General features: G+C 73.5%; 52 protein-coding genes and 1 pseudogene. 22 read left to right on the top strand and 31 right to left on the bottom strand.

Features of this window, described 5'->3' with window-relative positions; genetic code table 11:
- The first annotated feature begins 516 nt into the window (after positions 1 to 516).
- Positions 517 to 1,029 carry a glutathione peroxidase gene (locus AB0G63_RS04065; RefSeq protein ID WP_360743891.1) on the top strand — a complete coding sequence of 171 codons (513 nt, stop codon included), beginning with the start codon at positions 517 to 519 and terminating at the stop codon, positions 1,027 to 1,029.
- Positions 1,030 to 1,139: 110 nt separating this feature from the next.
- Positions 1,140 to 1,994, top strand: a complete 855-nt coding sequence (locus AB0G63_RS04070) for a MerR family transcriptional regulator (RefSeq protein ID WP_360744466.1) — start codon at positions 1,140 to 1,142, stop codon at positions 1,992 to 1,994.
- Between the two features lie 106 nt (positions 1,995 to 2,100).
- Here AB0G63_RS04070 and AB0G63_RS04075 read toward each other — a convergent pair whose 3' ends face one another.
- Together AB0G63_RS04075 and AB0G63_RS04080 are read right to left on the bottom strand one after the other, a co-directional pair.
- Positions 2,101 to 3,957: an MFS transporter gene (locus tag AB0G63_RS04075; protein ID WP_360743894.1), complete on the bottom strand. Its 1,857-nt coding sequence runs from the start codon at positions 3,955 to 3,957 to the stop codon at positions 2,101 to 2,103.
- 203 nt (positions 3,958 to 4,160) lie between these two features.
- The gene (locus tag AB0G63_RS04080) at positions 4,161 to 6,689 is read right to left on the bottom strand and encodes a D-alanyl-D-alanine carboxypeptidase (RefSeq protein WP_360744469.1); all 2,529 of its coding nucleotides are present in this window, start codon (positions 6,687 to 6,689) and stop codon (positions 4,161 to 4,163) included.
- A 222-nt stretch (positions 6,690 to 6,911) separates the two neighbouring features.
- Between AB0G63_RS04080 and AB0G63_RS04085 the strand changes: the two genes are divergently transcribed.
- The 4 genes from AB0G63_RS04085 (at position 6,912) to AB0G63_RS04100 (ending at position 10,550) form a co-directional block, all read left to right on the top strand.
- A complete protein-coding gene (locus tag AB0G63_RS04085) occupies positions 6,912 to 7,673 on the top strand; it encodes a GPP34 family phosphoprotein (RefSeq protein WP_360743897.1) in 762 nt (253 codons plus the stop codon).
- 406 nt (positions 7,674 to 8,079) lie between these two features.
- On the top strand, positions 8,080 to 8,937 hold the full coding sequence (locus tag AB0G63_RS04090) for a helix-turn-helix transcriptional regulator (protein ID WP_360743900.1): 858 nt from the start codon (positions 8,080 to 8,082) through the stop codon (positions 8,935 to 8,937).
- Positions 8,938 to 9,216: 279 nt separating this feature from the next.
- Complete coding sequence (locus AB0G63_RS04095; RefSeq protein ID WP_360743903.1) at positions 9,217 to 9,408, top strand: DUF397 domain-containing protein; 192 nt, start codon at positions 9,217 to 9,219, stop codon at positions 9,406 to 9,408.
- A 284-nt stretch (positions 9,409 to 9,692) separates the two neighbouring features.
- Entirely contained in the window at positions 9,693 to 10,550 is an 858-nt protein-coding gene (locus AB0G63_RS04100) for a hypothetical protein (protein ID WP_360743906.1), read from the top strand.
- Between the two features lie 234 nt (positions 10,551 to 10,784).
- On the opposite strand, the pseudogene AB0G63_RS04105 reads toward AB0G63_RS04100, so the two are convergent.
- Positions 10,785 to 10,958, bottom strand: a pseudogene (locus tag AB0G63_RS04105) (DUF4276 family protein); the annotation flags it as partial.
- 18 nt (positions 10,959 to 10,976) lie between these two features.
- Positions 10,977 to 11,102, bottom strand: a complete 126-nt coding sequence (locus tag AB0G63_RS04110; RefSeq protein ID WP_360743909.1) for a hypothetical protein — start codon at positions 11,100 to 11,102, stop codon at positions 10,977 to 10,979.
- A gap of 329 nt (positions 11,103 to 11,431) precedes the next feature.
- On the opposite strand from AB0G63_RS04110, the gene AB0G63_RS04115 reads away from it, so the two are divergent.
- Together AB0G63_RS04115 and AB0G63_RS04120 are read left to right on the top strand one after the other, a co-directional pair.
- Positions 11,432 to 12,217, top strand: a complete 786-nt coding sequence (locus tag AB0G63_RS04115; protein WP_360743912.1) for an SDR family oxidoreductase — start codon at positions 11,432 to 11,434, stop codon at positions 12,215 to 12,217.
- Positions 12,218 to 12,455: 238 nt separating this feature from the next.
- Complete coding sequence (locus tag AB0G63_RS04120; RefSeq protein WP_360743915.1) at positions 12,456 to 14,039, top strand: sodium:solute symporter family protein; 1,584 nt, start codon at positions 12,456 to 12,458, stop codon at positions 14,037 to 14,039.
- Between the two features lie 92 nt (positions 14,040 to 14,131).
- Here AB0G63_RS04120 and AB0G63_RS04125 read toward each other — a convergent pair whose 3' ends face one another.
- Positions 14,132 to 15,247: an ADP-ribosylglycohydrolase family protein gene (locus AB0G63_RS04125; protein ID WP_360743918.1), complete on the bottom strand. Its 1,116-nt coding sequence runs from the start codon at positions 15,245 to 15,247 to the stop codon at positions 14,132 to 14,134.
- A gap of 248 nt (positions 15,248 to 15,495) precedes the next feature.
- On the opposite strand from AB0G63_RS04125, the gene AB0G63_RS04130 reads away from it, so the two are divergent.
- Positions 15,496 to 16,020 (top strand): DUF2165 domain-containing protein, encoded by a 525-nt coding sequence (locus AB0G63_RS04130; RefSeq protein WP_360743921.1) that lies wholly within the window; start codon positions 15,496 to 15,498, stop codon positions 16,018 to 16,020.
- On the opposite strand, the gene AB0G63_RS04135 is transcribed toward AB0G63_RS04130, so the two are convergent.
- The 4 genes from AB0G63_RS04135 to AB0G63_RS04150 form a co-directional block, all read right to left on the bottom strand.
- Positions 16,004 to 16,567, bottom strand: a complete 564-nt coding sequence (locus AB0G63_RS04135; protein WP_360743924.1) for a hypothetical protein — start codon at positions 16,565 to 16,567, stop codon at positions 16,004 to 16,006. The two genes, AB0G63_RS04130 and AB0G63_RS04135, sit on opposite strands and share 17 nt — an antisense overlap.
- Positions 16,568 to 16,646: 79 nt before the next feature.
- Positions 16,647 to 19,235 (bottom strand): bifunctional FO biosynthesis protein CofGH, encoded by a 2,589-nt coding sequence (locus AB0G63_RS04140; protein ID WP_360743927.1) that lies wholly within the window; start codon positions 19,233 to 19,235, stop codon positions 16,647 to 16,649.
- Positions 19,236 to 19,294: 59 nt separating this feature from the next.
- Positions 19,295 to 20,140, bottom strand: a complete 846-nt coding sequence (locus AB0G63_RS04145; protein WP_360743930.1) for an LLM class F420-dependent oxidoreductase — start codon at positions 20,138 to 20,140, stop codon at positions 19,295 to 19,297.
- A gap of 231 nt (positions 20,141 to 20,371) precedes the next feature.
- Positions 20,372 to 21,421, bottom strand: coding sequence for an RNA ligase family protein (locus tag AB0G63_RS04150; RefSeq protein ID WP_360743933.1), 1,050 nt, complete (start codon positions 21,419 to 21,421; stop codon positions 20,372 to 20,374).
- Between the two features lie 163 nt (positions 21,422 to 21,584).
- Between AB0G63_RS04150 and AB0G63_RS04155 the strand changes: the two genes are divergently transcribed.
- Positions 21,585 to 22,082 (top strand): hypothetical protein, encoded by a 498-nt coding sequence (locus tag AB0G63_RS04155; RefSeq protein ID WP_351888389.1) that lies wholly within the window; start codon positions 21,585 to 21,587, stop codon positions 22,080 to 22,082.
- Positions 22,083 to 22,125: 43 nt separating this feature from the next.
- Here AB0G63_RS04155 and AB0G63_RS04160 read toward each other — a convergent pair whose 3' ends face one another.
- From AB0G63_RS04160 to AB0G63_RS04170, 3 genes are read right to left on the bottom strand one after another with little or no spacing between them, the layout of a single operon-like run.
- Complete coding sequence (locus AB0G63_RS04160) at positions 22,126 to 22,407, bottom strand: hypothetical protein (protein WP_360743936.1); 282 nt, start codon at positions 22,405 to 22,407, stop codon at positions 22,126 to 22,128.
- On the bottom strand, positions 22,404 to 22,679 hold the full coding sequence (locus AB0G63_RS04165; RefSeq protein WP_351888395.1) for a hypothetical protein: 276 nt from the start codon (positions 22,677 to 22,679) through the stop codon (positions 22,404 to 22,406). The genes AB0G63_RS04160 and AB0G63_RS04165 overlap by 4 nt, the downstream gene beginning before the upstream one ends.
- Before the next feature lie 50 nt (positions 22,680 to 22,729).
- Complete coding sequence (locus AB0G63_RS04170; RefSeq protein ID WP_360743939.1) at positions 22,730 to 23,170, bottom strand: ATP-binding protein; 441 nt, start codon at positions 23,168 to 23,170, stop codon at positions 22,730 to 22,732.
- A gap of 200 nt (positions 23,171 to 23,370) precedes the next feature.
- On the opposite strand from AB0G63_RS04170, the gene AB0G63_RS04175 reads away from it, so the two are divergent.
- Together AB0G63_RS04175 and AB0G63_RS04180 are read left to right on the top strand one after the other, a co-directional pair.
- Complete coding sequence (locus AB0G63_RS04175) at positions 23,371 to 24,222, top strand: helix-turn-helix transcriptional regulator (protein WP_360743942.1); 852 nt, start codon at positions 23,371 to 23,373, stop codon at positions 24,220 to 24,222.
- Between the two features lie 12 nt (positions 24,223 to 24,234).
- Complete coding sequence (locus AB0G63_RS04180) at positions 24,235 to 24,438, top strand: DUF397 domain-containing protein (protein WP_351888404.1); 204 nt, start codon at positions 24,235 to 24,237, stop codon at positions 24,436 to 24,438.
- Here the strand turns inward: AB0G63_RS04180 and AB0G63_RS04185 are convergent.
- Entirely contained in the window at positions 24,425 to 25,240 is an 816-nt protein-coding gene (locus AB0G63_RS04185) for an endonuclease/exonuclease/phosphatase family protein (protein ID WP_360743945.1), read from the bottom strand. The genes AB0G63_RS04180 and AB0G63_RS04185 overlap by 14 nt on opposite strands.
- 112 nt (positions 25,241 to 25,352) lie before the next feature.
- Between AB0G63_RS04185 and AB0G63_RS04190 the strand changes: the two genes are divergently transcribed.
- The gene (locus AB0G63_RS04190) at positions 25,353 to 25,742 is read left to right on the top strand and encodes a nitroreductase/quinone reductase family protein (protein WP_360743948.1); all 390 of its coding nucleotides are present in this window, start codon (positions 25,353 to 25,355) and stop codon (positions 25,740 to 25,742) included.
- 238 nt (positions 25,743 to 25,980) lie between these two features.
- Here the strand turns inward: AB0G63_RS04190 and AB0G63_RS04195 are convergent, their stop codons facing one another.
- On the bottom strand, positions 25,981 to 26,547 hold the full coding sequence (locus AB0G63_RS04195; protein ID WP_360743951.1) for a Uma2 family endonuclease: 567 nt from the start codon (positions 26,545 to 26,547) through the stop codon (positions 25,981 to 25,983).
- A 371-nt stretch (positions 26,548 to 26,918) separates the two neighbouring features.
- Here AB0G63_RS04195 and AB0G63_RS04200 point away from each other — a divergent pair, with 371 nt between their 5' ends.
- The gene (locus AB0G63_RS04200; protein WP_360743954.1) at positions 26,919 to 27,152 is read left to right on the top strand and encodes a hypothetical protein; all 234 of its coding nucleotides are present in this window, start codon (positions 26,919 to 26,921) and stop codon (positions 27,150 to 27,152) included.
- A gap of 52 nt (positions 27,153 to 27,204) precedes the next feature.
- Here AB0G63_RS04200 and AB0G63_RS04205 read toward each other — a convergent pair whose 3' ends face one another.
- From AB0G63_RS04205 to AB0G63_RS04230, 6 genes are all read right to left on the bottom strand, one after another.
- Positions 27,205 to 28,656 carry an aldehyde dehydrogenase family protein gene (locus tag AB0G63_RS04205; protein ID WP_360743957.1) on the bottom strand — a complete coding sequence of 484 codons (1,452 nt, stop codon included), beginning with the start codon at positions 28,654 to 28,656 and terminating at the stop codon, positions 27,205 to 27,207.
- Positions 28,653 to 30,383, bottom strand: coding sequence for a D-aminoacylase (locus tag AB0G63_RS04210; protein ID WP_360743960.1), 1,731 nt, complete (start codon positions 30,381 to 30,383; stop codon positions 28,653 to 28,655). Before AB0G63_RS04210 ends, AB0G63_RS04205 begins: the two co-directional genes overlap by 4 nt.
- Before the next feature lie 25 nt (positions 30,384 to 30,408).
- Positions 30,409 to 31,527: an LLM class flavin-dependent oxidoreductase gene (locus AB0G63_RS04215; RefSeq protein ID WP_360743963.1), complete on the bottom strand. Its 1,119-nt coding sequence runs from the start codon at positions 31,525 to 31,527 to the stop codon at positions 30,409 to 30,411.
- A gap of 110 nt (positions 31,528 to 31,637) precedes the next feature.
- On the bottom strand, positions 31,638 to 32,408 hold the full coding sequence (locus AB0G63_RS04220; RefSeq protein ID WP_360743966.1) for an SDR family oxidoreductase: 771 nt from the start codon (positions 32,406 to 32,408) through the stop codon (positions 31,638 to 31,640).
- Between the two features lie 27 nt (positions 32,409 to 32,435).
- Complete coding sequence (locus AB0G63_RS04225; RefSeq protein ID WP_360744472.1) at positions 32,436 to 33,338, bottom strand: LLM class F420-dependent oxidoreductase; 903 nt, start codon at positions 33,336 to 33,338, stop codon at positions 32,436 to 32,438.
- A gap of 149 nt (positions 33,339 to 33,487) precedes the next feature.
- Positions 33,488 to 34,720, bottom strand: coding sequence for an amidohydrolase family protein (locus AB0G63_RS04230; RefSeq protein WP_360743969.1), 1,233 nt, complete (start codon positions 34,718 to 34,720; stop codon positions 33,488 to 33,490).
- 214 nt (positions 34,721 to 34,934) lie between these two features.
- Here AB0G63_RS04230 and AB0G63_RS04235 point away from each other — a divergent pair, with 214 nt between their 5' ends.
- Both AB0G63_RS04235 and AB0G63_RS04240 read left to right on the top strand, forming a co-directional pair.
- Positions 34,935 to 37,985, top strand: coding sequence for a BTAD domain-containing putative transcriptional regulator (locus AB0G63_RS04235; RefSeq protein ID WP_360743972.1), 3,051 nt, complete (start codon positions 34,935 to 34,937; stop codon positions 37,983 to 37,985).
- Positions 37,986 to 38,189: 204 nt separating this feature from the next.
- Complete coding sequence (locus tag AB0G63_RS04240) at positions 38,190 to 38,375, top strand: hypothetical protein (RefSeq protein WP_360743974.1); 186 nt, start codon at positions 38,190 to 38,192, stop codon at positions 38,373 to 38,375.
- A gap of 1,166 nt (positions 38,376 to 39,541) precedes the next feature.
- Here AB0G63_RS04240 and AB0G63_RS04245 read toward each other — a convergent pair.
- Positions 39,542 to 41,146: a FadD3 family acyl-CoA ligase gene (locus tag AB0G63_RS04245; protein WP_360744475.1), complete on the bottom strand. Its 1,605-nt coding sequence runs from the start codon at positions 41,144 to 41,146 to the stop codon at positions 39,542 to 39,544.
- 108 nt (positions 41,147 to 41,254) lie between these two features.
- Here AB0G63_RS04245 and AB0G63_RS04250 point away from each other — a divergent pair, with 108 nt between their 5' ends.
- Genes AB0G63_RS04250 through AB0G63_RS04260 form a run of 3 tightly spaced genes read left to right on the top strand, consistent with a single transcriptional unit; the run spans position 41,255 to position 43,654 of the window.
- Positions 41,255 to 42,412, top strand: coding sequence for a lipid-transfer protein (locus AB0G63_RS04250; RefSeq protein ID WP_360743977.1), 1,158 nt, complete (start codon positions 41,255 to 41,257; stop codon positions 42,410 to 42,412).
- Positions 42,413 to 42,422: 10 nt separating this feature from the next.
- Entirely contained in the window at positions 42,423 to 42,845 is a 423-nt protein-coding gene (locus AB0G63_RS04255) for an OB-fold domain-containing protein (protein ID WP_360744478.1), read from the top strand.
- 5 nt (positions 42,846 to 42,850) lie between these two features.
- A complete protein-coding gene (locus AB0G63_RS04260) occupies positions 42,851 to 43,654 on the top strand; it encodes an enoyl-CoA hydratase/isomerase family protein (protein ID WP_360744481.1) in 804 nt (267 codons plus the stop codon).
- Between the two features lie 795 nt (positions 43,655 to 44,449).
- Here AB0G63_RS04260 and AB0G63_RS04265 read toward each other — a convergent pair.
- Both AB0G63_RS04265 and AB0G63_RS04270 read right to left on the bottom strand, forming a co-directional pair.
- Complete coding sequence (locus tag AB0G63_RS04265; RefSeq protein WP_360743980.1) at positions 44,450 to 46,783, bottom strand: serine/threonine-protein kinase; 2,334 nt, start codon at positions 46,781 to 46,783, stop codon at positions 44,450 to 44,452.
- A 179-nt stretch (positions 46,784 to 46,962) separates the two neighbouring features.
- Positions 46,963 to 47,685 carry a VOC family protein gene (locus AB0G63_RS04270; RefSeq protein ID WP_360743983.1) on the bottom strand — a complete coding sequence of 241 codons (723 nt, stop codon included), beginning with the start codon at positions 47,683 to 47,685 and terminating at the stop codon, positions 46,963 to 46,965.
- A 134-nt stretch (positions 47,686 to 47,819) separates the two neighbouring features.
- Here AB0G63_RS04270 and AB0G63_RS04275 point away from each other — a divergent pair, with 134 nt between their 5' ends.
- Positions 47,820 to 48,455 carry a TetR family transcriptional regulator gene (locus tag AB0G63_RS04275; RefSeq protein ID WP_360744484.1) on the top strand — a complete coding sequence of 212 codons (636 nt, stop codon included), beginning with the start codon at positions 47,820 to 47,822 and terminating at the stop codon, positions 48,453 to 48,455.
- A gap of 129 nt (positions 48,456 to 48,584) precedes the next feature.
- On the opposite strand, the gene AB0G63_RS04280 is transcribed toward AB0G63_RS04275, so the two are convergent.
- On the bottom strand, positions 48,585 to 49,061 hold the full coding sequence (locus AB0G63_RS04280; RefSeq protein WP_360743986.1) for a nitroreductase family deazaflavin-dependent oxidoreductase: 477 nt from the start codon (positions 49,059 to 49,061) through the stop codon (positions 48,585 to 48,587).
- Positions 49,058 to 50,338 (bottom strand): acyl-CoA dehydrogenase family protein, encoded by a 1,281-nt coding sequence (locus AB0G63_RS04285; RefSeq protein WP_360743989.1) that lies wholly within the window; start codon positions 50,336 to 50,338, stop codon positions 49,058 to 49,060. The genes AB0G63_RS04280 and AB0G63_RS04285 overlap by 4 nt, the downstream gene beginning before the upstream one ends.
- A gap of 87 nt (positions 50,339 to 50,425) precedes the next feature.
- Between AB0G63_RS04285 and AB0G63_RS04290 the strand changes: the two genes are divergently transcribed.
- On the top strand, positions 50,426 to 51,598 hold the full coding sequence (locus AB0G63_RS04290; RefSeq protein ID WP_360743992.1) for an acetyl-CoA acetyltransferase: 1,173 nt from the start codon (positions 50,426 to 50,428) through the stop codon (positions 51,596 to 51,598).
- Positions 51,599 to 51,813: 215 nt separating this feature from the next.
- On the opposite strand, the gene AB0G63_RS04295 is transcribed toward AB0G63_RS04290, so the two are convergent.
- Together AB0G63_RS04295 and AB0G63_RS04300 are read right to left on the bottom strand one after the other, a co-directional pair.
- Positions 51,814 to 52,062 (bottom strand): hypothetical protein, encoded by a 249-nt coding sequence (locus AB0G63_RS04295; RefSeq protein WP_360743995.1) that lies wholly within the window; start codon positions 52,060 to 52,062, stop codon positions 51,814 to 51,816.
- The gene (locus AB0G63_RS04300) at positions 52,056 to 53,114 is read right to left on the bottom strand and encodes a hypothetical protein (RefSeq protein WP_360743998.1); all 1,059 of its coding nucleotides are present in this window, start codon (positions 53,112 to 53,114) and stop codon (positions 52,056 to 52,058) included. Before AB0G63_RS04300 ends, AB0G63_RS04295 begins: the two co-directional genes overlap by 7 nt.
- Positions 53,115 to 53,235: 121 nt before the next feature.
- Between AB0G63_RS04300 and AB0G63_RS04305 the strand changes: the two genes are divergently transcribed.
- Complete coding sequence (locus AB0G63_RS04305; RefSeq protein WP_360744001.1) at positions 53,236 to 53,901, top strand: pyridoxal 5'-phosphate synthase; 666 nt, start codon at positions 53,236 to 53,238, stop codon at positions 53,899 to 53,901.
- Positions 53,902 to 54,004: 103 nt separating this feature from the next.
- Here the strand turns inward: AB0G63_RS04305 and AB0G63_RS04310 are convergent, their stop codons facing one another.
- From AB0G63_RS04310 to AB0G63_RS04325, 4 genes are read right to left on the bottom strand one after another with little or no spacing between them, the layout of a single operon-like run.
- Entirely contained in the window at positions 54,005 to 54,244 is a 240-nt protein-coding gene (locus tag AB0G63_RS04310) for a PhdYeFM domain-containing protein (protein WP_360744004.1), read from the bottom strand.
- Positions 54,241 to 54,852 (bottom strand): GNAT family N-acetyltransferase, encoded by a 612-nt coding sequence (locus tag AB0G63_RS04315; protein WP_360744006.1) that lies wholly within the window; start codon positions 54,850 to 54,852, stop codon positions 54,241 to 54,243. Before AB0G63_RS04315 ends, AB0G63_RS04310 begins: the two co-directional genes overlap by 4 nt.
- Entirely contained in the window at positions 54,849 to 55,274 is a 426-nt protein-coding gene (locus AB0G63_RS04320; RefSeq protein WP_360744009.1) for a Zn-ribbon domain-containing OB-fold protein, read from the bottom strand. The genes AB0G63_RS04315 and AB0G63_RS04320 overlap by 4 nt, the downstream gene beginning before the upstream one ends.
- Positions 55,271 to 55,723 carry a DoxX family protein gene (locus tag AB0G63_RS04325; RefSeq protein ID WP_360744012.1) on the bottom strand — a complete coding sequence of 151 codons (453 nt, stop codon included), beginning with the start codon at positions 55,721 to 55,723 and terminating at the stop codon, positions 55,271 to 55,273. The genes AB0G63_RS04320 and AB0G63_RS04325 overlap by 4 nt, the downstream gene beginning before the upstream one ends.
- Positions 55,724 to 55,787 lie beyond the last annotated feature (64 nt).

Genomic DNA, 55,787 nt, shown 5'->3' on the forward strand with positions numbered 1-55,787 from the left:
CACGCCTCCCCCGCCACCGTCGGCCCGGCCGACCTCGTCGAGGACCCCGTGTGACCGCGAGCGTCGCAGGGCCTGTCCGGCGGATCTGCCGGCCGGGCCGGGCCGAGCCGGGCCGGGCCGAGGCGGGCCGAGCCGGGCCGGGCCGGGCCGGGCCGGGCCGAGCCGGGCCGGGCCGAGCCGGGCCGGGCCGAGCCGGGCCGAGCCGGGCCGAGCCGGGCCGAGCCGGGCCGAGCCGGGCCGAGCCGAGCCGGGCCGAGCCGGGCCGAGCCGGGCCGAGCCGGGCCGAGCCGGGCCGAGCCGGGCCGAGCCGGGCCGGGCCGAGCCGGGCCGAGCCGGGCCGGGCCGAGCCGGGCCGAGCCGGGCCGAGCCGAGCCGGGCCGAGCCGGGCCGGGCCGAGCCGGGCCGAGCCGGGCCGAGCCGGGCCGGGCCGAGCCGGGCCGAGGCGGGCCGGGCCGAGCCGGGCCGAGGCGGGCCGGGCCGAGGCGGGCCGAGGCGGACTGAGGTTAGGCTCCCCTCATGACGACTGCAGACAGCAACGGCGCCGCTCCCCTCGACGTGGAGATCGGCGCCCTCCAGGGCGGCAGCGCGGACCTGTCCCGGTACAAGGGCCAGGTGGTGCTCGTCGTGAACGTGGCCTCCAAGTGCGGGCTGACCCCGCAGTACGGCGGGCTGGAGCGCCTCCACGAGCGCTACGCCGGCCAGGGCTTCACCGTCCTCGGCGTGCCGTGCAACCAGTTCATGGGCCAGGAGCCCGGCAGCGCCGACGAGATCGCCGAGTTCTGCTCCGCCACCTACGGCGTGACCTTCCCGATGACGGAGAAGGTCGAGGTCAACGGCGAGGGCCGGCACGCGCTGTACGACCGCCTGGTCGGCTTCGCCGACGCCGAGGGGCACACCGGCGACATCCGCTGGAACTTCGAGAAGTTCCTGATCGGCCGGGACGGCGAGGTCGTCGCCCGCTTCTCGCCGCGCACCGAGCCGGACGCGGCGGAGGTCGTCACGGCGATCGAGGCCCAGCTGGCCGGTTGACCTTGTCCCTGGGGCAGGGCCGAGCGTCTCGGTCACCGGGCGGGACGGACCGCCCGGTGACGGAGGACGCTCAGGTGGATGCCCGGTCGGAGTCCGAGGCCGAAGCTCAGGTGGACGACGGCGGCCCGCTGCTCACCATCGGCGCGTTCGCGGCGCGGGCCCGGCTGTCGGCGAAGGCGCTGCGGCTGTACGACCGGCTCGGGCTGCTGACGCCCGCGCACGTCGACGAGGCCAGCGGCTACCGCTACTACCGCGCCGGCCAGGCGGAACGCGCCCGGCTGGTGGCGCTGCTGCGGCAGCTGGACATGCCGCTCGCCCGGATCGCCGAGGTGATCGCGGCCGACGGGGAGCGGGCGGGCGAGCTGCTCGCCTCCTACTGGGCCGGCGTCGAGACGCGGATCGCCGCGCAGCGCACGCTCGCCGAGTACCTCCGTGGACGACTGTCGGGGAGGAGCTCCGAGATGTACGGGAAGTTCGAGGTCGAGACGGTGGAACTGCCCCAGCAGGTGGTGATCACCGAGACGCGGCACACGCTGGCGGACGAGCTGCCGACGTGGATCGGCGCGTCGCTGGGGCGGCTGGAGGCGGCGGCGCGGGAGTGCGGTGGCGTGACGGGGGCGCCGTTCGTGCTGTTCCACGCGGAGGTGTCGACGGAGAGCGACGGCCCGGTCGAGTCCTGCGTGCCGGTCGCCGACGAGGCGGCGGCGCGGGCGTGGGCCGAGGCGCACGGGCGGGCCTGGCAGACACGGGTGCGCGTGGAGCCGGCCCGGCGGATGGCGTACACCCGCCTCGTGAAGGCCCAGGTGGCGTATCCGCAGATCCTCGCCGCGTTCGAGGCGGTGGAACAGTGGATCGCCGGGCGGGGGCTGGAGCAGGCCGGTCCCAGCCGCGAGGTGTACTTCGCGGACTGGGCCGCCGCGGGACCCCAGGACCCGGTGTGCGACGTGGCGTTCCCGGTGCGGTGAGGCCCGCGGCCCTGACTCCTCACCAGTCCGGGGCCTGATTTTTCACGAGTCCGGGGCCCTCACTCCTCACGAGTCCGGGCCCTGACTCCTCACGAGTCCGCGGCCCTCACTTGAGTTCGTCCGGGCAGGGCGTCCCCCGCGGCAGCTGGTAGGGGGCGCCCAGCCGGTAGGTGCCGGCCTTCGGGGCGACCAGGATCGTCCACTTGTCGCCCTTGTCGTCCTCCTCGGTCTGCATCAGGCAGCCGTTGACATTGTCGTACGTCTTCGGCGTGCCGTCGGCGCGGTGTTTGGAGGCGTCCGTCTCCTGCGGGGGCTTGACGCCCTTGCCTTCGGCGTCGACCAGGCCGAGCCACGGGGAGTAGGGGACGCGGATGAGGACCCGGCCGGGCTGCTCGACCTCGATGGTCAGCTCGCCCTGGTCGGCGCGGTCGACGGTGGCGGGCGGGTCGGCGAGCGGGGTGGGGTCGGTGACGCGGAACAGCTGCCAGTTGGCGTCGCCCCAGATCTGCTTCAGGTACGGCATGCCCCGCTGGACGAGTTCGCGCTCGCGTTCGCCGCCGTCGCCGTCGGGCTCGTCCTTGGGCAGGACGACGAAGTGGACGGCCCAGCGCTGGAGCCACTCGTGGTAGTTGGCCGAGTTGAGGGTGTCGTCGTAGAAGAGGGGGTTGCGCTCCATGTCGGCCTGGCGGTTCCAGCCGCGGGCCAGGTTGACGTAGGGGGCGAGCGCGGAGGCCTCGCGGTGGGAACGGGCGGGGACCACCTCGACGCGGCCCTTCTCGGCGCCGACCTTCTGCAGCTCGTTCACCAGCGGGGCCAGTTCGCGGGCCCAGGAGGCGGTGGGGGTGGTGTGGACGACGTCGTCGACCGACTTGAAGCCGATCCAGAAGACGAAGCCGCAGGCGGCCAGCACGGTCAGGTACCAGGTGCGCGAGCGGGGGGCGTGGAAGGGCAGGGCCGCCACCAGCACCACGCCCGCGAACAGCATCGCCAGCCGGGTGATGTTGGAGCCGATCTGCGAGCTGACCAGCCAGACTCCGACGACGGCGAGGCCGTACACCGCGGCCGTCAGGCGGACCGTCGTCCACTCCCTGGGGACCAGGGCGAAGACGAGGATCGAGTACGCCAGCGGCAGGATGACCGAGCCGAAGGTCATCGGCTGGGTTCCGGAGAAGGGGAACAGCCACGCCGACACGGCCACCACGGCGGCGGGGGCCAGGCCGAGCGCCCACGCGCCGGGGCGGCGTTTCTGCAGGAACAGCGCGACGGCCACCAGCCCCACGAACAGGCCCGCCACCGGCGACGACATCGTGGCCAGGGCGGCCAGCGGCGCCGCGCACAGGGCCTTCGCCCAACGCGCGTAGCGCCAGCGGTGGGGCCAGCAGTGCACGACGGCGACCGCGCCCAGCGCGAACACCGTGCCCAGTCCGAAGGTCACGCGTCCGGAGGCGGCGTTGCACAGGAACGCGAAGACGCCCGCCAGCGACGCCCACAGCGGGTTGCGGACGGACCTGCTGCGGATGAGGATCATCGTGAGCAGCCCGGCGGACACCGTCCCCGCGATCATCATCGTCGTCCGCACGCCGAGGACCGACATCAGATACGGCGAGACCACGCTGTAGGACACCGGGTGCATGCCGCCGTACCAGGCCAGGTTGTACGCCGAGTCGGGGTGCCGGCCGACGAACTCCGCCCACGCGTCCTGCGCCGCCAGATCACCGCCGCTGTTCGCGAACGTGAAGAACCAGACGACGTGGAGGACGCCCGACAGGGCGGTGAACGACAGCGCCGGGTGACGCAGGACATGCTCGCGCAGGACGAGGACGGCGCGCTTCAGCCGGCCCGTGTCGTCCTGGCGGCGGTCGTCACCGGGCGCGTCGGCGCGCGGCGCGGGTACGCGTATTCGCGGGCCGGTCCCCGGTCCCTGATCGGCGTCGTCGGCGCGTGTCGGCTCCGCAGTGGCCACCTGAAGGCACTCCCCGTGGTGTCCCGTCCTGTGTTCCGGGGCGCGTGCCGTTGCCCGCCCGTTCGGCCGCGGTCCCGGGGGTCTCCCGGCCGCGCCCCGCCGGCGGCGGCCTGCCCCGTCTCGTGACGCTAGCACGCGCCCCGCCGGCAGGCGCCCGGGCGGGCGCGCGCCGACGGGGCGCGGACGTGCGGCTACGGCTCGTTTCAGCTGACGCGGGTCAGCTTGTCCGTGAAGCCCGGTTCGGCGAGGTCCTTCTGCAGGGCGACCGGGACCTTGACCGCGCCGGCCGTTCCGCCGTCGCCCACGGTGAGCGTGCCCACCTTGGTGCCGGCCTTCGCGGTGCGCGGCAGGTCGTCGGCGGCGAAGGACAGCTTCACCTTCAGGCCGGACCAGCCGACCGCGGTGACGTCCTTGGTGATGACGACCGGCGTGTGGCCACCGAGACCGTCGTCCACGTACCCGACGACGTCTCCCTCCTTCAGGATCGTGGCCGACTTCAGCGCACCCTGCGCGGCCCTGATCAGTTTGTCGCCGGCGTCGAGAGCGCCGCTGAGGATCGTGTTGTCCGCGCCACCGGGCCCTTGGCTGAGGACGGCACCGACGATGGTCCGGGTCTCACCGCCGACCTGCTTGACCGCGGCGAAGACGAGGTTGCCGCCGGCCGCCGTGGTGGTGCCGGTCTTGATGCCGATGACGTTGTTGTAGCCGACCAGACGGTTCCAGTTGCTGTGCTTGGTGCCCTTGTAGTCGGTGTACTCCATCATCCTGGCGATCTCCCGGAAGGACGCCTCCTTCATCGCGGCCTTCGCCAGCTTCACCTGGTCCACGGCCGTGGACACCGTCGTCTTCTGCAGGCCGGACGGGTCGGTGTACGTCGTGTTGGTCATGCCGAGGTCCTTGGCGGCGGCGTTCATCTTGCTCACGAACGCCTTCTCCGAGCCTGCGTCCCAGCGGGCCAGGAGGCGCGCGACGTTGTTGGCGGACGCGAGGAGTACGCCCTCCAGGGCCTCCCTCTCGGTGATGGTGTCGTTCGCCTTCACCTCGACCGTCGACTCGCCGTCAGCGGTGGCCTGCTCCTCGGCCGTCTGGTCCACCTTGATCTTCTCGCCGTCACCGCTCTTGAGCGGATGGTCGCGAAGGATCAGGTACGCCGTCATGACCTTGGCGACGCTCGCAATGGGTACGGGCTTCTGCCGGCCCGACGAACCGAACGATCCGATTCCCTGTACGTCGAGCGCGCCCTGACCGCCGGCCGGCCAGGGGATGTCGGCCTTGTCTCCGTCGAAGGTGTACGACTCCTCGGCGGTCAGGGTGAGGGTGGGCGTCGGCAGCGGGCGTACGGCCTGCACGATCGCAAAGATGATCGCCAGGAGCAGGACCAGCGGAGTCCAGATCTTGACCCGGCGCACGACCGTGCGGACCGGGGTCTGCGGGGGCGGCGGGGTGTTCGTCAGCTCCGCGAGCAGGTCGAGCGGGGGCTTCGGCGGCAGCGGCTGCTGGGTGGTGCGCTCGGGGCCGACCTGGGGGACGAACGCGGTGGCGTCCGCCGGGGACGACGGCTTCCTCGTCGCGGGGTCGTCGAGGGGTTTGAGCGCGACGAACCTGCTGGTGCGCTCGGGGTCGCCGCCCTGGGGGGCCCTGGGCCGGGGGGTCTCCGGGCCCTCGGGGGCCTTGGGGGCCTTGGGGGCCTTGGGGGGCTCCGGGGTCCCGGCCGGGGCGGCCTTGGCGGCGCCGCCCAGCTTGAGCATGGTGGTGGGCTGGTCGACCTGGAACTTGGGGCGCTTGAAGACGGCGGTCGGCTGGTCCACGGGCTCGGCGGAGGCCTTGCCCTCGCCCTCGCCGCCGTTCTTGGCGTCGTTCTTGGCATCGTCGGCGGCGGGGGCGGAGGAATCGGCGGGTGCCGGTGCTTCGCCGTCGGCCTGCGGACCGTCCGGCTCGTCGTCGTCGGCGGTGACGGACTCGGAAGCGTCGGTCACCGCGGACTCGTCGTCCCGGGCGTCGGCGTCCGCCGCCTCGTCCGCGTCCGTGGCGGCATCCGTGACGTCGTCGGCGTCCGCCTTCGCGTCGGATTCCGGCTCCGGGGCCTGGGCACGGTCCTCAGCGGTCGTGGGGGCGTCTTCAGGGGCCGTGGAGGCGTCTTCCGCGCGGTCCGAGGCGTCCGAGGCGCCTGAGGCGTCCTGGGCGCTTCCGGAGCCCCCCGGCCGGACCCAGGCCGCCAGCAGTCCCGCGTCGCCTCCCGTACGGCCGTCGGCCGCGTCGGATTCGGCGTCAGCGTCGGCGCGGTCGTCGCCGCCCTCGTCCGCCCCGGTCTCCACGGCGTCCACGGCGTCCACGGCACGGTCCCGGGCCGGTACCGAGAACACCCGGGTCGCCGTGTCCGCGCCGCCACGGGAGCCCGCTCCGTCCTGGGCCGGCTCCGCGGTCTCGTCGGTCCTCTCGGTCCCGTCGGTCGCCCCGGCGTCCTCGTCCTCGGCGTCCTCGGCGTTCACGGCGTCCTCGGCGTCTGTCGCCACGTCCCGTACCGGGAACACCCGGGTCGCCGTGTCCACGCCGCCGCGAGGCCCGGACGGTGTCTCCCTGTCGCGGGAGACGGCCAGCCGCGGGTCACGCTCGGCGTGCTCCCCCGACCTGGCTTCGGGAACCGGAACCGCGCTCCCCGACGTCGGTTCTGCCGACGACTCGCGCTGCTTCGACCTGTCGGGGGACTCGCCCGCCACCGATGCCTCCTCCATCTGCCGCACGCCCCGCGTGCTGCTGCCGAACCGTGAACCGCCGCCCGGAACACCGCTCCCACGCGCTGTCCGAACCATGTACCAGTGTCCTGTGTGCGGGCTTGGCCCCCGTGGTAGACGAGAACGACATACCTGCCGGTTCCCTTACAAAGAGGTCACGCACCCTCGACAGACCAATGTGAGAGGGGTCACCCTGTCATTCATCCACGCGGGGAGGCATGGATGGGCAGGAGCCGCAGAACACTTCCGGAGGAGCTTCTGCTGCTGGCACTGGACCCGGCCACGGGTACCACTGCACAGCCGCAGTCGCTCGACCTCGGTCTGGCCGGAGCACAGCTAGTGGAGCTGGCGCTGGCCGGACGGATAGCCCCAGACGGGGATCGTATCGCCGTGGTGGTGCCACGGCCGACAGGAGATCCAACACTGGACTCCGCGTTGGAGTTGCTGCGCAGGCGCGGCGCTCCGGTGCGTGCCGTCCACTGGATCGGCGGGCCGCGTCTCGGGCTCCGCCAGGTCTACCTCTCGCATCTGGAGCGGTGCGGCATGGTCGCCGCCGTGCCGGGACAGATGTGCGGGGTGCTGCCGACGACTCGCTACCAGGCGACGGACAACGAGATCAGCCGGGAGATCAGAGCCCGGCTGGATTCCGCGATCCGCACCGGCGTGCCGCCGGACCCGCGGACCGCGGCGCTCGCCGCACTGGCCCACGCGGTCGGCCTCGGCAAGCACCTGTACCCGGGGAACGAGGGACGCTCCTCTCGCTCCCGGCTCAGGGACCTGATCCGGCACGACCCCATGGGCGGACTCGTGGCGCACGCCGTGATGGACGTCCAGAACGGCGTGGCCGCCCAGCCGCGCCGCAGCCCGGCCCCGGCCCCGGCCGGCCGGCCGCCAGCCGGTCCCGTCAGGGCCGCGCCGGAACCCGCCCGCGGTGTGCCGATGCAGCCGCGCCACGGTTCCATGGCGCGCGTCGTGGCGCACTGAGCCGCGGCCCCTCACCGGGCACACGCACCGCACCACCGTACGAACCACGCACCGCCCAGCACGACCCACGCACGACCCCTCGCACCGCCGCAGCACTCGCGTGCCCCACAGCCGCACCTGAGTCCCCAGACCCGGTCCGGGAGCCGCTGGTTCGCGCGGGGCCGCGGGACCGTGCGCCGTCCGTCCGCCCGGACGGCGGCGCCACGGTTCCGCGGCCCCGCGCGGCCGTCATCCCGGCCGTCATCGCGGCCCGGCCGCGCGCAATTGCCAGGCGCGCGCCGCGAACTGGCGTGCGTCCTGCGCATATCCGCGGTTCGCCAGCGGTAGAAAGCACCTTGGTGGCAGTCTGCTCAACAGCAGATACGCAAAGTGGCTAGTCGAAGCACGCAGCCGGAGGTGCACGTCCGTGGCGTCCAATGTCAATCCCACCGTCCGGCGACGCCGGCTGGGCCAGGAGTTGCGCCGGCTCCGCGAGCTCAAGGGCATGACGGCCGAGGAGGTGGCGGAGCGGCTGCTGGTGTCGCAGTCGAAGATCAGCCGGCTGGAGAACGGGCGGCGCAGCATCAGCCAGCGCGACGTCCGCGACCTGTGCGGGGTCTACGAGGTCGAGGACCACCGGATCGTCGACTCGCTGATGCAGATGGCCAAGGACTCCCGCCAGCAGGGCTGGTGGCACTCCTTCGGGGACATTCCCTACAGCGTCTACATCGGCCTGGAGACCGACGCGGCCAGTCTGCGGGTGTACGACCCCCAGGTCGTCCCCGGCCTGTTGCAGACCCGGCAGTACGCCGAGTCGCTGATCGCGGGCGCGCTGCCGGAGACGGCGGCCGCCGACATCGACAAGCGTGTGCAGGTGCGGATGCGCCGGCAGGACCGCATCACCGCCCCGGAGAACCCGTTGCGGCTGTGGACGGTGATGGACGAGGCCGCGCTGCGCCGGGTGGTCGGCAACCGCTCGCTGATGCGGGACCAGTTGGAGCACCTCGTCGAGCAGTCCCAGCTGCCGCACGTCACCGTGCAGGTCATCCCCTTCGAGATGGGCGCCCACCCGGGCCTGAACGGCCAGTACGCGATCCTGGAGTTCCCCGACGCGGCCGACTCCAGCGTCGTCTACATCGAGGGCGTCACCAGCGACCTTTACCTGGAGAAGGCGAACGACGTCCAGAAGTACAGCGTGATGTACGAGCACCTCAGGGCGCAGGCCCTGAACCCGGACCAGTCGCGTCAGTTCATCGCGGACATCGCGAAGGAGTACGCCCGCTGAAAAGCACGGAAGCCCGCTGAGCCCCGCTGCGCCGCGCTGAACCCGTCCTGGACGAAAGGCGCAGCACAGTACACCGTTTCCGGGTCATGCCGGAAGACCACCTGGAATATGCCATCCAGTCGAGTGAATAGTCTCCTCGGATGCCGGAATGGGCGAGTAGCGTCGATCACACCGACCGAGCAATGAGGTTGGCGCAAACCGCGCGGTGGTCCGCGGTGGTCCACCGATGGACACGTCGCGCGGTGACAGCAACTCAACAACTGGCACTGCGGAGCAGAAATGGCAATTCGACAGGGCGCCACGGACACGTGGACCAAGTCCTCGTACTCCACGGGAAACGGCGCATGCGTCGAGATCAAGTCACCGGTTCTCGCGGCGATGGCCGTGCGGGATTCCAAGATTCCCGACGGCCCCGTCCTGGGCTTCCCGGCCGAGGTGTGGAACGCCTTCGTCACTTCGATCAAGGCGTAGGGGGAGGATCTTTCTGATCCTCCGCCGACTCACCGACCACAACTTCACAAGCACCACAAGCACCACAAGCGGCACGTGAAAGAGCCCTCTCGACCAGTTCGCCGTCCTTGCCGAGGGGGCTCCGCTTGTGACCGGAAAGCCTCCGGGCCCTCCTGACGGTCCTCAGCGCAGCCGGTCGACGTACGTGTCCGTCCCCGGCACCGTCGGAACGAACGGCGCCACCAGGTCGCACCCCCCCCCCCCCCCCCTTCCCGATCTGATGGTCCGTCAGCTAAACCGGACCCATGGCAGACGACACGACGCACGCAGACGAGGCCCACAGCCGCCTGTACGCCGAACTGGCAGCCGTCGGCCCTTACGGAGCCGACCTCGGGCATGCGCTCATCACCATGGTCGAGCCGCACCCCGGCCGGGAGCGCGAATACAATCGCTGGTACGAAGATGACCACTTCATCGCCGGCGCGATGGCCATGCCGTGGATGTACGCCGGGCGTCGCTGGGTCGCCACGCGGGACCTGCAGCTCCTGCGCTACCCCGAAACCTCCGCCGTCGCGCAGCCGGTGACGGCCGGGTGCTACATGTCCGTCTACTGGATGACCGCCGGACGCTACGCCGACCACATGCGGTGGACCGTCGGCATCAACAAGCGCCTCAACCGCGACCACCGCGTCTTCCAGGACCGCACGCATGTCTTCACGGCCTTCCAGGACCACGCGACGACCGTCTACCGCGACGGTGATGAGGGCCCGCGTGACATCCACGCCCTCGACCACCCCTACGCCGGGCTCGTCGTCCAGGTCATCGACGCCGCCTCCCCCGCCAGGCGCGGGGACCTGCTCGCGTGGCTTCGTGACGACCACCTTCCGAGACGGCTGGCGGGCTCTCCTGCGGCCATGGTGACGATCTTCACGCCGACGCCCCTGCCCCTGGACCGCATGACCTACGTCAAACAGGTCGAGGGGATCGGAACCCGGCTGACCCTGCTGTGGTTCCTCCAGCACGACCCCCGCGACGCCTGGCGCGAGCACTTCGCGGACCTGGATACGGCAGTGGCCGCTTCGGGGCTGGGCGATGTACAGCTCGTCGCACCGTTCATCCCCACGGTGCCCGGGACGGACCGGTACGTGGACGAGCTGCGGTGAGCCGCCCGGCAGCCTCCTGGCGAACCGGGTGACAGCCTCGGGCAGGACCCTCGCGGTGCGCTCGGCGCGGTCCGCGGGTTCCCCGGCTTCCGTGACGCCACGGCACAGCGCCTTCGCGCTCGCGGCATTGCACCCCCCGCGTACCCGGGCCGGATGCGCACCAGCCTGTGCCGGCTGTCGGGCGGAGCCGTCTCTCGTGCCGGATCCGGATTCCGGACGCTTCGACCAGGCGTCGAGGTGGGGACAGGTGACGCGCAAGGCGTCCAGGCCGGGAAGCCCGATGGCATCGCGGCCGTCCACGACCTCGCGGTAGGCGGGATGGGCTCTCAGGATCCGCTTGGACGGCGCTGTGTCGGGACCGTCGTCGACGCGTTCCGGGCCGCCCGCCGCGTCGACATGGGAGCGCAGAACGGGACTTCGGTGCGGTCAGGCATCGGGGCCCGGGGTGCCGCCGGTGAACTCGGTCGCGAGCGCAGCGGCGAGGTCCTGGGGCGGCATCAGCGCGGGGCGTCCGGCGCCGGCGTCGACGAGGCCGCCGAGGATGCGGTGCACTCCGGCGCGCCGCTCCGGTCGAATGCCGCCGTTGCCGCCCGCAGGTCCATTTCGTCCGCCATGAAGGTCATGATGCCGGATCACCGGCATGCTGAGCGGCGTACTCGGACAGTTGAGGGGCGCACTTGAACGAGGCCGGCCCCATGGAGACCCCGACCGCCCGCCAGTAGCCGCCGGCCCGGAAGCAGGCGTCCGTCGACGCGCAGCGGCCGGTTCGGCGTACACGTCGCTGCGGGCGTCCTCGGCCATGGCGCTCCCCTTCCGTCCTCCTGCCGGCCCGCCTACTCTGACGCTCCGTCAGATGAGAGCCAGACCCCGGGAGGCACCGGATGTCACTGCTCGCGGGCAAGACCGTCGTCGTGTCGGGAGTCGGCGCCGGACTCGGCCGCCAGGTCGCGGCGGCGGTGGTGCGCGACGGCGGGAACGCCGTGCTCGGCGCGCGGACGGAGGCGAACCTCGCCGAGAGCGCCGCGGAGGCGGATCCGGGCGGGGCGCACACGGCGTACCGGGCGGCCGACATCACCGACGAGGCGCAGTGCGCGGCGCTGGCGGCGCTCGCGCGGGCGCGGTTCGGCCGGATCGACGCGGTCGTGCACGTGGCCGCCCTCGACCGGCACTTCGGCGGGCTGGAGGACGCGGACTTCGCGGCCTGGCAGGCCGTCCTGGACGTGAACCTGCTGGGGACGCTGCGGATGACGCGGGCGTGCCTGCCGGCCCTGAAGGAGCGCGGCGGCTCGGTGGTGTTCATCGGGACGCAGTCGTCGGTGGCCGCGCCGACGCAGGTGCGGCAGGCGGCGTACGCGGCCTCGAAGGGCGCGCTGACGAGCGCGATGTACTCGCTCGCCCGCGAACTCGGCCCGTACCGGATCCGGGTCAACACCGTGCTGCCGGGCTGGATGTGGGGGCCGCCGGTGCGGGCGTTCGTGCGGTCGACGGCGCGGGCCGAAGGGGTGCCGGACGACGAGGTGCTGGCCCGGCTGACGGAGCGGACGGCGCTGCCCGACCTCGCGACGGACGGGGACGTGGCGGACGCGGCCGTGTTCCTGGCCTCCGACCGGGCACGGGCGATCACCGGGCAGTCGTTGCTCGTCAACGCCGGGGAGCTGATGCGCTGAGGAGCCTCCCCAGTCAGGATCCAGCCAAGATCGATTGTTCATATAGGTGAACCCAGGTCAGGTCGCAGAACATTTTTGCCTGCTCTTGACCTTCCACTCGCTTGTCGTGTCCGCGTGACCGAACCCACGATGAGCGGGCACTTCGCGGCCTCTCACGGCCTGCCACGCCCCTACCCCGCTCAGGCGAAGTGCCAACCAGCTGAGCGGAGTTCACAAGGCGGACCCTGGAAGGGGGCACATGAACAGTCTCGACTGGGCCGTGCTCATCGGCTACTTCGGCGTGATGGTGGCCATCGGCGTCTGGTCGCACAAACGCGTGGACAGCGTCGGCGACTTCTTCACCGCGGGCGGGAAGATGCCGTGGTGGCTGTCCGGCATCTCGCACCACATGTCGGGCTACAGCGCGGTGATGTTCACCGGCTACGCGGGCATCGCCTACACCTACGGCGTGACGTCCTTCGTGACGTGGTCCTTCCCGATCGCGCTGGGCATCGCCATCGGCTCGAAACTGTTCGCGCCCCGGATCAACCGGCTGCGCTCGCGGCTGCACGTCGCCTCGCCGCTGGAGTACCTGAAGAACCGCTACGACCTCAAGACGCAGCAGGCGCTGGCCTGGTCCGGGATGCTGCTGAAGATCGTGGACGTGGGCGCGAAATGGGCGGCCATCGCGACGCTGCTGTCGGTCTTCACCGGCATCAGCCTGAACCAGGGCATCCTCATCACGGGCGCGATCACGGCCGTGTACTGCACGATCGGCGGCCTGTGGGCGGACGCGCTGACCGAACTGGGCCAGTTCGTCATCCAGTTGCTGGCCGGCATCTCGATGTTCGTCGCGGTCGTGCTGAAGCTGAACGACAAGGGCATCGGCTTCCTCGGCGCCTGGGACGAACCCGCCCTGCACGGGCACGGAAAGCCGCTGGTCGGCCCGTACGGCACGGTGTTCCTGCTGGCCTTCCTGTTCATCAAGCTCTTCGAGTACAACGGCGGCATGCTCAACCAGGCCCAGCGCTACATGGCGACGGGCAGCGCACGCGAGGCCGAGCGGTCGGCGCGGCTGTCGGCGGTGCTGTGGCTGGTCTGGCCGGTCGTGCTGTTCTTCCCGATGTGGATGTCGCCGCTGCTGGTGCAGGCGCAGAAGCCGGACGGCTCCGACTCCTACGGCCTGATGACCGAACAGCTGCTGCCGCACGGGCTGCTGGGCCTGGTCATCGTCGGCTTCTTCTCGCACACCATGGCCATGTGCTCCTCCGACGCCAACGCGATCGCGGCCGTCTTCACCCGGGACTGCGCGCCCGTGCTGTCGGCCAGGGCCCGGCAGTGGAGCGAGCGGTCGGGCCTGATCGCGGCCCGCGTGGCCACGGTCGTCTTCCTCGGACTGTCGATGGCGGCGGCCACGCAGGTCAACTCGCCGACGTTCAAGGACATCATCACCGTCGTCATCAAGTGGGTCGCGGGCCTGATGGGCCCCATGGCCATCCCGATGATGCTCGGCCTGCTGCGGCCCTTCCGGCGCTCCGGCCCGACGGCGGCGCTCACCAGCTGGGCGCTGGGCCTGCTCGCGTTCTGGCTGGTCAACTACCCGATCAACTGGAACGTCGACGGCGGCGTGCCGCTCCAGTACCAGGTCTCGGTGCCGCTCGCGGTCTCCCTGGTCCTCTACATCCTCATCGGCTACCTGAAGCCGGAGGACACCCCGGCCCGGCTCGCGATCATCGACCGCGTCAACTCGGACGGGGACGCGGCCACCGCGGCCGCCGTACCGGCGCCGGTGGGCGAGGGCGAGGGCGAGGACGCGGTGAGCAGGACGGCGGTGAAGGACTGATCCGAGGGCCGAAGGGCCGGCGGGTCTGGGGCAGGCGGGTCGGCTGGCCAACGGTCCAGGGGCAGGCGGCCCGGGCGCAGGCGGCCCGGGGCCTACGCCCGCGGATACCGGGTCAGCCAACCGGGGGACGAGCCGGCCGGGCCGTGCAGGGCGGGGCCCTGGGTCATCTCCATGGCGAAGTCGTCCGCCAGCTCCAGGATCGTGGGACGGCCCTCCAGCTCGGCCAGCCAGGCCGGCGGGAGGGCCGTCTCGCCGTGCAGGGCGCCCAGCAGGCCGCCGGTCATGGCGCCGGTCGCCCCGGAGGGGCCGTCGTGGTTGACCGCCAGGCACAGGCCGTGCCGGACGTCCTCCCCGACCAGCGCGCAGTACACGGAGGCGGCCAGCACCCCGTCCGCCGTGCCGTCCGCGGCCAGCCCGGCCACCCGCGCCGGCGCGGGCATGCCCTGGCGGACCGCGCCCAGCGCGTGCTGCAGCGCGTCCGACACCGGCTGGTGCCCCGGCCGCACGGACAGCAGCGCGAGCGCCCGCTGCACCGCCCCGTCGAGGCTGTCGCCGCGGGCCAGCCCGTGCACGATCACGGCGTAGGCGCCCGCCGCCAGGACGGCCGTCGGATGGCCGTGGGTCTGCGCGGCGCACTCCACGGCGAGCTGCACGACCAGTTGCGGCTCCCAGCCCACGAGCAGCCCGAAGGGCACGGAACGGGCGACCGCCTCCGGCCCCAGCGCGTCCGGGTTCTTCGGCGCCTCCAGCGTGCCCATCCGGTCGTCGCCGAGCCCGAGCAGCAGAGTCCGGGTCGGTGCCCGGCGCGCGTACAGCCATTCCTCCCGCGCCAGCCAGCCGTCCTCCTCGCGGCGCAGGTCGGGCCCCCAGTCGCGCTGGGTGGCCGCCCAGCGCAGGTACGCCCGGTGCAGGTCGGTCGGCGGATGCCAGGCGCCGGTGTCGCGGCGCACCTGGGCGCGGATCAGCCCGTCGACGGAGAACAGGGTCAGCTGCGTGAGGTGGGTGACGGCGCCGCGCCGCCCGTAGCCGGGGGCGAGGTCGAAGAGGCCGTCCGGCCCGTGCGCCGCGCGGATCTCCTCGATGCCGAGCCGGTCGACGGGCGAGCCCAGCGCGTCGCCGACCGCCGCCCCGAGCAGCGCCCCGCGCACCCGGCTGCGGAAGTCCTGCTGTTCGGTACGGCCCCAGACGGCGCCGGCTGTCGCACCCACCAAGACCTCCCCGCCCGTTACCCGCCCGTACGGTTCAGCACTGTAATCGAACGGGAACGGTCGGTTGAGGCCGCGCAACGGTCCGCGCACCGCTGCGCGGGAAGCGGCCGGGGCGGCCCCATCACGGGGTGCTTCCGCGGCGCGCGCCGCCCTCGTGCCCGCCGAGCCCGGCCCAGGGCGGCCGCCCGCGCGCCGTTCTGGCTCGATGTGTACGGGAGACGGCCCCCGCGGGCGGGAAGGAGGCCCGTATGTCCGCAACCACTGGCGCAACCCCCGCCTCACGGGCGCTCCCCCTCACCGCCGCTCTCCTCACCGCGACGGTGGCGCTCTACACGGCGCTCGTCGCGTTCGGCAACATCACGGACTTCGGCACCAACCGGCAGTTCGTGCGGCACGTGCTGGCCATGGACACCACGTTCAAGGACGACGGCCTGATGTGGCGGGCGATCACCGGCCACGGGGTCCAGGACGCCGTGTACGTCGCGATCATCGTGTGGGAGACCGCTGCCGCGCCGGCCCTGATCGCCGGTACGTGGTACTGGGCGCGCCGGGACCACGACCGCGCGCGGCGGATCTCCACCTACGGTCTGCTGATGCTGATGCTGCTCTTCGGCGCCGGGTTCGTCGCGGTCGGCGGGGAGTGGTTCGCGATGTGGCAGTCGGAGGACTGGAACGGGCTGACGGCCGCGACGCGGGTGTTCCTGATCAGCGGGGTCGTGCTGCTGGTGATCCAGCTGCCGTCCGGCGGCCGGGAGGCTACTCGACGACCGTGACCCTGGTGCCCGCCGAGCCGAACGTCCACAGGGCCGCGCCGTCCGCCGTGCGCATCCGGATGCCGCCGGTCTGCGCGCCCGACGCGGGCGGCGGCGAGGAGCCGTCCACCGCGTTGGAGAAGGCGATGTTGACGCCGGACTGCACGGCGAAGTACACGATGTGCTCGATCTTCACGCCGTCCGAGCCGGTGATGACGCCCCGGGTGCGCACGCCGACCGTATAGCTGCCGGGAGCCGGGCTCACCGTGCCGGGCCACACCGCGAACGTGCGGCGCGGCGCGTCGCTCGCGTCGATCAGCCAGACCCGCTTGTCGCCGAGGGAGTAGACGATCCGGCGGCCGGTGCCGGAGCCGTCCGGCACCGCAGCCGGCGCCGCGGAGGCGGTGGGCCTGGCGGTGGCGTGCGCCTTGGCCGACGCCGAGGCGGACGGCCGTGCGTCCGCCGCGGCCGACGGATGCGCGCCGCGGTCCGCCTGTACGGTCAGGGCGGCGACCACGGCTATCGCTCCCACCGTCAGACCGGTCACCCAGACCTTCGGGGCTGGCACGGGCACGCATCTCCTCAGCTACGGATCCCCCCTCGCACGAGGGTCGGATCATCGTACCGGCCCCTGCGGTGCCCGCTGCTCAGTCCAGCACCGGCAGCAGCTCGGGCAGGTGGCCGTCCGAGGCGGCGGCCGCCCGCTGCCGCTCCTCGGGGACCTCGCCGTACAGCGTGGTGCGGGGGCGGGCCGGGCGGCCCGCCGCCTCGGCGACCGCGATCAGGTCCCGCACCGACTTGTAGGAGCCGTACGACGAGCCCGCCATGCGCGAGATGGTCTCCTCCATCAGGGTGCCGCCCAGGTCGTTCGCGCCGGAGCGGAGCATCTCCGCCGCGCCCTCGGCGCCGAGCTTCACCCAGCTGGTCTGGATGTTGGGGATCCAGGGGTGCAGCAGGAGGCGGGCCATGGCGGTGACCGCGCGGTTGTCCCGCGTCGACGGGCCGGGGCGGGCGATGCCCGCCAGGTACACCGGCGCGTTGGTGTGGATGAAGGGGAGCGTCACGAACTCCGTGAAGCCGCCGGTGCGCTGCTGGATGCCGGCCAGGGTGCGCAGGTGGCCGAGCCAGTGCCGCGGCTGGTCCACGTGCCCGTACATCATCGTCGAGGACGAGCGGATGCCCAGCTCGTGCGCCGTGGTGATCACCTCGATCCAGGTCGCCGTCGGCAGCTTCCCCTTGGTGAGCACCCAGCGGACCTCGTCGTCGAGGATCTCCGCCGCGGTGCCGGGGATCGAGTCGAGGCCGGCCTCCTTCGCGGCCGTGAGCCACTCACGGATCGACAGGCCCGTCCGGGTGGCGCCGTTGACGACCTCCATCGGGGAGAAGGCGTGCACGTGCATGCCCGGGACCCGTTCCTTGACCGCCTTCGCGATGTCGAAGTACGCGGTGCCCGGCAGGTCCGGGTGGATGCCGCCCTGCATGCAGACCTCCACCGCGCCCACCTCCCACGCCTGCTGCGCCCGGTCCGCGACCTGCTGGAGGGAGAGCGTGTAGGCGTCGGCGTCGGTGCGGCGCTGCGCGAAGGCGCAGAAGCGGCAGCCGGTGTAGCAGACGTTGGTGAAGTTGATGTTGCGGGTGACGATGTACGTCACCTTGTCGCCGACCGCCGAGGCGCGCACGTCGTCCGCTACGCGGCACAGGGCGTCCAGCGCGGGACCGTCCGCGTGCAGCAGGGCGAGGGCCTCCGCGTCCGTCAGCCGGGTCGGGTCGTCGGCCGCCGTCGCCAGCGCCGCCCGCACGTCGGTGTCGATGCGCTCCGGCGCCATCCCGGGCGCGGCCGCCTCGCGCAGGGCGCCCCAGTCGCCGTACACCTCGTCGAAGTCCTCGCGGCGGTCGGCGGTGCGGCCCTCGGTGTCGATGGACGCGTGCAGGTCGGTGCGCCCGGAGGAGACGAACGCCTCCTCGGGCTCCTGCCACGGCAGCCCCTCCGGGAGTGCCTCGGGGCGGGCCAGTCCCGTCTCCGGGTCGGCCAGCGCCCGCACGTGCGGGAGCAGCCGCGGGTCCAGCCAGGGCTCGCCGCGCCGCACGAACTCCGGGTAGACGCACAGGCGCTCCCGCAACTGGAAACCGGCCGCCTCGGAGCGCCGGGTCAGCTCCTCGATCCGCGGCCAGGGGCGTTCGGGGTTGACGTGGTCGATGGTGAGCGGGCTGACCCCGCCCCAGTCGTCGATGCCGGCGCCGATGAGGCGCTCGTACTCGTCGTCGACCAGGTTGGGCGGCGCCTGGAGGCAGGCCGCCGGGCCCATGATGTGCCGGGCCACGGCGACCGTGGCGACCAGCTCGTCCAGCTCGGCGTCGGGCATGCCGCGCATGGCGGTGTCCGGCTTGGCGCGGAAGTTCTGGATGATCAGTTCCTGGATGCCGTGGTAGGCGCGGGAGACCTTCCGCAGCGCGAACAGCGACTCGGCCCGCTCCTCGTACGTCTCGCCGATGCCGATGAGGACGCCGGAGGTGAACGGGACCGAGGAGCGGCCGGCGTCCTCCAGGACGCGCAGGCGCACGGCCGGTTCCTTGTCCGGGGAGCCGTGGTGGGGGCCGCCGGGCTCGGACCACAGGCGGGTCGCCGTGGTCTCCAGCATCATGCCCATGCTCGGCGCGACGGGCTTCAGGCGCTGGAGGTCGGTCCACGTCATCACGCCGGGGTTGAGGTGGGGCAGCAGGCCCGTCTCCTCCAGGATGCGGATGGAGATCGCGCGGACGTAGGCGATGGTGTCGTCGTAGCCGTGCGCGTCGAGCCACTCGCGCGCCTCGGGCCAGCGGTCCTCGGGCTTGTCGCCGAGGGTGATCAGGGCTTCCTTGCAGCCGAGGGCGGCGCCCTTGCGGGCGACGTCGAGCACCTCGTCGGGGGACATGAACATGCCGTGCCCGGCGCGGCGGAGCTTGCCGGGGACGGTGACGAAGGTGCAGTAGTGGCACTTGTCCCGGCACAGCCGGGTGAGGGGCACGAAGACGCTCTTGGAGTACGTGATGACGCCGGGCCGGCCCGCCGCCTCGAGGCCCGCGTCGCGGACCCGGGCGGCCGACGCGGCGAGGTCCTGGAGGGCCTCGCCGCGGGCCTGGAGCAGTACGGCCGCCTCGGAGACGTCGAGGGCGACGCCGTCGCGGGCGCGTTTCAGGGCGCGACGCATGGAGTTCTCGGTGGGGCCGGTTCCCGAGTTCGCCGCGGAAGTCGTCATCCTCCGAGCATACGGAGGCGCCTTGGCTGTCCAGCGGGGGTGGGGGCAGTACCCGTCGGTCACAAATGCGCCGCGTACCCGTCCAGCGCCCGGAGGACCTCCGCCTCCCCCGCCGGCGGCAGCTGCACCACGACCTCCTCGATGCCGAGCTCGGCGTAGTGCGCGAGCTTGCCCGGGGTGGGGTGGACGGCGTACGGGACGACCTGGAGGGCGGCCGGGTCGCGGCCGGCGTCGGCCCAGGCGGACCGCAGCGCGGGCAGCGACTCGGACAGGCCGCGCCCGCCGATGGGCAGCCACCCGTCGGCGTACTCGCAGATGTGCGCGAACAGCTTCGGGCCGGCCGCCCCGCCGACGAGCGTGCGCGGGCCGGTGACCGGGCCGCGCGGCTCCCGCACCGGCTTGGGGTGCGCGAAGGAGGCCCGCACGCTGCCGAACTCCCCCTCGTAGGCGGTCGGTTCCGGCGCCCACAGGGCCCGCATCAGGGCCATCCGGTCGCGCACCAGCTCGCGCCGCGTGCGCCACCGCACCCCGTGGTCGGCGGCCTCCTCGACGTTCCAGCCGAAGCCGAGGCCGAGGGTGAACCGGCCGCCGGACAGGTGGTCCAGGGTCGCGATCTGCTTGGCCAGGTCGATGGGATCGTGCTGGGCGACCAGCGTGATGCCGGTGCCCAGGCCGAGGCGCTCGGTCACCGCCGCCGCCTGGCCGAGGGCGACGAACGGGTCGAGGGTGCGGCCGTACTCGGGCGGCAGCTCGCCGCCCGCCGGGTAGGGGGTGGTCCGCTCGACGGGGATGTGGGTGTGCTCGGGCAGATACAGCCCGGCGAAGCCGCGCCGTTCCAGCTCGCGGGCGAGCCGGACGGGGGCGATGGTCTCGTCGGTGAGGAAGATCGTGACGGCGATGCGCATGCGGTATCTGTACCGGCGCGCGACGTGAATGTCGATACCGACCGGTCGGCATCGGCGGGCGCGGTGCTGTGCCCGGTGCTGTGCGCGGTCGCTGAGGCCGGCGGCCTACGCCCCGCTGCACCCGGCCGATGCCTACGACCCGCTGCCCCCTGCCCGATGCCTACGACCCGCTGCACCTGGCCGATGCCTTCTGTCCGCCGCGCCTTCCCCCGAGGCGACTGCCCGCTGTCGTCACCGTGTGCCTCCCCTGGCTCTCCGGGAGGGAAGACGGTCCTCGGCGTCGAACACCGCCAGGGAGCGCGCTCCCTTCAGAAGCGCTCGTTCCAGGGAGCGCAGGAGCGCGTCCTCCAGGCCGCCCAGCTCTTCGGCGAGGTCTTCCGAGACATCCCGGGTGATCTCCTCGGCCACGGCGTCCACCGGAGTGCGCGGACCAAGCTTGCTGACCACGGCGGCCGCGCGAGCGGGCGTGAGGAGTGCCGAGGCGTGGGCCAGGAGCCAGGAGGGAACTCCGGCCGCTCCCTGCGGTGGCGGCAGACAGGGACGTGCGCCGTCGAACCTCTCGTCCTCCGCAAAGGACTTCTGCTTCACCTTGGCCACCGGACGCGTGCCCGTGCCCGCGGAATCCGCCTCCAGCCACTCACCGGCCGGTTTGAGGACGTAGCCCTCGGCGAGGTTGTCCGCCAGTTCGGGCAGTCCGAAGAGCGCCGGAACTCTCGTGGGGAAGGCGCAGGGCAGTTCCTGGAGCTTGTTCAGCGCGCCGTGCCCGAGCGTGGGAGGGCAGACGAGCCCCGCGGCCGCCGCGGCTTCGCGCAGCGCGCGGTCGGAGACCCAGCGGCGTCCCCCGGTCTTCTCGACCGACGCGTCGAACGGAAGCCAGTGCAGCCCCGGCGCGTACCACACGCCCGTCTGCACCGGCTCGGCCCCGGCAACAGCGGGAACGTCCGGGTGCGGGTAACGTCCCCCGGCCAGCTCGCCGTAGATCGTCACCACCGCGCCGTCATCCCCCACACCGCGCAGCGCGGAGGCGACACGGGCCGCCGCCACCGCCAGCTCCGGCCAGATTCTGCTCACGCCGAAGAAGCCGTCCAGCGCGTCGTCCTCCAGCAGTTCACGCCGCTTCGCCGGATGAATTCCCGTGCCGTCGCACACCACCGCGAAGTGCGCTCCGTGCACCTTTTCCGCCGCGACCCACTCCCGGCCCCCGGATACGCCGACCGCTCCGCTCGCGGAGATCTTGGGATACGGCCGTAGCCCGGAACCCGTGGACGCAGCATCGAACATGACAGGGATCATCGCTTCGTGTCGCACCCCGGGCAACCAAGATTTCCCGCGACGGCTCCGAAGGACCGACAAGCCCTGGCTGCGCACACCGGCCATGCCATAGGTTGCGGTTTCCGCTGTTGCGCTGTCTGCGTCAATCCCCCTGTCACTGAATGGAGTTGCGATGCCGTCTGCCCGTCGAAGAACACAGCTCCTGCTGACCGCCCTGATCGCGGGCGCCCTCTCGGCCGGCTGCTCCGCCTCGGGCGATGCCCAGGGCGCGGCGCCGAGCGCGTCCGCCGCCGATGCGCAGGAAGTGGCCTACTACCGGTGTCTGGAGAAGCACGGCCTGGCCCTGGAGGTCACCGACAGCGGCCATCTCCGGGTCGACAAGGACAAGGCCGCCACGGCAGGTGCGGCAAAGCAGCTGGCCGCCGAGGACAAGTGCCGGAGCAAGCTGCCCGGCACCGCTCAGGCCCGGGCCTCCGCCGACGAGGTCGAGACGGCCCGGCAGATCACGGCCTGCTTCCGGAAGAACGGCGTACCCGAGTACCCGGACCCGGACCCCACGACGGCGGAGATCAATCTCAGCGATGAGCTGGCCGCGAAGGTGAAGCGGGATCTCGCGGATGTGGCGGCCAAGTGTTCGCCTGCCGACGGGCCGGGGATCGTCGGCGGCTGACCCCGCATGGAGTCCGATGAGGTTGCGGGTCGCGGGGCGTGACTCAGTCCACCACCTGTGGATCACGGAAATAGTAGACGACCGTCACTCCCATGCCAGGCGTATGCGTGTACACGACCGTGATTGCCTCGGCCGAGTCACGGGCGAGGGGTGTGGTGTACGTGTACTCCACGGACGGAGGCCGCCAGCCCGGGATCTCGCGTCCCACCGCCGGATCACCGCTGATCGTCGCGAGCGCGTCCCGGACGACGTCCCGTTCCCCCTCCGTCAGGTCGCCGAACGCCTTCCTGGCAGGCTCGGCCTCCTCCAACGGGACTCCGGTCACGCGCCGCCCCCTTTGGCTCGCGCGTCTTCCAGAGCGGTCATGATCTCGGGCGAGTTCCTGATCAGGACTCGGTGCCGGTAAGACCGGACCACCGCTGCGGCGCCCGCGAAGTCGTTGGCCGAGGCGGCTCCTATGGCAGCCGCCAGCTCCTCCTCGAACCGCTCCCGATCACCGGGAAAGCCGTAGCGGCTGAGCGCAGTGCGCAGGTCGTCCACGGTCCGGATCGCGGGCAGCGGCATCGTTCCCCAGCCGTGTTCGGGCTGTGCGCTCATGATCAGCTCCTGACGAACGGGCATCGCTCCGCCTCCCAGTATGGCTCTGGTCACCACGCCGCCGTCCCCGCTTCGCACTCGGCCCACAGCAGCTTGCCGGCGCTCGATGCGTCCGGCCTGCGGAGCACCGTCGCGCCCCACGCGTCCGCGCAGGCCCGCACCAGGGGCAGGCCGCGGCCGTGCTCGGCCTCCGGTGGGGGTACCGGGGTGCCCGCGTTCGAGAAGCCGGGCGGGACGCGGGGGTCGGTGTCCCATACGGTCACCCGGAGGCGGCCGGGCTCGGCGCAGCGGAGCCGGAGGGCGTAGGGGCCCTTGGTGTGGCAGTGGGAGTTGGCCAGCAGTTCCGCCGCCACCAGCTCCGCGGTGGGGGCGAGTTCGGGCATCTCGTGCGCGGCCAGAATCAGCCTGAGCGCACCCCGCGCGATTCCCGGTGCGCGCGGATCGTGCGGAAGATGCAGGGTGTAGTTCCAGGACGGGGATACGGTGGCCAACGGAATTCTCCGGTCTCTGAGGGGAGTTGAACGGGTGCCTGGTGTCTCTGCCGCGGCGTCCCGCGGTGCGCTTCCGGGCGGGCTCCTGAGGATCAAAATAGAGGCTCGGCAAATGTCATTTGCGGAATCTGGAGATACCCCGCACGACTTCCCTCGCATGAGTGACCCGCCAATGGAACACACGTTCAAGAGGAGCGCACATGCCCGCAAGACCGCCGATGACGGCCCGCCGTCTCCGGCTCGCCGTGGAGCTGCGCAAGATGCGCGAGCGCGCGGGCATGACCGCCACAGAGGCCGCTCGCGCGCTCGGCACGAGCCAAGGGCAGCTCAGCAACGTGGAGTCGGGCAGGTTCGGAGTCAGTCCGCAGCGCATCCGAGCCCTGGCCCGCATCTACTCCTGCCCGGACCAGACGTTCATCGCCGCACTGATCGACCTGGCGACCGACAAGACACCCGGCTGGTGGGAGTCGTACCGCGAGGTCCTGCCCTGCGGCTTCCTGGATCTCGCCGAACTGGAGCACCACGCCATCGCCGTACGCACCGCCTACACGTCGCACATGCCAGGGCTGCTCCAGACCGCCGACCACGCGCGTGAGATCTTCCGGCACGTCATCCCCGCGCCCACCCCACCCGAGGTCGAGCACCGCGTCTCGCACCGAATCAAACGGCAGGGTGTGCTGTACGGTGCCGACCCGACCCCGTACCGCACCACCGTGCATGAGGCCGCCCTGCACATGCGCGTCGGCGGCCGGAGCGTGGCCCGCGCCCAACTGCGTCATCTGCTCGACATGAGCGAGCGGGAGCACATCACCATCCGCGTACTCCCCTTCGACGTCGGGGCGTTTCCGGGATCAGGCCAGTCCATCAACTACCTGTACGGCGCCGTCCCGGAACTCGACACCGCTCAACTCGACCAGTTCCACGGCCCGGTACTCCTCGATGCCGAGGCCCTGCTGGACAAGTACCGAAGCCTGCTGGACATCGTAGAAGCCACCGCCCTGACCCCCGAGAAGTCCCGGGATCTGATCCATTCGATCGCCCAGAACCTGTGAAGGAGCCGAGACATGTCCCCGTACCACTGGCAGAAGTCGTCCTACTGCCAGGAAGGCGACGCCTGTGTCCACATATCCGCCACCCCGGCTGCCATACACCTCACCGACCGCGCCGCCCCGCCCCGGACCGTCCTCACCACCAGCCCCGCCGCCTTCACCGCGCTGCTCCGGGCGGTGAAGACCCGCGCTCCCCTGATACCCGTCACCGGGCGGTGACGTCGGCGACGACCGCCGCGTGGTCGGAGGGCCAGACCCCGTCGACCGGGCCGTGGCCGGCCCGCCGCGCGTGCCGTACGGCGCCGGTGCCTGCGGGTCCGGCGGGCGCGCCGACGTGGACGTAGTCGATACGGATGCCGGGGCCGGACTCGACGTACGGGTTGCCCGCGCCCCAGGTGGCGCACGGAGCGGCGGGTTCGGCGTGGTCCCAGGCGTCGGTGAAGACCTGGCCGGGCACGGCGGGCGCCGCGCCACGGCCGGTGAAGCGGCGGATCTCGGCGGAGTCGGGCGGGGCGTTGAAGTCGCCGGTGACGATGGGCGGGAAGCCGGTGCCGGCGCGGTGGGCGGCGACGAAGCGGGCGAGGGCGGTGACCTGTTCGCCGCGCACGGCGGAGGCGTCCCGGCCGGACGTCAGGTGCACGGTGAAGAAGGGCACCTCGTGGCCGGGCGCGGCCAGCCGGGCGTACAGGGCGAGCCGGCCGTCGTCGACCTCCTCGGGGGCCGGCAGGCGCAGCACCGCGCGGTCCACGACCGGCCAGCGGCTGAGCACCGCGTTGCCGACCTCCACGCCGGTTCGGCCGATGCGCCGCTGCCAGCGGTCGGAGGCGGGCGAGGCGGCCCAGGTCCAGTGCAGGCCGAGCTCACCGGCCAGCCATTCGGCGAGGTTCTCGCCGTCGGCGGCCCACACCTCCTGGAGTCCCACCACGTCCGGCCGCAGTTCCCGCAGCACCGTGCGGATCGCCTTCTGCCGCTCCGCCCAGGGGCCGAAACGCCACCACAGGTTCCAGGTCACGACCCGCATGGGCGCACCGTCCCTCGTACAGGAACGTTCGCGGTGCCGCGAACCGTTCGAGTTTTCGTCAGGAGACATTGAAGAACACCGTCGCCGCCGCACGAGAGGAGATCCGGAAACCATGCCCCGCGACGCCGAGACGAAGTACCGGACCGTCCGCGCCTTCCAGCGCAGGCTCAACGCCGTGATGCGCCGGATGCCGGGCCAGACCCTGCTGGAGACCACGGGCCGCGCCTCCGGCCTGCCCCGCCGCACTCCGGTCGGCGGCCGCCGGGTCGGTGACGCGTTCTGGCTGGTGTCGGAGTTCGGGGAGCGGTCCCAGTACGTGCGCAACATCAAGGCCGACCCGCGGGTCCGGGTGCGCGTCCGGGGCCGCTGGCACACCGGCACGGCCCACCTCCTGCCCGACGACGACACCGCCGCCCGCCTGCGGGCCCTGCCCCGGTTCAACAGCGCGGTGGTGCGCAGGGTCGGGGTGGGGCAGCTGACGGTGCGGGTCGATCTGGACTGATGAACGACGGCAGCAGGACAGGATTCCTGACTGGTGCCCCGGCAGGGTTCGGACCTGCGACACCCGCTCAAGGAGTGGGATCAAATCCTTGCCGGGGGGTGCTCGGCGCTGCCGGCCGATGCTGTTTCCCCTGGTCAGAACCCCACGGCGAGCCCTCTGATCCGGCTCGTGCCGCCCTGTATCGGGCCGTCCGCTCACGCATGGCTCACGTGCTGCCGACTGCTGAGGAGTGTGTGGGTCAGACCTGGCCGAGGTCGATCTCCACAGGAAAGGGAGCCACTGCCTTGAGGACGCCGGTGAACACGTCTCCGTCCCGGTAGGTCTTCGTCGCGGGGTCGAGAACGTAGGTGTACACGAGAGGAACGCCTGTTGCGGCCTGCTCGATCCGCCAGTAGAAGCCGATGCCCGCCTTGGCGTACTGATCGACCTTAACGATCCGGTCGGTGGTCTCCGAGCCTGGTGACACCACCTCCGCGACCAGCAGCACGTGCTCAGGGCGGGTGGGGGTGATGTCGATCGTGTCCGCGCGGTACACGACGACGTCTGGGCGGCGATTGGTGAGCGGGACGTCCTGAAGTCGGACGTCGAAGTCCGTGTCGGCGTTCCACTCCGCGCCCGCGGCGGCGTCCAGGGCGTTCGCCAGGATCCGGGCCAGCCGATTGCGCCGCTTGGACGCGCTCGGACTCACGACGACCATGCCGTCCACGATCTCGATACCGGTGCACTGCTCCTCGGACCAGGACTCGTACTCCTCCGCCGTGATCTGCTCATGCATCCACGCCGGGGCTACCATCTCAGCCGTCACGAAGCACCTCCCGGACACTGTGCTGCGGGCCCGATCCCGCTGGATTCAGCGTACTGTCTGCCATCCGTCCATCCGTCCGGCACGCTGATCTCGCTCACGCCCCCTCCTTCGCGGCCGGCATCCGACCGGCGAGTTCACGACAAGTGAGGAACCGGCGCGGTGGACTCGTCACCGGGGAACCGGAACAAAGAAGCGGCCCCCCACCGTGAGGTCGGCTCCCGTTGCCCAGGGGTGAAGCGAAGCCGGTCGATGTAGTCGCCCCGAGGTCACACCTTGCGGATCACGGAAGCAGTAGACGCTCGTCACCCCCATGCCCGGACCTTTGCCGTTGTCGTTGTCGTGCCCGTCAAGTTCGTTGGCGTGGAGCATGGTTGACGGGCAAGCAGCTGACGTCGGCAGTCGCATATGTGGTCTACTCGGCTCTTGTGATGAACGTTGGGGAACGACGGCTGTTCCACTTCACGCACGTGCGCAACCTGCGTGACATCCTCGCCGAGACGGTAACGGCATGCATCAGGGCGTGGAATCACCGGAAAGAGCGCCTCTTCACGGAGACCCACGTCCAGACGGCTTGGCAACGCCTGTCCGAGGCCGGACTGGTGTAAGGGATTGAAGCCCCCCGGGCGCGGGCACGGGCGCGTGGCTGCGGGGGCCGGTTCACCCCGGCCAGACGATCGTCTGTACCTCCCCGTAGGCGTGCAGGGCGTAGGAGCCGACGTCGCGGCCTACGCCGCTCTTCTTGAAGCCGCCGAAGGGGGCCTCCATGTTGCGGGCGACGGTGTTCACGCCGACGCCGCCCGCGCGCAGGCGTGCGGCCACCCGGAAGGCCCTGGCGACGTCGCCGGACCAGACGTAGTCGATCAGGCCGTAGTCGCTGTCGTCGGCGAGGGCGACGCCCTCCTCCTCGTCGTCGAAGGGGGCGACCACGACGACCGGGCCGAAGATCTCCTCGCGGGCCACCCGCATGTCGTTGGTGCAGTCGGCCAGGAGGGTCGGGGCGACGTAGAAGCCCCGGTCGGACGGGGGGCGTTCGCCGCCTGTCACGAGCACCGCGCCTTCCTTGCGGCCGAGTTCGACGTACGACTCGACGCGCTGCCGGTGGGCCGCGGAGATCACCGGGCCCACGACCGTGTCCGGCTCTCTCGGGTCGCCGACCTTCAAGCGGCGCGCGTAGGAAGCGAGTTGCTCGACCAGTCGGTCGTACACGCCCCGCTGGGCCAGTACCCGCGTCGGCGCCGTGCAGATCTGGCCGCTGTAGAAGGAGAAGGTGGTGCCGATGCCGGCGACGGCCGAGCGGAGGTCGGCGTCGTCGAAGACGAGGGCCGCGCCCTTGCCGCCCAGTTCCATCAACTGGCGTTTCATGTGCCGGCCGCACACCTCGGCGATGCGCTGCCCGACGGCCGTGGAGCCGGTGAAGCTCACCATGTCGACGTCCGGCGACTCCACCGCCGCCTCGCCGACCGAGGCCGACCGGCCGGAGACCACGTTCACCACCCCGCGCGGCACGCCGGCCACCTGAAGCGCCTCCGCCATCCGGTACACCGACAGCGGGTCCTGCGGGGCCGGTTTCACCACCACCGTGTTGCCCATCGCGAGGGCCGGGGCGACCTTGCCGGCCGGGTTGGCCCAGGGGTTGTTGTACGAGGTGACGCAGGTGACGACCCCGACGGGCCGGCGTGCCGCCAGCGCGCCGGTGACGCCCGCCCGGCCCAGCGGGCCGGCCTCGTCGATCTGCGGCGGAATCGCCCACTCCTGGGGCTCCACGCGGGCGTACCGGCGGAAGCGGGCGGCGGCGACCCCGACCTGCATGGCCCGCGCCGTCCCGGTCGTCGCCCCGGTCTCCGCCTGCGCCAGCCGCGCGTACGGCTCCCGGTGGGCGCGGATGGCGTCCGCCGCCCGCGCGAGCACCGCCGCCCGCTCCTCGGGCGGGGTGCGCGACCACGGCCCGAAGGCCTCGCGGGCCGCGGCGCAGGCCGCGCGCACCTGGTCCCGCGACGCCTCCGGAGCCCAGCCGACGGTCTCCTCGGTCGCCGGGTCGACGACCGCGTAGTGGCCGTGGTCCGGCTCGATCCACTCGCCGCCGACGAACAGCCGCTGCCCGTCGCTCACCTGGTGCTCACCGTCCTGGTGTCCCGCCCGGAGCGCAGCACCCGGCCGGGCACGGCGCCGCTGACCCGGTCGTCCCGGATCACCTCGACGCCGTTGACCCACACCGCCCGCACCCCGAGCGCCCGGGAGTCCAGCCGCGGGCTGTCGCCCGGCAGGTCGTGCACCAGGGTGGCCGGGGCCGCGTCGATCCGTTCCGGGTCGAAGAGCACCAGGTCCGCGTGGAAGCCCTCCTGGATCCGCCCCCGCTCGCGCAGCCCGAACAGCCGCGCCGGGTCGTCCGTCAGCATCTTCACCGCCTGCTCCAGGCCGGCCAGCTTCCGTCCGCGCAGGCAGTCCCCGAGGAAGCGGGTGGTGTACGGCGCCCCGCACATGCGGTCCAGGTGCGCGCCCGCGTCGGACCCGCCGAGCAGGACGTCCTCGTGCCGCCAGGTCTCGGCGCGCAGCGCCCAGGAGGCGGGGTCGTTGTCGGTGGGCATGGGCCACAGGACCGTCCGGAGGTCGTCGGCCGCGCAGATCTCGACCAGGCAGTGGAAGGGGTCCTGGCCGCGTTCGGCGGCGATGTCCTTCACCACCCGGCCGGTCAGGCCCTCGTTCCGCGGGCTGTAGGTGTCCCCGATGACGTACCGCCCGAAGTTCGCGAGCCGCCGGAAGACGCCCGCCTCCCTGGACTCGGCGCGCCGCAGCATCTCGGCGCGGACGCCGGGGTCGCGCAGCTTCTCGATCCGCTCGGGCACGGGCAGGCCCAGGATCGGGCCCCACCCGGGGATCAGGTTGAGCGCGCAGAACGTGCCGAGCGACATGTTCATCGGCGTGAGGATCGGCATGGTGAGAGCCACCACCCGGCCGCCCGCCTTGCGGGCCCGCTCGCTCGCCAGCAGCTGCCGCGGCACGCGCTCCGGGACGGCGGCGTCGACGGTCAGGACGTTCCAGTTCAGGGGGCGTCCCGCGGTCGCGCTCAGCTCGACGAACAGGTCGATCTCCGGGTCGCTGAACTGGTCCAGGCAGCCGGCGACGATCGCCTCGATCTGGGTGCCCTCGTGCTCGCCGACGGCGCCGGCCAGGGCCAGCAGTTCGGCGGGCTTCGCGTGCCGGGAGGCGACCGGCCGGCCGTCGCCGTCGGAGTGCGTGGACGACTGGGTGGTGGACAGGCCCCAGGCGCCCGCGTCCATGGCCTCGTGCAGGAGCCGGACCATGGCGTCGAGCTGTTCCGGGGTGGGCTGCCCGCCGACCGCGTCGGGGCCCATCACGTACCGGCGCAGCGCGCAGTGGCCCGCCATGAACCCCGCGTTGACGGCGATCCGCCCCTCCAGCGCGTCCAGGTACTCCCCGAAGGAGTGCCAGTTCCAGGGCGCCCCCTCCTCCAGGGCGACCAGCGACATGCCCTCGACCTTGGACATCATGCGGCGCGTGTAGTCGGCGTCGCCGGGGCGGGCGGGGTTCAGCGGCGCCAGCGTGAAGCCGCAGTTGCCGGCGGCTACGGTCGTCACCCCGTGGTTCAGGGACGGGGTGGCGTAGGGGTCCCAGAACAGCTGGGCGTCGTAGTGGGTGTGGGGGTCGACGAAGCCGGGGGCGAGGACGAGGCCGGCGGCGTCCTCGCGGGTGCGCGACTCGCCGGTGACGCGGCCGACGACGGCGATACGGCCGTCCCGTATGCCGAGGTCGGCGGTGCGGGCGGGCGCGCCGGTGCCGTCGACGACGGTCGCGCCGGTGATGACGTGATCGAGCATGAGGCTCCCTCCCGGGTCCGGGTGCTCAGGCCCCCTGGCGGAACCGCGTGGTCCGGTGCACGGGATCCGTGTCGATCTTCGGGATGACGTGCTCCCCGATCAGCCGGATCGTCTGCAGCGTCTCCTCCTTGGGCACGCCCACCGGCAGGCCGAAGGACAGCTGGTCCGCGCCCGCCTGCTCCCAGCGCTTGCACTGCCTGAGCACCTCGTCCGGGTCGCCGCAGATCAGCAGCTCCTCCTCGATGAGGACCTCGACGAACTCGGGGGTGTACGGCGGCAGCGTCTCGGGCCACACCGGGAAGCCCTCGGGCCGCGGGAAGGTGTCGTGGTAGCGGAAGACCAGCGAGGGCAGGTAGTGCAGGCCGCCGCCCACCGCGATCTCGATCGCCTCCGCGTGGGTGGGCGCGCAGATCGCCGTGGTGGTCACCATCACGTTGTCGTTGACGAAGTCGCCGACCGGCTCGGCGTTCACGACCGCCGTCTTGTACTGCTCCAGCACCCACTCCATGTCGGACACCTTCTGGATGCTGAAGCCCAGCACCCCGAGCCCCTTGCGGGCGGCCATCGCGTACGAGGGCGGCGACCCGGCGGCGTACCACATCGCGGGGTGGGATTTCCCGTACGGCTTGGGCAGGACCTTGCGCGGCGGGAGCTGCCAGTGCTTGCCGTGGAAGCCGGCGTACTCGTCCTGGAGCCACATCTTGGGGAACTCGGCGATGGTCTCCTCCCAGATCTCCTTGGTGTGGTTCATGTCGGTGATGCCGGGGAGGAAGCCGAGGATCTCGTGGCTGCCCGCTCCGCGCCCGCTGCCGAACTCGAAGCGGCCCTCGGTGAGGTGGTCGAGCATGGCGACCTTCTCGGCGACCTTCACGGGGTGGTTGACCTGGGCGAGCGGGTTGAAGATGCCCGAGCCGAGGTGGATGCGCTCGGTGGCGTGGGCGAGGTAGCCGAGGAAGACGTCGTTGGCGGAGAGGTGCGAGTACTCCTCCAGGAAGTGGTGCTCGGACGCCCAGGCGTACTTGAAGCCCGACCGGTCCGCCTCGATGACGTACTCGGTCTCCTCCATCAGCGCCTTGTGCTCGGCCAGCGGGTCGGTCTCGGCGCGCTTGCCCACGTATCCCTGTACGAACAGCCCGAATTCCAAGGCGGGTCACCGTCCCTAGTCTTGTTGCTGACGGACCGTCAGATTACTGGGCCGACTGTGGCACCGGCCGGGTGCACCGTCAATAGCTGACGGCCAGTCAGGTCGTACGGTCAGACGATGCTCACCCCGGCCAGCCAGCCCCCGTCGATCACGAACGGCTGCCCGGTGACGTACGAGGAGTCGTCGCAGGTGAGGAACAGGGCGAGGCGGGCCACCTCCTCCGGCCGCCCGATGCGGCCGAGCGGCACCAGCCCCCGGTACAGCTCGTCCAGGGCCTCGGCGGTCTCCCGCGGATCGGCGTCCGGGTCCAGCCGGGCCGGGTTGGACATCGCCGTGTCGACGGCACCGGGGCAGACGGCGTTGACGCGGATGCCCCGGCGGGCCAGCTCCAGCGCCGCGACGCGGGTCAGTCCGAGGATCGCGTGCTTGGTCGCGGCGTACGCGCCGACGGCCGCCATGCCGGCCAGCGCCGTGTAGGAGGCGGTGTTGACGATCGTGCCGCCGTCCTCCATCACCGGCGCGACCGTCCTGATCCCGAGGAAGCAGCCGACCTGGTTGACCCTTACGACCTGCATGAACTCGTCCAGGGGCGTGTCGACGAGGGAGTTGAAGCGCAGGATGCCGGCGTTGTTGACGAGCCCGTCGACGCGGCCGTACGCCTCCCGCGCGGTGGCCACGGCCGACCGCCACTGCTCCTCCTCACCCACGTCCAGGTGGACGTACCGGGCGCCGATCTCCTTCGCGAGGGCCTCGCCCTGGTCGTCGAGGACGTCGGCGAGGACCACCTCGGCGCCCTCCGCCCGGAACAGCCGGGCCTCCTGCTCGCCCTGCCCGCGGGCCGCACCGGTGACGATCACGACGCGTCCGTCCAGCTTGCCCATGCCGTTTCTCCTCTGCGCTACCGATGGCTACAGGTGGGGGGCGATGCCGGCGCCGAACGCCGCCATCTGGTCGGTGAGTTCGGCGCGGTCGCGGCAGCGGAACCGCACCTGGATCTGGTCCACGCCCATCGCGCGGTAGGCGCGCAGCGACTCGGCGAGCGCCTCCGCGGAGCCGGTGAGGGTGCGCCGCCCCACGTCCCAGGCGGGCGTGCCGACGTACAGGGGCTCGGTGAGGGCGCCGACGGTGAAGGGACCCTCGACGCCCGCCCCGTCCCGCAGCCGCCGCAGCTCGGCGATCTGCGCGGGCAGCCGCTCGCGCGGGTCGCCCTGCGGCAGCCAGCCGTCGCCCCTGAGCGCGGCCCGGCGCACGGCGGCGGGCGAGGAGCCGCCGACCCAGAGCGGGACGCGGTCCTGGACCGGCCGGGGACGCTGGCCGAGACCCTCGAAGTCGTAGCGCTTGCCGTGGTGTTCGGGAAACTCCTGCGGCCCCAGCGCGGCGCGCAGGGCGTCCACGCACTCGTCGAGGACGGCGCCGCGCCGCGCGAAGTCCACCCCGAGCGCCTCGAACTCCTCCCGCACGTGCCCGGCCCCGACCCCGAGGATCAGCCGGCCGCCGCTGAGCCGGTCGAGGGTGGCGTACTGCTTGGCGGTCAGCAGGGGGTGCCGCAGGCCGACGACGGCGACGTGGCTGAGCAGCCGCACCCGCTCGGTCACGCCCGCCAGGAAGGCGAGGGTGGCGACGGGGTCGTACCACGTCGTGCCCATGGCACCGGCCAGCCGGCGCGGGACGGCGACGTGGTCGCAGCAGGCGAGATAGGCGAAGCCGGCCCGGTCGGCGACGCGGGCGATCTCGACGAGGTCCCCGGGACCGGCGTCCGCCTCCCACGCCTCGGCGTAGAGCGTGCTCAGCGACTGGACGGGCAGCTGCATGCCGTAGGCCAGGGCGGGGACGGGTGCGGGGGCCGGCGCGGGGACGGGTGCGGGGGCGGGGGCGGGGGCGGGGGCCGGGGCCGGCGCGGGGACGGGCGCGGGGGCGGGGGCGGGGACGGGGGCAGGAGCGGGGGCCGGGACGGGGGCGCTCACCGCCACAGTCCCTCGGGGGTGAGGCCCAGCAGCTCGATCGCGTTGCGCCGGACGATCCGCTCGACGACGTCGGCGTCCAGGTGCCCCATCTGCGCCTCGCCCACCTCCCGCGACTTCGGCCAGGTGGAGTCGGAGTGCGGGTAGTCGGTCTCGTACAGGACGTTGCCGACGCCGATGGAGTCGAGGTTGCGCAGGCCGAAGGCGTCGTCGAAGAAGCAGCCGTACACGTGCCCGGCGAACAGCTCGGACGGCGGCCGGCGCACCTTGTCGGCGACCCCGCCCCAGCCGCGGTTCTCCTCCCACACCACGTCGGCGCGTTCGAGGATGTACGGGATCCAGCCGATCTGCCCCTCGGCGTACATGACCTTCAGCCCGGGGAACCGCTCGAACTTCCCGCTCATCAGCCAGTCGACCATCGAGAAGCAGCAGTTGGCGAAGGTGATGGTGGACCCGACGGCGGGCGGCGCGTCCTTCGACGTGGACGGCATGCGGCTGCTGGAGCCGATGTGCATGGCGACGACCGTGCCGGTCTCGTCGCAGGCGGCGAGGAAGGGGTCCCAGTCGTCGGTGTGCACGGACGGCAGGCCCAGGTGCGGCGGTATCTCGGAGAACGCGACGGCGCGCACGCCGCGTTCGGCGTTGCGCCGGACCTCCCGGGCGGCGAGCTCGGCGTCCCACAGCGGGACGATGGTGAGCGGGATCAGCCGGCCCCGCGCCTGCGGCCCGCACCACTCCTCCACCATCCAGTCGTTGTAGGCGCGCACGCACAGCAGCGCGAGCTCCCGGTCCGCCGCCTCGGTGAAGGTCTGGCCGCAGAAGCGGGGGAAGGTGGGGAAGCAGAGGGCGGACTGGACGTGGTTGACGTCCATGTCCGCCAGGCGCCGCGGCACGTCGTAGGAGCCGGGCCGCATCTGCTCGTAGGTGATGACCTCGAGCCTGATCTCGTCCCTGTCGTAGCCGACCGCGGTGTCCAGCCGGGTCAGCGGCCGGTGCAGGTCCTCGTAGACCCACCAGTCGCCGAGCGGGCCGTCGTCGCCCGGCGCGCCCATCACCGGTTTGAACCGGCCGCCGAGGAAGGTCATGTCCTTCAGCGGCGCCCGCACGATCCGCGGCCCGGTGTCCCGGTACTTCGCCGGCAGGCGGTCCCGCCAGACGTCCGGCGGCTCCACGGTGTGGTCGTCGACGGAGATGATCAGGGGGAATTCGGCTTGGGTTGTCTGGGTGTCCATGGCGGTCACCGTAGCGCCGATCTGACGGTCCGTCAGCTACGCCGGGGCCGGGTTCTCGCGCTCGGATGCCCGGGTCCGTGCGGAAGCGTGCGTAGCGACTGTGAGAGGTTTGTGGTGTCCGTGCGGTCGTCTGTGACGGGCCTCTCCTCAGCTGCCACATCCGGCGTCAACAAGGCAGACTGGCTGGGTTGTCAACATGTCGAGGGGGACGGCGATGGACGGTGTACCGGGGGCACCGGGGGTGCCGGAGCAGGGGCGTCCGGGCCCCACGGCGGAGCCCGCGGAGCCCGTGGCGCCCGCAGTGCCCGCAGTGTCCGAGGCGCCCGCAGTGCCCGCGGAGCTGCGCTTCGGCGTGCTCGGCCCGGTGCGCGCCCGGCGGGACGGGGAACCGGTCGGCACCGGATCCCCGCAGCAACGCGCCCTGCTCGCAGCCCTGTTGCTGCGTGAGGGGCGCACCGCCACCGCGGCCGAGCTGATCGACGCGCTGTGGGGCGAGGAGCCGCCGTCGCAGGCGCTGGCGGCGGTGCGGACGTACGCCTCACGGCTGCGCAAGGCGCTCGGGCCCGGCGTGCTGGTCAGCGAGTCGGGCGGTTACGCGGTGCGCGGTCTCGGCGAGGGCGCGCTGGACCTGGCGGTGGCGCAGGACCTGGCGGCCGAGGCGGAGAAGGCCCGCGCCGCCGGGGACCTGGGCCGGGCCCGCGAGGTGCTGGGCCGGGCGCTCGCCCTGTGGGACGGGGAGGCCCTGGCGGGCGTGCCGGGGCCGTACGCGGAGGCGCAACGGGTCCGCCTGGAGGAATGGCGGCTGCAACTCCTCGAGACCCGGCTGGACATGGACCTGGAGCAGGGCTGCCACGCGGAGGCGGTCTCGGAGCTGACCGCGCTGACCGCGGCGCACCCGCTGCGCGAACGCCTGCGGGAGCTGCTGATGCTGGCGCTGTACCGCAGCGGACGCCAGGCGGAGGCGCTGGCGGTGTACGCGGACACCCGGCGGCTGCTGGCCGACGAACTCGGCGTCGATCCGCGCCCCGGCCTGCGCGCGCTCCAGCGGCGCATCCTGCGCGCCGACCCCGGCCTGGCGGAGTCGCCCGCCCCCGCCCCCGAACCCGCCGCCGCGCCGGTCCGCCCGGCGCAACTGCCCGCCACCGTGCCCGACTTCACCGGCCGGGCGGCCTTCGTGAAGGAACTCGGCGAGGTGCTGGCCTCGGACGGGGGCCGGGTGATGGCGGTGTCGGCGCTGGCGGGCATCGGCGGCGTGGGCAAGACGACACTCGCGGTGCACGTGGCGCACCAGGCGCGCACCGCCTTCCCCGACGGCCAGCTCTACGTCGACCTCCAGGGCGCGGGCCAGCGGGCCGCCGACCCGGAGACGGTGCTGGGCTCCTTCCTCAAGGCGCTCGGCACGCCCGACTCGGCGATCCCGGACTCCCTCGAGGAACGGGCGGCCCTGTACCGCTCCGTGCTGGACGGCCGCCGGGTGCTGGTGCTGCTGGACAACGCGCGGGACGCGGCCCAGGTACGGCCCCTGCTGCCCGGCACCGAGGGCTGCGCGGCGCTCGTCACCTCGCGGGTGCGGATGGTCGACCTGGCCGGGGCGCACCTGGTGGACCTGGACGTGATGGCGCCGGACGAGGCGCTGCAGCTGTTCACCAGGATCGTCGGCGAGGAGCGGGTGGCGTCGGAGCGCGAGGCGGCGCTGGACGTGGTGGCGGCGTGCGGCTTCCTGCCGCTGGCGATCCGGATCGCGGCGTCCCGGCTGGCGGCGCGCCGGACGTGGACGGTGTCCGTGCTGGCGGCCAAGCTGGCCGATGAGCGGCGCCGGCTGGACGAGCTCCAGGCGGGCGACCTGGCGGTCAAGGCGACCTTCGAACTCGGCTACGGCCAGCTGGAGCCGGCCCAGGCCCGCGCGTTCCGGCTGCTGGGTCTGGCGGACGGCCCGGACATCTCGCTGGCGGCCGCCGCGGCCGTTCTGGACCTGCCGCCGCGGGAGACGGAGGACCTGCTGGAGTCCCTGGTCGACACGTCCCTGCTGGAGTCGGCGGCGCCCGGCCGCTACCGCTATCACGACCTGGTACGCCTCTACGCGCGCGCGTGCGCGGAACGCGACGAACAGCCGCCCGCCGTGGGGGCGCCTCCCGCGCCTTTCGGGCAGTGGGGGAGCGAGGCGGCGCTGTCCCGGCTGCTGGACTTCTACCTGGCGACGGCGGCCGCGGTGTACCTGATCGAGCGGCCCGGGGACCGGCTGGTGGACCACCTGGAACGGGCGGGCCGGCCGGGGCTGTCCTTCGCGGACCGGCACGCGGCGCAGGACTGGCTGTACGCGGAGGCGGTGTCGCTGCTGGCGTGCGTGCGCCAGTCGGCGCGGCCGGAGACGGTCCGGCGCGCCGTCGACGTGCTGTGGGCGGCCTGCGACCTGGCGGAGTCGGGCGCCAACTCCCGGGAGTACGAGGCGGTGGCCGCCAGGCTGCGGGAGGTGGCGCAGGAGGCCGGGGACCGGCGCGCCGAGGGGCGGGCGTACATGGCGCTGGCCTTCGTGCACCACATCTCCGGCACCCGGTTCGACGAGGCCGGCCGGGAGGCGGACCGGGCGACCGGGCTCGCCGAGGCGGCCGGCGACCCGCTCACCAGCTGCTGGTCGTCGAACGCCAGTGGCGCGATCGCGATGTACCAGGGGCGGTACGCGGACAGCGAGCGGCACTTCACCCGCGCGCTGGACAACTTCCGCGCCGTGGGCGACCGTCCGGGTGAGGCGAGCGCCCTGTGCAACCTCTCGCGCACCCACCTGGCCACCGGCCGCACCGACAGCGCGGTGGCGCTGGCCCGGCAGGGCACGGCGATGTACGACGACATGGGGCACGCGCTGAAGGGGGCGAACGGCCGTTACGCCCTGGGTCTGGCGCTCACCAGCAGCGGGCGGCTCGCGGAGGCGACCGAGTGCCTGGAGCAGGCCCTGCGGGTGTTCCGGGACAGCCGGCAGCGCCTGTGGGAGGGCATGACGGTCTTCCGCCTCGCGGAGCTCGACCTCACGGCCCGCCGTCCCGCGCGGGCGGCGGTGCACGCCGAGACGGCCCTGACGCTGCTGCGCGGCGTCGGCGGGGAATGGCGGCGCGGCAACGTCCTGACGGTGCTGGGCCGCGCCCTCAGCGGCATCGGCCAGCGCGACCGGGCCCAGGTGTGCTGGCAGGAGGCCCTGGAGATCTTCGACGCCCTCCAGGCGCCGGAGGCGGACGAGGTCCGGGGGCTGCTGCGGCCGACTCCGGTCGTGTGAACGGGCGTTCATCGTTCGTTTATCGCGGTCGGGCAGTATCGCTTGTGTCGGGCCGTCGCGTCGGGGGGCAGGCGGAACGGCACCCGGCCGGTCCCTTCAGGGTGAGCCGGCCGACGGGGTCCGTCCGGCAGTCCGTGGGGGAGCCGCCGGACGGATCCCGTCCCTTCACCGAACCGAACCGCTCTGCCAGGAAAGAGGGTTGCCATGAGCGACCAGAACAGCACGGACAACATCCACGTCACGGACGAGCCGCTGACCACGGCCACGAAGGACACGGGCACGGCCGGCACGGACAACATCCACGTCACCGACGAGCCGCTGACCACCACGGCCAAGGACACGGGCACGGCCACCACCGACAACATCCACGTCACCGACGAACCGGCCTGACCCCCGCCCCGCACGGCAACCACCCGCGGCAGCACGGAGGGGAGCCGCGAGCGACCTGCCGGCCGGGGGCACGGGCCGACACCGCCGGTACGGCGGTACGGCGGTACGGCAGCACGGCGGTACGGCAGCACGGCGGTACGGCCGGGTACCGCCGGTGCGGGCCGCACCGGCGGTACCCGGTCGCGGCCACTCCAGCCCGGCTGGTGTGGCCGGCACGGCCGCGGTCCGGCACACCGGTACGGGCCAGTACGGGCCGGTACGGGCGGCCGCGACCGGCACGGCTGCCACGCTCCGGCCAGAGCCGGTGCGTGGCACGACCGGTGCGCGCCGAGGGTGGCCGAAGGTGGCCGGGGTGGCCGGAGGTGCCACCGCGACCGATGCGGGCCGTGTCGGCCGGAGCGCCGCTACGGCCGACACGGCCGGTGTCACCGGCGCGATCGGCGAGGGGGGACGCCGCGCCCGACACGGCCGGTGCCACACCGCCCCACCCCGGCCTGGCCAGGGCTGGCCGACAGGCCGGGGTGGGGCGGTGTGGCCGGGACGGGCCAGCAGGCCGTTGCACTCGGACATCCCGCCCGCGTCGCGGGCGGCCTGCCGGCCCGGCCGGGGGGCGGACCGGCACCACCGCTGCGGCGGTAGGGCCAGAGCGCCGCTCCGGCCGGCCCGGCCGGAGCCACGGGCGCGACCGGCGAGGGAGGACGCTGCACCCGGCACAGCCGGTGCCACCCGCGCGGGCCGACCAGGCCGAGGCGGACCGGCGCGACCGCGAGGGCCGACAGGCCGGTGCGGGCCAGCCTGACCGGGACGGGCCAGCCTGACCGGAGGCCGACAGGCCGAGGCGGACCGAGGCCGACAGGCCGAGGCGGACCGGGGCGGACCGGGACGGCCGACAGGCCGGTGCGGGCCAGCCTGACCGGGACGGGCCAGCCTGACCGGAGGCCGACAGGCCGCGGCGGACCGAAGCCGACAGGCCGAGGCGGACCGGGGCGGACCGGGACGGACCGGGACGGCCAGGCCCGGGCGGACCGGGGCGGACCTGGGCGGACCAGGGCGGCCAGGCCGGGGCGGACCGGGACGGCCAGGCGGGGGCGGACCGGGACGGCCAGGCGGGGGCGGACCGGGACGGCCAGGCCGGGGCGGACCGGGACGGCCAGGCGGGGGCGGACTCAGGTTTCCCGCCCGCGCAGTTCTCTCTTGAGTACCTTGCCGCCGGCGTTCCGGGGAAGGCGGGGGACGAACCGTATCTGGCGGGGGACCTTGTAGTTGGCCATTTCGCGGCGGGACCAGGCGATCAGGTCGTCGGCGGTCAGCGGGGAGCCGGGGCTGCGGACCACGTAGGCCCGGCCGACCTCGCCGAGGCGGGCGTCGGGGACGCCGATCACCGCGGCGTCGGCCACCTCCGGGTGCAGGCACAGCCGTTGCTCGATCTCCGCCGGGTAGGCGTTGAAGCCGCCGACGACGAACATGTCCTTGACCCGGTCGGTGATGCGCAGGTTGCCGTCCTCGTCCAGCACTCCCACGTCGCCGGTGCGCAGCCAGCCGTCCGGCGTGAACGCCTCGGCGGTGGCGGCCTCGTCCTCGTAGTAGCCGCGCATCACGTTGAAACCGCGGACCAGGACCTCGCCGGGGCGGCCGGCCGGCAGGAGCGCGCCGGCCGCGTCGACCACCCGCACCGAGGTCCCGGGGATCGCCCGTCCCGACGTCGACGCGATCACCGACGGCGGGTCGCCGCGGCGGCACATCGTGACGATGCCGCTCGCCTCCGACAGGCCGTAGGCGGTGAGGACCGTGCCGACGCCCAGTTCGTCCCGCAGCCGCTCCACCAGGCGGAGCGGCACCACCGCCGCCCCGGTGACCACCAGGCGCAGGGTGGACAGGTCGTGGGCGTCCCGCGCCGGGTGGTCCAGGAGCGACTGGTGCAGGGTCGGCGGGCCCGGCAGCACCGACACCCGCTCCGCGGCGATGTTCGCCAGCACCGTGCCGGCGTCGAACACCGGCTGCGGGATCATCGTCGCGCCCCGCATCAGGCACGCGATCACGCCCGCCTTGTAGCCGAAGGTGTGGAAGAAGGGGTTCACGATCAGGTAGCGGTCGCCGCGGCGCAGGCCGGCCAGGTCCGCCCACACCTCGTAGGCCCGCAGTGTCTGCGCGTGGGTGATCACCGCGCCCTTGGGGCGGCCGGTGGTGCCCGAGGTGAAGACGATGTCCGACGGCATGTCGCCGCCGACCCGCGCGGCACGGGCCCGTACCTCGCCCTCCCCCACCCCCTCCCCGCCGGCCAGGAAGTCCTTCCAGGTCACGAAGGAGGCCGGGGCGTCGTCCGCGAACACCACGACCCGTTCCAGCGACGGCAGTCCGGGCAGCGGGCCGTCCCCGTCGCCCTCCCCCGCCGCCCGCCGCAGCGACGCCACGTACGAGGTCCCCAGGAAGGTCCCGGTCACCAGCAGCAGCCGCGCCCGCGACCGCGCCAGCACGTAGGCCGCCTCCGCGCCCTTGAAGCGGGTGTTCAGCGGCACCAGCACCGCGCCCGCCGACACCGCGCCCAGCGCGGCCACGATCCACTCCAGCGAGTTCGGCGCCCAGACGGCCACCCGGTCGCCGGGCGAGACCCCGGCCGCCATGCAGGCCGCCGCGGCGCGTTCCACGCGGGCGCCGAGGCCGGCGTACGACAGCCGGGTGCGGCCGTCGACGACCGCCTCGGTGTCCGCGTACCGCTCGGCCGCCGAGCGGACCAGACCCGGGACGGTGCCCCACTCCACGTCACCGCGCACGACCGGCCTCCAGCTCACTCACTCCCACACGGTAGCTGACTGTCCGTCAGATTAGCGCTAACCTGACGGACTGTCAGCCGACTTCGGCACGGGGAGGTACGACCACGCATGGCCGGACTCCGGGAGTTCAAGGACGCCACCGCGATCGTCGGCATCGGGCAGACCGCGTTCGCGAGACACCTCGCCGAGGACGAGCGCACCCTCGCCTGCCGGGCTGTCCTCGCCGCCCTCGACGACGCCGGCATCGAGCCCGGCGAGGTCGACGCGCTCGCCTCCTACACGATGGAGGAGACCGACGAGGTGGAGCTGGCGAAGTCCGTCGGCTTCGGCGACCTCACCTTCTTCAGCAAGGTCGGCTACGGCGGCGGCGGATCCTGCGCCACCGTGGCGCACCTCGCGGCCGCCGTCGCCACCGGGCAGGCCACCGTCGGGGTCGCCTGGCGCTCGCGCAAGCGCGGCAGCGGCCCGCGCCCCTGGACCGACACCGTCCGCCAGCTGCCCACGCCCGCCCAGTGGACCCGCCCCTTCGGGCTGCTGCGGCCGGTGGACGAGATCGCCGTGCTGGCGCGCCGCTACATGCACGAGTACGGCGCCACCCGCGACCACCTCTTCAACGTCGCCCTCGCCTGCCGCAACCGGGCCAACCAGAACCCCGCCGCGGTCATGTACGACCGGCCGCTGACCCGCGAGATGTACATGACGTCGAGGTGGATCAGCGAGCCGCTGTGCCTGTTCGACAACTGCCTGGAGACGGACGGGGCACTGGCCTGCGTCGTCACCTCCGCCGAGCGCGCCCGGGACTGCCGGCGGCGGCCCGTGTACGTCCACTCCGCCGCCCAGGGCCTGCCCGCCCAGCACCACGGCATGGTCAACTACTGGGCCGACGACCCCCTCACCGGCCCCGCCTGGACCGCCGCCCGGCACCTGTTCAAACACGCCGACCTCACGCCCCAGGACGTGGACGTCGCCCAGATCTACGACGCGTTCACGGTGCTGATCCCGCTCTCCCTGGAGGGCTACGGCTTCTGCGGCCGCGGCGAGGGCGGCGCGTTCACCGAGCAGGGCGCGCTGGAGATCGGCGGGCGGCTGCCGCTGAACACGTCGGGCGGCGGGCTCTCCGAGGCGTACGTCCACGGGTTCAACCTCATCACCGAGGGCGTGAAGCAGCTGCGCGGGACGAGCACCGCGCAGGTGCCGGGCGCCGCGACCTGTCTGGTCACCGCCGGTGAAGGGGTCCCCACCTCCGCCCTGCTGCTGAGGAGCTGAGCGCCGGATGATGCTGGCCCCCGTCCCCGACGCCGACGGCGCCCCCTTCTGGGAGTACGCCCGCCGCGGCGAACTGCGCGTGCAGACCTGCGCCGACTGCGGCGAGCCTCGCTTCCCGCCCCGCCCCTGCTGTCCGCACTGCCGGTCGTTCGCCGCCGAGTGGCGTCCGACGGACGGCCGCGGACGCGTCTGGTCCTACGTGGTCCCCCACCCGCCGCTGCTGCCCGCCTACGCCGAGCAGGCCCCGTACACCGTGGTCGTCGTCGAGCTCGACGACGCTCCCCGCGTCCGGCTGGTCGGCAACCTGGTCGCCGGGGCCGGGGCCGGGGCACGGCTCGACTCGGTGCCGCGCGAGCGGGTCCGGATCGGGGCGCGGGTGCGGGCCGTCTTCACGGACGCCGGCCTGCCGCAGTGGGTCCTGGAGCGCCCGTGACGACGATGCCGCCGACACCGCCGACACCGCTGACGCCGCCGACGGTGACCGTCTCGGTCGACGAGGACACCGGCGTCGCGGTCGTCACCCTCGACCGTCCCGGCCGGCTCAACGCCATCGACCTGCGGATGCGGGACGAGCTGCGCTCGGTCTGGCGCCGGCTGCGCTTCGACGGCGCCGTGCGCGCCGTCGTCCTCACCGGGGCCGGCGAGCGCGCCTTCTGCACCGGGATCGACCGGGACACCGTGGTGCCGCAGCCGGACTCGCCCTACATGACGGACGATCCGCTGCTGCGCGTCGGGCCCAAGTCCAACGACCTGTGGAAGCCGGTCGTCGCCGCCGTGCGGGGCATGGCCTGCGGGGGCGCCTTCTACCTCCTGGGCGAGTCGGACTTCGTCGTCGCCGACCCGACGGCCACGTTCTTCGACCCGCACACGACGTACGGGATGGTCAGCGCCTACGAGTCGGTGCTGCTGGCGCAGCGGATGCCGTACGGGGAAGTCGCGCGGATGATGCTCATGGGCACGGCGGAACGGATCGGCGCCCGCCGCGCCCACGAGATCGGCCTGGTGTCGGAGGTCACCGAGCCCGGCGGGGCGCTGGCGGCGGCCACCGCGTGCGCGACGGTGATCGCCGGGTACCCCGCCGGGGGCGTGCAGGGCACCGTACGGGCCCTGTGGGCCGCCCGAGAGGCCGCACTCACCGCCGGCTTCGCCCAGGCCCCCCACCTGACAGCCCTGGGCAACCTCCCCCCCGACCAGCAGGCGGGACTCTTCAGCGCCCGCGCCCGGGACTTCCACGTCCGCTGACCCCGCCACCGGCCGCGCCCGGCGACCGGGTGCCCCCGGCGGGCCGGCACACCCGGTCGCCGGGGACACACCGGATGCCCCCGGTCGACCGACCGGACCCGCGGGCCGGCCCACCGACCGGAGCCCCGGCCACCGGTCAGCCCGCCGGACCCGCCGCGACCGTCCGGCACGCCCCCGGCGAGGGCCACGGGCGGGCGGCAGACCCCGTCGTCACCGTTGCGTCACCAGGCGGCCGGCCGGGCGGTAGGACGCCGGACAGCCCGCCGGACCTGCCGGGACCTGCCGGGACCGGCCGATGTGCCGCCGTCGGCACCCGGCGAGGGCCGCGGACCCGTCGTCACCGGAGTCCTCACAGGTGCCGGACGACCGGTCAGGTGGCCGGTGGAGTGGCCGTCCTCGTCGCGCCGGGCGGCTGCTGGGGCGGACGGGGCCGGAGGGCGTCGGGTGGCGGGGGGTGTGCACCGGGCGTAGCGTCTGGGGCGTGAGCGGTGACGACGCCATCGCGGGTCCGCTCCCGGCAGCGACGGCCGCCGTCCGGAACTCCTTCCGTGCGCCCGGCACGACGGCCGTCCCCGGGCACCGCCCGGCACCGCGCCACGCGGTCCGCGCCATCCCCGGGCACCGCCCGGCACCGCGCCACGCGGTCCGCGCCATCCCCGGGCACCGCCCGGTACCGCGCCACGCCGTCCCCGGGCACCGCCCGGTACCGCGCCACGCGGTCCACGCCGTCCCCGGGCACCGCCCGGCACCGAGCCACGCGGTCCACGCCGTCCCCGGGCACCGCCCGGTGCCGCGTCACGTGGTGCGCGCCGTGCCCGTGCCCTTCTCCGCGTCCAGGGCGTACACGCACCGGTCCTTGCTGCACGCGTACACCACGCCGTCCTTGACGACCGGGGAGCCGGTGATCTCGCCGCCGGTGGCCAGCTTCCAGCGCAGCCGCCCGTCGTCGGCCTTCAGGGTGTACAGCAGGTGGTCCGTCGAGCCGAAGTGGATGCGGCCCTCGGCCACCGCCGGGGCGCCGACGATGTCGCCGCCCGCCTGGAAGCGCCACTTGGGCGTGCCGGTGACGGCGTCCAGCGTGTAGAGCCCCTTGCCGCTGCCGACGTGCACGTGCCCGGCGGCCACCAGGACCGGCTCGGTCGACGTGCGGGACTCGGTGGCGATGCGCCAGCGGTCGCGCCCGTCGGCGGCGTCCAGCGCGTACACGGTGCCGAGGTAGTCGGCGAGGTAGATGCCGCCGCCGGTCACCGCGGGGCCCGGCGCGAAGGCGGGCGGGCACAGGAAGACCGCCGGCGCCTCGAAGTGCCAGCGGACGTGCCCGCTCGCCACGTCCAGGGCCAGGACGCGGGTGCCGGCCGACACGTACACGTAGCCGTCCGGCGCGTGCGTCAGCCGCACCGGCACGCCGCCGCAGGAGGCCGCGTCGCCGATCGGGTAGGACCAGCGCTCGTCGCCGGTGCGCGCGTCGAGGGCGCGCAGGCGGGCGTCCTGCCAGACGTACACCGTGCCCTCGTGCACCGCGGGGCCGGCCTCCGGGGTCTCGAAGTCGGTCTGCGCCCCGCTGATCTCCCACAGCTTCTGCCCGTTGGACGCCTCCCACGCCTGGACGCCGCCGCCGCGGGTGCCGGTGACGACGGTGCCGCGGTCGGCGTGCAGGGAGTACACCCAGGCGTCCGTGTTCAGCCGCCACAGGTCGGCGCCCTCCCGGCACTCCAGGGCGAACAGGGTCGGCCCGTCGGAGGCGTGGATACGGCCGTCCGCGACCGCCATCGACCAGGCGACGTCCCGCGTCTTGAAGCGGCGGCGGCCGGTGGCCACGTCGAGGGCGTGCACCTCGAAGGAGGTGACGTAGACGAGGTCGCCGAAGACGGACGGGGTGCCCCACACGTCGTTCGACATGCGGAAACGCCAGGGGCGCCAGCCGGCCGCGGTCTCCGGCGGCGCGGGCGGCGGCGCCGGCACGGCGGGGTCGGCGCCGCCCACGCCGGGGCGGGCCTTGGTCCAGGTGGCGGCCAGGGCGGCCTCCGGCGGCGGCGCCTTCACGGCGGCGGCCCGTACGTCGGACACCCGCGGTCCGGGCCCGATCGGCACCGGGGCGCCGGCCAGCCGGACGGGACCGGTGTCCGGGGCGCCCACCGGCGCCGGCACCACCGGGTCGTGCGGGGGCGGCGGCGGCACCGGGGCGACCCGTGCGCCGCCGCGTCCGGCGGGCGGTCCGGGCTTCCCCGCCGGGCGGCCGTTGCGGCGGGCCTCGATCAGGCCGACCGCCCGCTCGGGCAGCCACGCGGACGCCGTGCCGCTGTCGTCGGAGCCGGAGCCGAAGAGGTGGGGCGCGAGCTGGGCCTGGAGGTCTGCCGGGTTGGGCCGGGCGGTGGCGTCCATCTGCATGCAGGACTCGATGAGCGGGCGCAGCTCGTCCGGGAGGCCCTCCAGGTCCGGGCCCTCGCGCAGCAGCATGAACACCGTCTCGACCGGGTTGGCGCCGTGGTAGGGCGGGTGCCCGGTGGCGGCGAACACCAGCATCGAGCCGAGCGAGAACACGTCGCTCGCGCCGGTCACGCTCCGGGAGTCCTTGGCCTGCTCCGGGGACATGTAGGCGGGCGTACCGACGGCGACGTTCGTCATGGTCAAACGGGTGTTCGAGACGCCGGAGGCGATGCCGAAGTCGATCACCCGCGGGCCGTCCTCGACCACCAGGACGTTCGAGGGCTTCAGGTCGCGGTGGACGAGGCCGGCGCCGTGGATCGACTGCAGGGCCTCCGCGACGCCCGCGGCCAGCCAGCGCACCGCCTGGGCCGGCAGCGGCCCGCACTCGTTGACTATCTCCTCCAGGGAGGGCGCGGGGACGTACGCGGTGGCCAGCCACGGCACGGCCGCCCGGGGGTCGGCGTCGACGACGGCCGCCGTGTAGAAGCCGGAGACCGCCCGCGCGGCCTCCACCTCGCGCGTGAAGCGCACCCTGAACAGCTGGTCCTCGGCGAGCTCCGTGCGCACCGTCTTGATCGCCACGCGCCGGCCGGACGCCGAGCGCGCGAGATAGACCAGCCCCATGCCGCCGGCGCCCAGCCGTCCCAGCACCTCGAAAGGCCCGATCCTCCGCGGATCGTGCTGCGTCAGCTGATCCACCACTTGCCTGCCACCTCCCCGTACGAGCCGCGCCACCCACATGTTCACGCGACCGAAGTGCAGCGTCTCACCACCGCACCGCCGTGGCGGCACGCACCCCGATTCTTCCTGCCCGGGCCACTGGTTGCGAACCCGGGGTCGAAGCGGGGTGTCTCGGTTCATACCGGACGGAAATCCGCCGGTCAGCGCTGCAGCAGCGCGAACGACGCCCCCTGATTGTCGGTGACGACGGCGACCAGTCCGTACGACGTGGAGAACGGCGGCGCCTGCACCCGCCCGCCGAGCCGGTGCACCTCCTCCAGCGCGGCAGCGCAGTCCTCGACCGCGAAGTGGACGAGGAAGTGGGGCGGCATCTCGGCGGGGAAGACGTCGGAGACGGCTGCCCGGCCGAAGTCGGGCCGGGCGCCGGGCCCGAACAGGGCGTCGTGGAAGAGGCCGCCGTAGAAGCCGTTGGCGCGCTCGGTGTCGCGGGCGTACAGCTCCACCCAGGCGAAGGTGCCCGGCTCGTGCCGCCTGCCGAAACCGGCGTGGCGGCCCGGCTGCCACAGGCCGAACACGGCCCCCTCCGCGTCGGTGACCAGCGCCGTCGTGCCCAGGTTGCCGACCGGGACGGGCACGATGACGACCTGCCCGCCGGCGTCCCGGACGCGGCGGGCGAGGGCTTCCGCGTCGGGGGTGGCGAAGTACACCGTCCAGACGGTGGGCATGCGCCCGTCCGTCTTGGGCGCGAGCGCGGCGACGGGGGCGCCGTCCTTCAGCGCCCAGGTGGACGCCCCGTACGACTCCTCGAAGGTCCACCCGAAGAGTTCACCGTAGAACCGCTTGCCCGCCTCGACGTCGGGAAGCTGGGCGTCCACCCAGCACGGGACGCCCTCTGCGTATGCGGATGCCCTGTTTTCGGCCATGCGGCAAACGTAGCGGCGACGCACGCACCGCGCAGACCAGGCGCACCCGTCTCTTATCACCCGGGCACCCCATTTGCAGTCGGCCGAATCGCGCTCCCATCACCCCTCGGTAAGCTGACGACATGACAGGACAAGTGCGTACCGTCGACGGCCGCGTGGCCGGCCGGCGTGGGCAGGCGACCCGGCAGAAGCTGCTCGACTGCCTCAGCGAGATGCTCAGCTCCTCCCCCTACCGGGACGTCAAGGTCATCGATGTCGCCCGGAAGGCCGGTACGTCGCCCGCGACCTTTTACCAGTACTTCCCGGACGTCGAGGGCGCCGTCCTGGAGATCGCCGAGCAAATGGCCGCCGAGGGAGCCGGGTTGACCGAGCTGCTGGAGGGCCGTTCGTGGACCGGCAAGGCGGGCTGGCAGACGGCCCAGGAACTCGTCGACGGATTTCTGGAGTTCTGGCGCAAGCACGACGCGATCCTGCGCGTCGTCGACCTCGGGGCGGCCGAGGGCGACAAGCGGTTCTACAAGATCCGCATGAAGATCCTGAACTCGGTGAACAACTCCCTCGCGGACGCCGTCGCCGCGCTGCAGGCCAAGGGCCGCGTCGACAAGGACGTGAACCCGGCCGCGGTGGCGGGTTCGCTGGTGGCGATGCTGGCGGCCGTCGCCTCGCACCAGAAGGGATTCACCTCCTGGGGCGTCAAGCAGGCCGAACTCAAGCCGAACCTGGCGCTGTTGGTGCACCTGGGCGTGACGGGCCGGAAGCCCACGCGGTAGATCATGAATTTGTCGTAGTTGCCATAGTTTCCCATAGTTCCCACAAGTCCTGTCCGGCAGGCGGCGGTTCACCGCGGGTGAGCCGCCGCCTGCCTTGCTGTGCGGGCGGCCCGCGGCCCGCGAAACGCGCTAAACGTCGCGCCTGACGAGCCGGAACAGCCGGATCTCCCGCTCCACCCGCGCCTGGTAGGCGGCGTACGGCGGCCACAGGGCCAGCGCCGCCCGCCAGGCCGCCGCCCGCTCCTCCCCCTCCAGCAGCCGTGCCGTCACCGGGATGTCGCGGCCCCGGAAGCTGATCTCGGCGTCCGGGTGGGCGAGGAGGTTGCGGGTCCAGGCCGGGTGACCGGGGCGGCCGAAGTTGGAGCCGACCAGGAGCCAGCCGCGTCCGCCGTCCTCCGGCACGCAGGCGAGCGGGGTGCGGCGGGGCAGGCCGCTGCGCGCGCCCCTCGCGGTCAGTACGACGCCCGGCAGCATCAGCGCGCTGAGCAGCACCCGGCCGCGGGTGAGCCGGTGGACGGCCCGGTCGAGCCGCGGGACGACGTGCGGGGCCACCCGGGCGAAGCCCCGGGTGGCGGACACCTTCTGCACGATCCGCTCGACGCTCACACCGCCACCCGCCCCTGCTCCTGCCCCTGCCCCCGCTCCTGCCCCTGCCCCTGCTCCTGTCCTTGTGCGAAGAGGTGCGCCGTGTCGGCGGCATGCGCCCGCAGCCGGTGCACCGGCCCGAACAGCAGTTCGTCGCCCCAGGCCCGCTTGAAGTACAGGTGCGCGTCGTCCTCCCAGGTGAAGCCGATCCCGCCGTGCAGCTGGATCCCGTCGGCGGCTGCGGCGCGCAGCGCCTCCAGCGCCTGCGCGAGGGCGAGGGCCCCGGCCCGCTCCCCGTGCGCGGCGGCCCAGGCCGCGTAGTACGCCGCCGAGCGCGCCGCCTGCACCTGGACGTACACGTCGGCCAGCCGGTGCTTGACCGCCTGGAAGGAGCCGATGGCCCGGCCGAACTGCTCGCGCCGCTTCACGTACTCCACGGTCCGCTCCAGCGCCCGGTCGGCGGCCCCGACGGCCTCGCAGGCCAGGACGGCCGCGGCGGCGTCGCCGACGGCGGCCAGGGCGGCGAGGACCGCGTCGCCCGCACCCGCCGCGTCCCCGCTGTCCCCGCTGTCCCCGCTGTCCTCGCTCTCCCCGCCCAGCAGCTCCGCCGCCACGTCCCGCAGTTCCAGGCGGGCCTGCGGGCGGGTCGCGTCCAGGGCGGTCTGCCGTATCCGCACGAGTCCGCCGGCGTCCCCGCGCACCAGGAACAGCAGGATCCGCGACCGGGCGAAGCCGCCGGTGTGCGCGGCGACCAGCAGCAGGCCCGCGCTGTGCCCGTCGAGCACCTGCTCGGCCTGCCCGTACAGCCGCCACCCCTCCCCCGCCCGCCTGGCCTGCACGCCCCCCGCCCGTCCGCCGCCGGCCCAGTCGCCGCCGTTGCCGCCGGTCAGCGCGAGCGCGGTGGCCAGGCGGGGGCCGGGCACCGCGAGGGCGGCGGTGAGTTCGCCGGAGGCGATGCGGGGCAGCAGCCGGGCACGCTGGGCGGCGGTGCCGAGGGCGAGCAGGAGCGGCGCGGCGAGGACGGCGGTGGCCGTCAGCGGCGAGGGCGCGAGCACCCGGCCGGTCTCCTCGCAGGCCAGGGCGAGGTCGGTGACCGTGCAGCCGGCCCCGCCGTAGGCCTCGGGGAGCGCGAGGCCGGGCAGGCCGAGCCGTCCGGCGAGGGCGGTCCACAGCAGCGGGTCGTGGCCCGCCGGGGTGTCGAGGGCCGCGCGCAGGTCCTCCGGCCGGCACCGCTTGCGGAGCAGTTCGCGCAGGGTGCTGCGGATGTCGTCCTGTTCCGCGGTGAAGCGTGCGTCCACGGCTCTCCCCTCCCTCTTCCCCTCGCATCTGACGGTCCGTCATATTAGGAGGGCCGGACCGAGATGCCCAGGGGGAGGAGACCGCTGATGGCTCACGGCAGCCGGAACGTCGCCGTGGTGGGCGTGGCCCTGGCCGACTGCGGGCGGCTCGACGCGACCACCCCCTACGCCCTGCACGCGCAGGCGGCCCGCCGCGCGCTGGCGGACGCCGGGCTGGAGCGCCGCCATGTCGACGGGTTCGCCTCGGCGGGCCTGGGCACGCTCGCCCCCGTCGAGGTCGCCGAGTACCTGGGCCTGCGCCCGACCTGGGTCGACTCCACCTCCGTCGGCGGTTCCACCTGGGAGGTCATGGCCGCCCACGCGGCGGACGCGATCGCCGCGGGCCACGCGAACGCCGTCCTGCTGGCCTACGGCTCGACCGCCCGCGCCGACGTCCGGGCAGGCCGCCGCACCGGCGACCTGTCCTTCGGCTCGCGCGGCCCGCTGCAGTTCGAGGTCCCCTACGGCCACACGCTCATCGCCAAGTACGCGATGGCGGCCCGCCGCCACATGATCGAACACGGCACGACAGTCGAGCAGTTGGCGTCGGTCGCCGTACAGGCGAGGGCCAACGCGGCCCTGAACCCGGAGGCGATGTTCCGCGACCCGATCACGCCGGACGACGTGCTGTCCGGCCCGATGATCGCCGACCCGTTCACCAAGCTGCACTGCTGCCTCCGCTCCGACGGGGGCGCGGCGGTGCTGCTCGCGGCCGAGGAGTACGTACGGGACTGCCGCACCGCGCCCGTGTGGGTGCTGGGCACCGGGGAGCACGTCTCGCACGCCGCGATGTCGGAGTGGCCCGACTTCACGGTCTCCCCGGCGGCGGTGAGCGGCCGGCTGGCGTTCGGGCGGGCGGGGGTGCGGCCGCGCGAGATGGACTTCGCCGAGATCTACGACGCGTTCACGTACATGACGCTGGTGACCCTGGAGGACCTCGGCTTCTGCGCGAAGGGCGAAGGCGGGGCGTTCGTCGGGAAGGGACGGCTCAGGGTGGAGGGCGGGGAGCTGCCGGTGAACACGGACGGGGGCGGCCTGTCGGCCCAGCATCCCGGCATGCGCGGCCTGTTCCTCCTGGTCGAGGCGGTACGGCAGCTCAGGGGCGAGGCCGGCGCCCGGCAGGTGCGCGCCCACGACGGCGGCGTACCCCGCCTGGGGGTGGCCTCCGGCACCGGGGGCTGGTTCTGCTCGTCGGGGACGGTGGTACTGGGCCGGGACTGAACGTGTCACCTCGACCGGTGAGGGTGACGACGACCGGCGCCCGGTGACCGGTGTCCGGTGACTGGCACACGGTGACCGGTGACCGGTGACCGGCACACGACGACCGGCGCCCGGTGACCGGCACACGGTGACCGGTGACCGGCATGCGGTGACCGGCGCCCGTTGGCCGGTCGACTGAGCCGGGTCACCGGGTGACGGCGACGGCAGCCCGGTCGTCACCCGGAGACGCGCCTGACCACCGCCCGGTCGTCGGACGGGTCGGGGTCGTGGCGGCCGGTCCGCGGCTCGACGTCACGCAGGCGCACGCTGCCGGTGCCCGGCTCGCCCAGGCTCAGGATGAACTCGAAGGTGCGGGACGAGCCGGGTTCCAGAGCGCCCACGTCGCAGACGTAGTCGTAGTCGTCGTGGCGGCAGTGCGGCGCGTACTGGTCCTCGTCGATCAGCTCCGTGGGCTCCTTCAGCACGTTCGCACCCCGGGGGCGGGCGGAACACCAGCCGGGCGGCGTGACCGGGGTCGCCGGGGCCGTCGTTGCGGACGCTGAGGCGCAGCGTGCGCCGGTCCGCCGGGGGCGCCGTGCAGGTGGGCGCCGGTGACCGCGAAGTCGGCATGGGTGTCGAGGGAGACGGGGACCCGGTCCCGGTTCCCGGCGAAGGCGGCCTTCACCGCGCCGGGCCGCCCCACCCGCGCGGCACGCAGGGCCGGGCCGTCGCGGCGGTCACCGCCCGCCGAGAAGCTCTGGTCCTGCCCCGGCCCCGCGTCCGTCGGCCACACCTGCCGGCGGAACGCCCCGTACATCCGCGTCTTCGGCGCCCGCAGCCGCAGCCCCGGCCGGACGGCGACGGTCCCGCCGGGCGGGACCACGAGATCCGGGAACCGGCACACCGCCTGCCGTCCGTGCCGCAGGCCGGGATACCGGCAGTTCGCGTACCGCCGCGCGAACTCCAGGTCCCCGGAGTCGACGACGAGGGCGAGCCCCCGCGCCGGGACGTCACCGGTGTTGCGGACGACGACGGGCGACGTGATCCCGGCGCCCGGACGGACCCGCTCGAACGGCCTGGCCGTCAGCAGCTTCAGCGCCGGTTCCCCGACGACCACCCGGGTGCGGGCGGTGAGCTTCCTGCCGTCCTTCGCCGGGTACGAGAAGCGGAGGTAGCCGGTGTCGCCGGGCCTGCTGCCCTTCGCCGCGCGCGGCACGAACCCCCGGGTGCCCGCCGCGCCGAGGTCGGTGCCCGTGACGTCGCAGGTGACGTGGGTGGCACCGCCCGCGCAGTCCGGCCCGCTCCCGTCCAGCCGGACGACGCCCGCGGACCCCGGCGCGACGTCCACGGTCAGCTTTCGGGTGCCGGGACGGGCGTACGGGCTGCCGCCGCCGTCGACCGAGAGGGGGAGGAGCACCTTGTCGCCGCCGTGCGCACGGAGATACAAGACCTCGGGCGCGGAGAGCGCGGTCGGCTCGTGGCCGCCGCACGCGGTGAAAGCCCCCAGCAGCAGAACGTCGGCGAGCAGACGCCTCAACGCGGCCGGAACGGACCGGTGTTGCAGCTCCCCCGCCCCCTCTCGCGCCCCCGCTCGACGCCCCGGAGACCGACGTACCGCCGACGAGTGCACCGGGGGCGCGCCGGGTGATACTCGACGCATGGCATCGGATCTTCACGGGCTGCTGAGGTCGCTGCGGGTGTGGGACCCGCGGGTGACCGAGTTGCGGCCGTTCGACCCGGCGGCCGCGCCCGCGGAGCCCCTGGCGCTGTTCACGGAGTGGTTCGCCGAAGCGGTGGCGGCCGGGCAGGCCGAGCCGCACACGATGTCGCTGGCGACGTCGGACGAGGAGGGCCGCCCGGACGTGCGGATCGTGATGCTGCACGGCGCGGACGCGGACGGCTGGTCGTTCGCGACGCACGCGAGCAGCCACAAGGGCGGACAGCTCGCGGCCCGCCCGTACGCGGCGCTCGCCTTCTACTGGCCGGTGCTGGGCCGCCAGGTGCGGGTGCGCGGCCCGGTCACCGCCGCGCCGGCCGAGGAGTCCCAGGGCGACCTGCACGCCCGCTCGACGGGCGCCCTGGCCGCCGCCCTGACCGGCCGCCAGAGCGAAGTCCTGGGGTCGGTGGAGGAGTTGGCGCGGGCGTCGGAGGCGGCGTGGGACCGGGCCCGGCGCGAGCCGGACGCCCCGGTACCGACCTGGACCCTGTACCACCTGCGCCCGGACACCGTGGAGTTCTTCCAGGGCGACGAACACCGCCGCCACGTCCGCCTGAACTACCGGCGCGAGGAGAACGGTTGGACCAGAGAGCTGCTGTGGCCGTGAGCCCGGGCCACGACGCCCCGCTCGGACGGGAGGACGGGGACGACGGGGAGGACGGGGACGACGGGGAGGACGGGGACGACGGGGACCGCGTCCTTCTGCTCCGCTACGCCCGCTCGCCGAAGAACTCGTCCGCCTCGGCACGCATCCGCGCACCGTCCACCCTGGGAAGTCGCCGGTGCTTCGCCACCAGTTCCTCGGCGCTCAGCGCTCGCCGACGACTCGGCGGACGCAGTTCGGCGATCTCCACGCCGTCGCGCGTGACGCGGTAGGCATCGCCGGCTTCGACGGCGGCCACGACGGCGGCCAAGTCGTCCTGGAACTGATGCTGCGCGATCTCCCTCATCCCGTGAGTGTGGCCCCACCCGGCTCGGGGTCCGTCGCCAGACGCCCGTGCAGGTGCACGTCCCGGAACGCGTCGTAGCGGTTCGCCTCGAACATCGCGCCGCGCAGGGTGCCCTCGTAGCGGAAGCCGCAGCGTTCGGCGACGCGGCAGGAGGCGTCGTGGCCGACCGCGTGGCCGAGTTCGAGGCGGTGCATGCCGAAGCCGGTCAGGGCCCAGCGGGCGGCCACGGTGAGGGCGCGGGTGGCGACGCCCCGTCCGCGGGCCTCTGGCAGGACCCAGTAGCCGACGCGGGCGCCGGCCAGCGCGGGGTGAACGGCTTCGACGCTGATGTGCCCCAGCGGCGTGCCGGTCTCCGCGTCGGTGACGCAGTACGACGCCGCCGTGCCCTCCGCGGCGGCCTGCGTCTTGGTGCGCATCGACTCGCGGGCGCTGTCGAGGTCGGTGACCGTTCTGAGCGGGGTGTTCCAGCGCACGAACTCCGGGTCGGTGAGCCCGCGCAGCCAGACGGCGACGTCGGTGTCGGAGTCCGGGTCCCACGGGCGCAGCAGGAGACCGTGGCCGTGCAGGGCGGGGAACGGGCCGGCGGAAGGCTGGTCGGCGTGCGTCATCCGTCCATTGAATCCGCTGCGGCCGCCCCGCGTGGCCGGAACACCGGCACGCCGTCCCGGAACACGGCCGCCAGCTCCAGGCCGGCCCGGAGTCCGTCCGCCGCGCACCCGACGACCTCGGTCATCATCCGCGGCCCCTCGGCGAGGTCGACGACGGCGGCGACGTAGGGCGTGCGGTCCCGGAAGGGGGGCAGGTCGTTGCGGTGGACGACGGACCAGGTGTAGAGCGCCGCGTGGCCGCTCGCCCGTTCCCACGTCACGTCCTCGCTCCAGCAGTGCGGGCAGAACTCTCGCGGGTAGTGGTGGGCCCGCCCGCACGCGCCGCAGCGGCGGATCAGCAGCCGGCCCTCGGCCGCCGCGTCCCAGTACGCCCGCGTGAACGGGTCGGCCTCCGGGACGTCGAAGCGGGCGGCGGCCGTCACCGGAACAGCCCCAGCGCGCTGTCCACCGACCAGGTCTGCCACGCCATGCCGAACAGCGCGACGGCCGAGATCAGCGCCATCATCGCGTTCTGCCCCTGCTCGGCCCAGTCGTGGATCATGAGCGTGAAGTAGAGCGCGTTGAGCACCAGGCCGCCGGCCAGCGCGACCGGGGTGAGGAACCCGGCGACCAGTCCGAGCCCCAGGGCCAGCTCCGCGTACACGACGACGTACGCCATGGTGCGCGGCCGCGGGGCGACCACGGCGTCGAAGCCGGACCGTACGGCGTGCCAGCGGTGCCGCGCGGCGACGTCCGCGGCCCACGCGATGCCGGTGCCGCGCTCGAACCAGCCCTTCCTGTCCTTGTGCCGCCAGCTCTCCAGCCACCACAGGCCGAGTCCGACGCGCAGCACGGCAAGCCACTCGGCGCCGTCGAGCCAGATCGTGTCCATGCATCTGACGGTACGTCAGATCGGGCGGTACGAGAACCCGGCGGGCCCCGGCAGGCGGGCGACG

The organism is Streptomyces sp. NPDC020996 (genome assembly GCF_040641355.1).
Lineage (GTDB): Bacteria > Actinomycetota > Actinomycetes > Streptomycetales > Streptomycetaceae > Streptomyces.

Bases quoted from the DNA above. Each gene is read 5' to 3' on its own strand.
- AB0G63_RS04065 (WP_360743891.1), top strand. From the start codon at position 517: ATGACGACTGCAGACAGCAACGGCGCCGCTCCCCTCGACGTGGAGATC.
- AB0G63_RS04080 (WP_360744469.1), bottom strand. From the start codon at position 6,689: ATGGAGGAGGCATCGGTGGCGGGCGAGTCCCCCGACAGGTCGAAGCAG.
- AB0G63_RS04085 (WP_360743897.1), top strand. From the start codon at position 6,912: ATGGGCAGGAGCCGCAGAACACTTCCGGAGGAGCTTCTGCTGCTGGCA.
- AB0G63_RS04095 (WP_360743903.1), top strand. From the start codon at position 9,217: ATGGCAATTCGACAGGGCGCCACGGACACGTGGACCAAGTCCTCGTAC.
- AB0G63_RS04100 (WP_360743906.1), top strand. From the start codon at position 9,693: ATGGCAGACGACACGACGCACGCAGACGAGGCCCACAGCCGCCTGTAC.
- AB0G63_RS04115 (WP_360743912.1), top strand. From the start codon at position 11,432: ATGTCACTGCTCGCGGGCAAGACCGTCGTCGTGTCGGGAGTCGGCGCC.
- AB0G63_RS04120 (WP_360743915.1), top strand. From the start codon at position 12,456: ATGAACAGTCTCGACTGGGCCGTGCTCATCGGCTACTTCGGCGTGATG.
- AB0G63_RS04130 (WP_360743921.1), top strand. From the start codon at position 15,496: ATGTCCGCAACCACTGGCGCAACCCCCGCCTCACGGGCGCTCCCCCTC.
- AB0G63_RS04140 (WP_360743927.1), bottom strand. From the start codon at position 19,235: ATGACGACTTCCGCGGCGAACTCGGGAACCGGCCCCACCGAGAACTCC.
- AB0G63_RS04145 (WP_360743930.1), bottom strand. From the start codon at position 20,140: ATGCGCATCGCCGTCACGATCTTCCTCACCGACGAGACCATCGCCCCC.
- AB0G63_RS04150 (WP_360743933.1), bottom strand. From the start codon at position 21,421: ATGTTCGATGCTGCGTCCACGGGTTCCGGGCTACGGCCGTATCCCAAG.
- AB0G63_RS04155 (WP_351888389.1), top strand. From the start codon at position 21,585: ATGCCGTCTGCCCGTCGAAGAACACAGCTCCTGCTGACCGCCCTGATC.
- AB0G63_RS04165 (WP_351888395.1), bottom strand. From the start codon at position 22,679: ATGAGCGCACAGCCCGAACACGGCTGGGGAACGATGCCGCTGCCCGCG.
- AB0G63_RS04175 (WP_360743942.1), top strand. From the start codon at position 23,371: ATGCCCGCAAGACCGCCGATGACGGCCCGCCGTCTCCGGCTCGCCGTG.
- AB0G63_RS04180 (WP_351888404.1), top strand. From the start codon at position 24,235: ATGTCCCCGTACCACTGGCAGAAGTCGTCCTACTGCCAGGAAGGCGAC.
- AB0G63_RS04185 (WP_360743945.1), bottom strand. From the start codon at position 25,240: ATGCGGGTCGTGACCTGGAACCTGTGGTGGCGTTTCGGCCCCTGGGCG.
- AB0G63_RS04190 (WP_360743948.1), top strand. From the start codon at position 25,353: ATGCCCCGCGACGCCGAGACGAAGTACCGGACCGTCCGCGCCTTCCAG.
- AB0G63_RS04210 (WP_360743960.1), bottom strand. From the start codon at position 30,383: ATGCTCGATCACGTCATCACCGGCGCGACCGTCGTCGACGGCACCGGC.
- AB0G63_RS04220 (WP_360743966.1), bottom strand. From the start codon at position 32,408: ATGGGCAAGCTGGACGGACGCGTCGTGATCGTCACCGGTGCGGCCCGC.
- AB0G63_RS04225 (WP_360744472.1), bottom strand. From the start codon at position 33,338: ATGCAGCTGCCCGTCCAGTCGCTGAGCACGCTCTACGCCGAGGCGTGG.
- AB0G63_RS04230 (WP_360743969.1), bottom strand. From the start codon at position 34,720: ATGGACACCCAGACAACCCAAGCCGAATTCCCCCTGATCATCTCCGTC.
- AB0G63_RS04235 (WP_360743972.1), top strand. From the start codon at position 34,935: ATGGACGGTGTACCGGGGGCACCGGGGGTGCCGGAGCAGGGGCGTCCG.
- AB0G63_RS04240 (WP_360743974.1), top strand. From the start codon at position 38,190: ATGAGCGACCAGAACAGCACGGACAACATCCACGTCACGGACGAGCCG.
- AB0G63_RS04250 (WP_360743977.1), top strand. From the start codon at position 41,255: ATGGCCGGACTCCGGGAGTTCAAGGACGCCACCGCGATCGTCGGCATC.
- AB0G63_RS04255 (WP_360744478.1), top strand. From the start codon at position 42,423: ATGCTGGCCCCCGTCCCCGACGCCGACGGCGCCCCCTTCTGGGAGTAC.
- AB0G63_RS04260 (WP_360744481.1), top strand. From the start codon at position 42,851: ATGCCGCCGACACCGCCGACACCGCTGACGCCGCCGACGGTGACCGTC.
- AB0G63_RS04270 (WP_360743983.1), bottom strand. From the start codon at position 47,685: ATGGCCGAAAACAGGGCATCCGCATACGCAGAGGGCGTCCCGTGCTGG.
- AB0G63_RS04290 (WP_360743992.1), top strand. From the start codon at position 50,426: ATGGCTCACGGCAGCCGGAACGTCGCCGTGGTGGGCGTGGCCCTGGCC.
- AB0G63_RS04305 (WP_360744001.1), top strand. From the start codon at position 53,236: ATGGCATCGGATCTTCACGGGCTGCTGAGGTCGCTGCGGGTGTGGGAC.
- AB0G63_RS04310 (WP_360744004.1), bottom strand. From the start codon at position 54,244: ATGAGGGAGATCGCGCAGCATCAGTTCCAGGACGACTTGGCCGCCGTC.
- AB0G63_RS04315 (WP_360744006.1), bottom strand. From the start codon at position 54,852: ATGACGCACGCCGACCAGCCTTCCGCCGGCCCGTTCCCCGCCCTGCAC.
- AB0G63_RS04325 (WP_360744012.1), bottom strand. From the start codon at position 55,723: ATGGACACGATCTGGCTCGACGGCGCCGAGTGGCTTGCCGTGCTGCGC.